We start from the raw sequence: 57,671 nt of genomic DNA, 5'->3' as shown, positions 1-57,671 counted from the left end.
GGCGGCGCGTTCAACTGGAAACGCATGCCCGACCCCGAGCAAATCAAAGGCCGTCATGTAGTCGTTTTGGACGACATCCTAGACGAAGGCCACACCATGGCTGCCATTCAGGAAAAACTGTTGGAAATGGGCGCGGCAAGCTGCCGTGCGGCCGTATTTGCCAACAAACTGATCGACAAAGAAAAACCAACCAAAGCCGATTATGTCGGTTTGAACGTGCCCAACCGCTACGTCTTCGGCTACGGTATGGACGCCGCCGGCTGTTGGCGCAACCTCGGCGAAATCTACGCCTTAAACAATAAATAAAACAAAGGCCGTCTGAAAAATCTTCAGACGGCCTCAACCCCATGCTAGGAACACATCATGATAGGTTTGTTAATCATTACACATGAAACCATAGGTGAAGCCTATCGCGGTTTGGCCGACCATTTCTTTCCCAACGGCTTCCCCGAAAATCTCCACATCCTCGGCGTACAGCCCGACGAGGATCAAAACGACATCATCAACAACGCCATCGCCGCGTTGCAGGAATTTCCCGACAACCGCGGCGTGCTGATCATGACCGACATCTTCGGCGCCACACCGTGCAACGCCGCACGCCGACTGGTGCGCGAAAACAAATCCGCCATCCTGACCGGCCTCAACGCCCCGATGATGATTAAAGCCATCCAATACTCATCACAAGCCGAAAACCTCTCCGACTTCACCGAAACCGTCAAAGAAGCCGCCATCCGGGGCATTTTCGCCATTACATCCGCACCTGAAGACCTGGTGTGCAAAGAACACGGCTAAGGCCGTCTGAAAACATTCACTTTACGAACATTACATTTAGGGGACATTCATGCTCAAACAAGAAATCGAAATCATCAACAAACTCGGCCTGCACGCGCGCGCTTCCAGCAAATTCACCCAAACCGCCTCCCAATTCCAAAGCGAAGTCTGGGTCACCAAAAACGGTAACCGCGTCAACGGCAAAAGCATCATGGGCCTGATGATGCTGGCCGCCGCCAAAGGCACCGTGATTGAGCTGGAAACAGAAGGCGCAGACGAAGCCGCCGCCATGCAGGCGTTGACCGACCTCATCAACGACTACTTCGGCGAGGGCGAATAATGAGCATCGTCCTACACGGTGTAGCCGCGGGCAAAGGCATTGCCATCGGCCACGCCCACCTCATCACGCGCGGCACAACGGAAGTCCCCCAATACGACATTGATCCCGACAAACTCGATGCCGAAGTTGCCCGTTTCGACAACGCCATCAAAGCCACGCGCAAAGAATTGGAACAGCTGCGCGGCGCGATTCCCGAAAACGCCCCGACCGAATTGGGCGCGTTCATCTCCCTGCACCTGATGCTGCTGACCGACGTCACCCTCTCGCGCGAACCCATCGACATTTTACGCGAGCAGAAAATCAACTCCGAATGGGCATTGAAACAACAAAGCGACAAACTCGCCGCCCAGTTCGACAGCATCGACGACGACTACCTGCGCGAACGCAAACAGGACATGCTCCAAGTCGTCCGCCGTATCCACAACAACCTTGTCGGCCAAAGCAACGAAATCAACCTCGCCGGCAACCTGTTTGACGACACCGTCCTCATCGCGCACGACCTCTCGCCTGCCGATACCGTACTATTCAAAGAGCAGCACATTACCGCCTTCGTAACCGATGCCGGTGGCCCGACCAGCCACACCGCCATCTTAGGCCGCAGCCTCGACATCCCGTCCGTCATCGGCCTGCATAACGCCCGCAAACTCATTACCGAAAACGAAATCGTCATCGTCGACGGCATCAACGGCGTCCTCATCATCGATCCCGACGAAGTCGTCCTCAACGAATACCGCCGCCTCGCCCGCGAATACCGCAGCCACAAGCGCGAACTCAACAAAATCAAGAAAACCGCCGCCACCACGGCCGACGGCATCAACATCGAACTTTTGGCCAACATCGAATCCGCCGAAGACATCAAAGCCCTGCACAACTTCGGCGCAGACGGCGTCGGCCTGTTCCGCAGCGAATTCCTCTACCTCAACCGCGACAACATGCCGACCGAAGACGAACAATACGAAGTCTATGCCGGCATCGTCAAAAAACTCAAAGGCAAAAACATCACCATCCGCACCGTCGATTTGGGTGTCGATAAAAATCCGCGCTGGTTCGGCCAAAACAGCACGCCCAACGGCAGCCTCAACCCCGCGCTCGGCCTGACCGGCATCCGCCTGTGCCTCGCCGAGCCGGTCATGTTCCGCACCCAAATGCGCGCCATCCTCCGCGCCGCCGCCCACGGCCCCGTACGTATGATGTGGCCGATGATTACATCCATTTCCGAAGTGCGCCAATGCCTTATCCATCTGGACACGGCCCAACGCCAACTGACCGAACGCGGCGAAACCTTCGGCCCGGTCAGCATCGGCTGCATGATCGAAATCCCGTCCGCCGCCATGACCGTCGGCAGCATCCTCAAGCTCGTCGACTTCGTTTCCATCGGCACCAACGACCTGATTCAATACCTCCTGTCGGTCGATCGCGGCGACGACAGCGTCAGCCACCTCTACCAACCCGGCCACCCTGCCGTCCTCAAAACGCTGCAACACATTATCCGTACGGCAAACCGCATGGAAAAAGGCGTGTCCATCTGCGGCGAAATGGCCGGCGATACCGTCTTCACCCGACTGTTGCTCGGCATGGGCTTGCGTCGCTTCTCCATGAACCCCAACAACCTGCTTTCGGTTAAAAACATCATCCTGCACAGCCACACCGGCCATCTCGAAAACGATGCCGCCAAAATCCTGCGCTGCGAAGACCCGGAAAAAGCCGAAAAACTGATTAAAATCATCAACCAAAGCGAACAGGCGGAATCACAGACCGTCTGAATCTCTAAAAAGGGCGTGTTTCGATACACGCCCTTTTTATTCGTCCCCATTTTTAGTTTATGCCCGATTCTCCCTCAAGCCCTCTTCTTCCCTATTTCGCCATTTCAAAAACCAACCTTTTTCACTTTTCCCAAACACTGCTTACAGGCCGTCTGAAAAATATAGGGCGCAAGTGAAATAAAACTTTTATGCCTACACCAAAGACCGTCTGAACCCTGATTGCAAGGTTCAGACGGCCTTGTTTTCAACCGAATACCTTTTATTTTTTTGCAATAAAAAACCCTTTACCGATCCATTCCAGCTACTGCCCACCATGGCTTTAGGCACCCCATATCATTCCTTTTTACTAGGTCTTCAGTACACCCAAGCCCTATATAAACACTATACCTTCGTTTTAATGATGAAACTTTTTATTTCGAAATATGTCTATCCCTACATTCGCTTGAAAAAAGATTCAATACCTTGTAAATTTATAAAAAGATAGTAATTATCATCATATTTTAAAGGAATGATTCATGAGATTTACGCAACTTTCTGCTTTGATTGCCGCCGCCGCTTTATCAGTCGGCTCCGTATCCGCTTTTGCCAAACCCGTTCAGCTGACCGATATCCTCGGCCGTAAGGTAACTGTCGACCTGCCTGCCAAGCGCGTAGTGTTGGGCTTCTACTACCAAGACTACATGGCCATCGGCGGCAAAACCGCGCTGGACAACGTCGTTGGTTTTTCCAAAGCAGTTTGGGCCGACTGGGCGCCGCCAAGCTGGGCGGCATTCAGCAAAGCCGTGCCTAAACTGAATCAGCTGACCGACGTGGGCGAAGTGGAAGTCGGCACATTCTCGATTGAGAAAGTATTGGCACTGAAACCCGATTTGCTGGTTTTGGCCGAATGGCAATACAAGGCTTTGGGTTCCGATCTCGACCGCATCAACAAGGCCGGCATCCCCATCGTCGTGTTGGACTACAACGCGCAAACAGTGGCCAAACACGTCCAATCGACCAAGCTTATCGGCACGCTGACCGGCCAGCAGCAAAAAGCCGACAAACTGGCGGCAGACTACAAACGCGTTGCCGACACCATCCAAGCGCGCGTGCAAAAAGCCAACCTGCCCAAGCCTAAAGTCTATATCGAGTTCGGCAACAAAGGCCCTGCCGAACACAGCGTTACCTTCGGCAAGAGCATGTGGGGTTCGATGGCGACACTGGTCGGCGGCAACAATATCGCCGCTTCTTCGGTCGAATTCTACGGCCCGATCAATCCTGAAAAAGTCCTCGCCGCCAAACCCGACGTGATCGTGATTACCGGCCGCGAAACCGAATTGAAGAAAAACCCTGCCGCCATGGTCATGGGCTGGGGCATTCCAAAAGCCGAAGCGGAAAAACGCTTGGCAGGCTTTGCCAAACGCGCTGGCTGGGCCAACCTGCCTGCGATTAAAAACAACCGCCTCTACGCCGCCTACCACGCTAACTCGCGCACGCTGTCCGACAGCGCATCGATTCAGTTTATGGCCAAAGCGATTTATCCGCAGTTGTTTAAGGATTTCAACCCTGAGAAGACCTATATGGACTTCTACCGTCAAAACCTGCCTGTTGTACCGAACGGCACGTTCTACCTCTATCCGAAAGGACAATAAGGTAATTTAGATTTTCAGACGGCCTTTTAAATCGGAAGGCCGTCTGAAATTTTTGCGGAAGAAAAAGGCAAACCTGTTTCTTCCCTTTCACAACACTCTTTTTTAAAGGTTTGAAACATGAATGATTCGGTTGTCGCCGAGATTGTGAAAAACCAGCGCAAGTTGGAAGGCAAGCGTTGGTTGATTGTGTTGATGTTTTTAGTCATCGCAGCGGTCAGTTTCCTATTCGACATCGCCACCGGCCCTGCGATGACAGACACGCTGCCCGTCGGCGAAGTGGTCAATGTTTTGCTGGGCAAACCCGAAGTCGATGAAATGAACCGCCTGATTGTGATGGATTTGCGCCTGCCGATTGCGGTGATGGCCTTGGTGGTCGGCGCGGCTTTAGGTGTCGGCGGTGCGGAAATTCAAACGCTCCTGAACAACCCGATGGCCAGCCCTTATACGCTGGGCTTGGCGGCGGCGGCGGGTTTGGGCGCGTCGGCGGTGATTGCGTTCGGCGGTTTCGGGCTGCCTGAAACAGTCGCCGTTCCCATCGGCGCGTTTGTAATGACCATGCTGGCTTCGGGCATCTTGTTTCTGTTTGCCTCGGCACGCCGCTTCAACTCGGCGATGTTGGTGCTGGTGGGGATTGCGCTGTTGTTTCTGTTTCAGTCGATTTTGTCGCTGATTCAGTTTATCGCCGCGCCTGAGATTTCGCAGCAGATTCTGTTTTGGCTGTTCGGCAGTTTGAACAAGGCAACTTGGGAAACAGTCATCGTTACGGCGGCGGTTACGGCGGTATGCGTGTTTCTGCTTTCGCGCGATGTGTGGAAGCTGACTGCGCTGCGCTTGGGTGAAGAACGCGCCGTCGGGCTGGGCATCAATCTGCAATTTTTGCGCCTGAAAACTTTGGTATTGGTGGCGGTAATGACGGCAACGGCAATCAGTTTTGTCGGCGTCATCGGCTTCATCGGACTGGTCGCGCCGCATGTGGCTCGGATTCTTTTGGGCGAAGACCAACGTTTCTTCCTACCCGGCGCGATGCTGGCGGGGGCGGCGTTTTTGTCGGTGGCCAGCGTGTTGTCCAAGGTGATTATTCCGGGTGCGCTGTTTCCGGTGGGCATCGTTACGTCGTTTGTCGGCGTACCGTTCTTCTTCTGGATTGTATTAACGAAACGATAGGCCGTCTGAAATGTTGAAACTTGAAAACGTACACATCCGGCGCGGCGATTATGTGGTCGCCGACAATATCGATTTGACGCTGGAACAAGGCAAAGTCTATTCCGTGCTCGGCCCCAACGGCACGGGCAAATCTTCGCTGATGAAAACGATTTTCGGCGAAGTGGCGCACAAAGGCGCTATCCGCTACGGCGACGAAGTGTTGAGCAAAATCCACCTGCAAAGCTGGCGCAAACGCATAGGCTATATGCCGCAGGACACCGCCGCCGAAGCCTCGCTGACCGCGCTGGAAGTCGTGTTGCTCGGCCGCATGGACGCGCTGCACATGCACGTCGGCGACGAACTGCTGCACGAAGCCGCAAGTATCATGGCGGAGCTGGGCATCGGCCATCTGGCGCACCGAGACGTCATGCGGCTTTCCGGCGGACAGCGGCAGCTCGTGATGTTTGCCCAAGTCATGCTGCGTCGCCCCGAAATCCTGATGCTGGACGAACCGGTCAGCGCGCTGGATATGCACCATCAGCTCAATCTTTTGGAGCGCGTGGTGCAATACACGCACGAACACAATCTGGTTACGCTGATGGTCTTGCACGATTTGAGCCTCGCCGCGCAGTTTTCAGACGGCGTGATTCTGCTCGGCGAAGGCAAAGTACAGGCGCAGGGTGCGCCGCAGGACGTGTTACAGGCGGACATGATCGGCAGGCTGTATAAAGTGGACATCGAGCTTTTGTACGACAGCAAAGGTCTGCCCGTTATCCGCCCGATGCGGAAGAGTGCGTAACTTAACCGCCCCTGCAAATGTCGGATTTGAGCATCCGGCCTGCAAACTCCCTGCAACTTATCCCCTCTCCTGCGGGAGAGGGTTAGGGAGAGGGCGGTAAGCCCAAGGCTTGCCTCTCCGACTCATCAGCCCGCCCCATATTTTTTATCCTTAGAAAGGACTTTCTCCATGAAAAAATCCCTCTTCCTCCTGATGCTGACCGCTTCCCTTAGCGCATACGCCGCCAACCACGAAGTCAAAATGCTCGACAACGGCAAAGACGGCAGCATGGTGTTCGAACCCGGCTACGTCAACGCCAAAGTCGGCGATACTGTTACCTTCAAAGCCGCCAACAGCGGCCACTGGGTACAAAGCAAAGCCCTGCCCGACGGCGTTGCCGACTTCCTCTCCGAAGACGGTAAAGACTTCACCCTCAAACTCGACAAAGAAGGCGTGTATGTCTATACCTGCCCGCCACACCGCATGATGAACATGAGCGGCGTGATTCAGGTCGGCAAACCGGTGAACAAAGCCAAAGCGCAAGCCGTTGTCGATGAAATGGAAAACCGCGCCATGCAAAGCAAAGGCCGTCTGAAAAAATACATGGCGCAAGTGAAGTAAACGCGTTTATGCCCGCATTAAAGGCCGTCTGAAACCTTTCAGACGGCCTGTTTCCTTTGCGTAAAACACGCATCAAAGCTATATCTTCCGTTTCAGTTTCCGATAAAATAGGCCTATTCCGACACAAGACCCGTAAGCATGATACGCCGCCTTTACGCCACGCTGTGGCACCTCGCCCCCTTCCTGATCCGCAGCCACCTGCGCCGCCGCGCCCTCAAATCCCCAGCCTATCTCGAGCATTGGGGCGAGCGTTTCGGGCAGGCGTATCCCGATCCCGTACAACGCCCGATTTGGATACACGCCGTATCCGTCGGCGAAACACGTGCGGCCGAACCCTTAGTCCAGGCATTGCGCCGCCATTTTCCCGATTCGCCGTTTCTGATTACCCAAATGACGCCGACCGGCCGCGCCACCGCGCAATCCCTGTTTCCCGATGCGCAATGCCGTTACCTGCCCTACGACAAATCCGAATGGGTCGCACGATTTTTAGCCGAACACCGCCCCATCTGCGGCATTTTGATGGAAACCGAAATCTGGCCCAACCTGATGCACGGCTGCCAAAAAGCAGGCATCCCCCTCTTTTTGGCCAACGCGCGCCTCTCCGAAAAATCCCAACGCGGCTACCTCAAAATCCGCAAGTTGGTCGAGCCTGCCATGCAGAGCCTCTCCGGCTGCTTTGCCCAAACCGCCACCGATGCCGAACGCCTGCACCTCATCGGCGCATCCAACGTCCACGTCTGCGGCAACACCAAATACGACATCGCGCCCCCCGACGACCTGCGTCCGCTTGCCACCACCTTTAAAGAACGCATCGGCGCACGAGCCGTCGTCGTCTGCGCCAGCACGCGCGTGTACAAAGGCACAGACGAAGCCGAGCTGCTCCTCAAAGCATGGCAGGGCTACCGCGGCAATGCCTTGCTGGTCATCGTACCGCGCCACCCTGAAAACTTTCAGACGGCCTACGATACCGCCAAATCGCTTGGTTATACTGTCCAAAAACGCAGCGACGGACAACCCGTTTCCCCCGACACACAAGTTTGGATAGGCGACAGCATGGGTGAACTTGCCGCCTACTACCTCAGCGCAGACATTGCCTTCGTCGGCGGCAGCCTGGTCGATGCCGGCTGCCAAAACATCATCGAACCCATTTCCTGCCGCGTCCCCACCCTCTTCGGCTACTCCAACTACAACTTCGCCCAAGCCTGCAAAGGCGCAGTCGAAGCCAAAGCCGCCGTCCGCGTCGAAACCGCCGAAGCCTGGTACAGAACCACGCGCCAATACCTCGACGACGAAACGCTGCGCCAACAGCTGATCAGCCACACCGAGCAATTCATTTCGCAACATCAAGGCGCCAGTGCCAAAATTGCCAAAGCGATTGCAGATTGTTTGAATCAGCGTTAAACAATAAAAAACCGCCTGTTCATGACAAACAGGCGGAAACTGAAAAACAGTTTTTTGTTTTCAGCCGTTTAATTGACTAAGAGCAGGAACAGGGTTAAGATAATCCTAACGACTGTCCGCAGTCTCAGCCATGAACGACCTTTCGGCTTGGTTCGTTTCATGTTGAAACTCTCCTTTCTAGGGAGGTTCAAATAAAACAGCCCCACTGCCATGGGGCTGTTTCACTACCTAGCCCCGCGATAATTATACCCAAACTTCCTAAAATCATTCCAAACAAATTCCACTAAAAAGGCCGTCTGAAACCCCAATTTTTTGGGTTTTAGACGGCCTTTTCTCAACCTACAAACTTAGCGTCCTGCTTTCAACACGCGGCGTGCAAACACAAACATACCGAAAACAAAAAACGCCAAGCCCAGCCATTTGGCGGCCGTATCCCAGTTTTCCAGGTTCAGGGCCAAAGGCGCATCCGAACCGCCGTTGGTTACGGAGAAGGCAATGATAAACGCCATAATCACACCGATCAGGCTCTCGCCGACAATCAAACCGGCGGAGAACAGCGTACCGATACGTTCCGCATTTTTCAGACGGCCTTCACGGTTTTCTTGACGGCGGGCGATGACGGATTTCAACACAGCCGCCAATACCGCACCAATCACAATCGGCATATTCACAGACGGCGGCAGGTAAATGCCCATGCCCACGGCCAATACCGGCAAAGCACGCTTGCCGCCGGAGGATTTGCGCAATGTGAAATCGACCGCAATCAACGCCACGCCGATGGCCACGCCGGTGAAAATATAATCCCATTGCAGATTGTGCGAGAAAATACCTTGGGCGATGGTGGTCATCAAAGTTGCCTGAGGTGCGGCAAGGGCTTGGGCCGCATCCATGCCTTCACGCGGCATTGCGCCGGTAAAGCCGTAGGCTTCATACAAAAGCTCCAACACAGGCGAAATCACCAATGCACCGACAACGCAGCCGACAATCAACGCAACCTGCTGTTTCCAAGGCGTTGCCTTTACCAGATAACCCGTTTTCAAATCCTGCAGGTTGTCATTGGAAATCGAAGCCACACAAATCACAGACGCGCCGCAAAACAGCGTCAACGCCAGCAGGAATTTGCGGTTTGCCTCATCAGCCATCAAGCCGCCGGATTCGCCGACCAGCAGCAACACCAGCGAAATGATAACGATAGAGACGATGCCCACACCCGAAATCGGGCTGGAAGACGAACCGACCAAACCTGCCATATAACCGCAAGCCGCGGCTACCAAAAAGCCGATAATCGAAGCCAGCAGCGTACATACAACCACCAACAGCCAAGCCAAACCGCCTGAAATATGCGAGTCGCCGATAAAGTGGAAGAAAGACACGCCCAACACCAGCATCATCGCCAACACCCAGGCAATCATCGCCTTAGGCGACAAATCCTGTTCCATACGTTCGGTCATCTGCGCACCGCCGAAATTGCGGAAAGACAGGCGCATACCCTCGACCATCGGTTTCATCAAAGTCAACAGCGTCCAAATAGCCGCAATACCGATCGTACCCGCGCCGATAAAACGGACTTTTTCCTTCCACAAAGACATCGCAAAAGGAATCATCTCCATATCGGCAGGTTGCGGAATATGCGCCGACAGATAAGGCACGGCCACACCCCAGGCAATCGAAATACCCAGCAAAATCGCGATACCGCCGGTCAGGCCGACCAAATAGCCCGCGCCCAGCAAGGCCAAAGAAAAGCCCATCGGCACTTGAAACACCGACGCGCCGCCTTTAAACCAAAAGCTCGCGCTGTCCGCCACCACGCGCAAACCGCTTGCACAGAAGCTCATCAAACCGGCCAATGCGCCGCCCGACACCAATTCCTTGATACCGCTGCCGCCTTCCTGCTGGTCCGCATCATGGTCGCCGACCTTCAAAATCTCAGCCGCCGCCACGCCTTCCGGATAAGGCAAATCGCTCTTCACCACCATCGCATAACGCAAAGGCACAGTGAAAATCACGCCCAAAATACCGCCGGACATACACAGCAGCGTAGTCTGCCAAAACGGAAAGCCTGCCCAATAACCAGCCATCAGCAAACCCGGCAAAATAAAAATAATACTGGAGAGCGTACCCGCGGCCGAAGCCTGAGTCTGCACCATATTATTTTCCAGAATATTGCTGCCTTTAAAAAACTTCAAAACCGCCATCGAAATCACCGCAGCCGGAATCGAAGACGCAAAAGTCAGGCCCACCTTCAAGCCCAAATACACATTGGATGCCGTAAAAATCACCGTAATCAACGCGCCGAGTATCATCCCCCGCAGCGTCAATTCACGGAAACTCGCATAAGGATCAACCGCCTGTTTCATAAAAATCTTCCTGTATCAGGTAAACAATCAAATCAAAACTTTTCAGACGGCCTTTTGATACATCCATCAGGCCGTCTGAAAAGCCTCTCTCTTACCATTTTAATAAACTATCCGATTACACGCAAAAACCCTATTTATTTTCATTTGACGCCAAACAATAAAATCATATCGATACAGACGTTTGGGGCAGTTTAACGGTTTCAGGTAAAATAACGCCAAATTCATCAACCGTTCAGAAAGCCGCAGCCATGTATTCACTCGTCCGCCCTATCCTGTTCCGTTTCGATGCAGAAAAGGCCCATCATTTCACGCTCAACAGTTTGCGTTCTATCGAAAAACTCGGCCTGCTGCCCAAGGTGGACAGCCACACCCGGCCAACCGAGCTGATGGGTTTGCAGCTGCCCAATCCGGTCGGCTTGGCGGCAGGTTTGGACAAAAACGGCGAGTGTATCGATGCGTTTGCCGCTTTGGGTTTCGGCTTTGTCGAAATCGGCACGGTAACGCCCAAGCCGCAGCCGGGCAATCCGCAGCCGCGCCTTTTCCGCGTTCCGGAACACCAAGGTATCATCAACCGCATGGGTTTCAACAACCACGGCATCGACGCGATGATCCGCAACATTGAAAACAGCCGCCTTAAAGGCATTTTGGGCATAAACATCGGCAAAAATGCCGTTACGCCGATTGAAAACGCTGCCGACGATTATCTGATTTGCTTGGAAAAAGCCTACGCCCACGCGAGCTATATCACGGTCAATATTTCTTCCCCAAATACGAAAAACCTGCGTGCCTTGCAAGGCGGCGACGAGTTGAGCGCATTGTTGGAAGCCTTGAAAAACAAACAGGCGCAACTGGCAGCCGCGCATGGCAAATATGTGCCGCTGGCAGTCAAAATCGCGCCGGATTTGGACGAAGCGCAAATCGGCGACATCGCCCATGTGGTCAAATCTGTGGAAATGGACGGCATCATCGCCACCAACACAACCATCGACAAATCAAGCTTGGGCAGCCATCCGCTCGCAGACGAACAAGGCGGTTTGAGCGGCTTGCCCGTACGCGAGAAAAGCAATCAGGTGTTGAAACTTTTAGCGGAACGCATTGACGGCAAACTGCCGATTATCGGCGTCGGCGGCATCATGAACGGCGCGGACGCGGCAGAAAAAATCCGCTTGGGTGCCAGTGCGGTTCAGGTGTACAGCGGTTTGATTTATCGCGGCCCCGAATTGATTAAAGAGTGTTTGGCTGCGTTGAAATAATACTTTTCCAAAAACAAGGCCGTCTGAAATCTTTCAGACGGCCTTTTGCTATGCTTTCATTCTTCAAACAGATTGCCTTGTGCCAATAAGGTTTTGACCGGTGCGAAATCGCGGCGGTGTTCCGGCAATACACCGTATTGTTTCAAGGCGGCCAAATGTTGCGCCGTGCCGTAGCCTTTGTGACGGTCAAACCCGTATTGCGGATAGCGTTTTGCCAATTCATACATTTCCGCATCACGCGCGGTTTTGGCCAAAACCGAAGCGGCAGAGATTTCAATAATTTTGCTGTCGCCTTTGACCACGGCTTCGGCAGGGACATTCAAATCTTTCGGCACGCGGTTGCCGTCTATCCACACTTTGTCGGGAGCGACCGACAGCCCCTCGACTGCGCGCTTCATCGCGGCCATGGTTGCGTGCAGGATGTTTAGTTGCAGGATTTCGTCGGGGTCAGCAAAGGCAATGCTCCACGCGACCGCCTGTTCCTTAATCATCTGCGCCAGCATATCGCGCTTTTTTTCGCTCAGCTTTTTTGAGTCGGTCAAACCCGGCAGGTCAAAATGTTCCGGCAGAATCACTGCCGCCGCAAATACGCTGCCGACCAAAGGGCCGCGTCCCGCTTCGTCCACGCCTGCGCTTAAAACCGTCGCCATTTCTTCACCGCCTGTCTGATTCAAAGCCGCCATTATATCCGCTTGCGGCAGAGAAAATCCGCAATCGGACAAACCGTTTGGGAGCAGTTCAAATTTCATCTGCTTTACCAATCAGTTATAATTTACATCCCCACATACCGATACGTCTTACAACATGCCTGCCCAATCCGAACGCCTCCATTTTTCCGAACGCTGGCTCAACGCCTACGAACGCTACCGCTATCGCCGCCATATCCACGCCTTCCGCCTCGGCTTGGCAATCGTGTTTTCCACCCTGTTGGCCAAAGTCTTCCACCTGCAACACGGCGAGTGGATCGGCATGACCGTCTTTGTCGTCCTCGGCATGCTGCAATTCCAAGGCGCGATTTACTCCAAAGCGGTCGAACGCATGCTCGGTACGGCCATCGGTTTGGGTGTTGGGTTGGCCGTTTTATGGTTGAATCAGCATTATTTGCAAGACGGCGTTTTCTTCTATCTGATTATCGGTGCCGCCAGCGCGGTGGCCGGTTGGTCGGCAGTCGGCAAAAACGGCTATGTCGCCATGCTTGCCGGTTTGACCATGTGCATGCTCATCGGCGACAGCAGCCACCATTGGCTCGACAGCGGCCTGATGCGCGCCATGAACGTTTTGATTGGTGCCGCCATCGCCATTGCCGCCGCCAAACTCCTGCCCCTGCGCTCCACCCTGATGTGGCGCTTCATGCTTGCCGACAACCTCACCGACTGCGCCAAAATGATTGCCGAAATCAGCAACGGCAAGCGCATGACGCGCGAGCGTTTGGAACAAAATATGATTAAAATGCGCAAAATCAACGCCCGCATGGTCAAAAGCCGCAGCCATCTGGCCGCAACATCCGGTGAAAGCCACATCAGCAACAATATGATGGAAGCCATGCAGCATGCCCACCGCAAAATCGTCACCACCACCGAGCTGCTCCTGACCACCGCCGCCAAACTGCGCGCGCCCACGCTCAACGAAAGCGAAATCCGCCTGCTCGACCGCCACTTCAACCAACTCCAACGCGAACTGCGCCTGACCGTCCGCCTCATCAAAGGCCACTACGCCCGCCGTATCCGCATCGATACTTCGCTCAATACCGAACTAAGCAAACCGGCCGCCCGCCTGCATTACGACTGGCAAGGCTTCCTCTGGCTCAGCACCAATATGCGTAACGAAATCGCCGCTTTGGTGATCCTGTTGCAACGTTCGCGCAATAAATGGTTGGACAAAAAAGAATTGCAACGCCTGAAAGAACACCTGCGCAACGACAACAAGCCCAAATCGGAAGAGGCCGTCTGAAAAAAGGCCTATCGTATTTTTACCCAAACCCCGCCGCAATACAGTAAAAGGCCGTCTGAAACCCAATGGTTCAGACGGCCTTTCAATCAATCCAAGCAACAATAAATGCCGCATAAAGCAAAATCCCCTGCGATTGCAGGGGATTTTTTATATTTGGTTGCGGGAGCAGGATTCGAACCTACGACCTTCGGGTTATGAGCCCGACGAGCTACCATGCTGCTCCATCCCGCGTCAGAAGTTGTAACTATACGGAAAGACAGAATCGCTGTCAAGCGTTTCTGACAGAAAATGCGAAAAACGCCGCTTTACAAAAAACCGTCCGCATGGTTTAATTTTTCGTTAATAAAGAAACAGGGGTGCTGCTTTCAAACCGAGCGGCTGAGAAATACCCTTTACACCCGAACAGGATAATACCTGCGTGGGGAGTTTCGGCAAATGTGATTTTAGACGGTTGATTGAAGATATACACAAGGCCGTCTGAAAAAAAGCAATGCTCCTGTTTCCATTTCATAACTGAGAAACAGGAGCAATTTTTTATGACTACCGCTAAAAAAACCGGCGATGAGGCGCGCCGTCTTTCCGACTTGAGCGAAGACATCGGCATCCGCTTCCAATATCCCAATTCCGACCGCGTCTATATCCCAGGCAGCCGCGCCGACATCCGCGTACCTTTGCGCGAAATCCGTCAGGACGACACCTACACGGCGCAAGGTACAGAAGCTAATCCGCCGATCCCGGTGTACGACACCAGCGGCGCATACGGCGATCCGGCGGCGCACATCGACCTAAAACAAGGGCTGCCGCACGTCCGCACCGCATGGCTGGACGAACGCGGCGATACCGAAATCCTGCCCAAGCTTTCCAGCGAATACGGCACCGAACGCGCGCACGATCCGAAAACCGCCCATCTGCGCTTCAACCAAATCACCCGTCCGCGCCGTGCCAAAGCAGGCCGCAACGTAACCCAGCTCCACTACGCCCGCCAAGGCATCATCACACCGGAAATGGAGTTTGTCGCCATACGCGAACGCATGAAGCTGGACGAACTTTTCAGACGGCCTGAATACGCCAAGCTCTTGAAACAGCACGCAGGGCAAAGTTTCGGCGCGAATATCCCGACCCACCCCGACCAAATCACGCCCGAATTTGTGCGCCAAGAAATCGCCGCCGGACGCGCGATTATCCCTGCCAACATCAACCACCCCGAACTCGAACCGATGATTATCGGCCGTAACTTCCGCGTCAAAATCAACGGCAACTTGGGCAACTCCGCCGTTACCTCCAGCCTGACCGAAGAAGTCGAAAAAATGGTGTGGTCGCTGCGTTGGGGCGCGGACACGATTATGGACTTATCCACAGGCGCGCACATCCACGAAACGCGCGAATGGATTATCCGCAACGCGCCCGTCCCCATCGGTACCGTACCTATTTACCAGGCTTTGGAAAAAACCGGCGGCATTGCCGAAGACCTGACTTGGGATTTGGTGCGCGATACCTTAATCGAGCAGGCAGAACAAGGCGTGGACTATTTCACCCTGCACGCAGGCGTATTGCTGCGTTATGTACCGATGACGGCCGACCGCCTCACCGGCATCGTATCACGTGGCGGCTCCATCATGGCGAAATGGTGTCTCGCCCATCATCAGGAAAACTTCCTCTACACGCATTTCGACGAAATCTGCGAAATCATGAAAGCCTACGACGTATCGTTCAGCCTCGGCGACGGCCTTCGTCCCGGCTGCATTGCCGATGCCAACGACGAATCCCAATTCGCCGAGCTGCACACCTTGGGCGAATTGACCGCCAAAGCATGGGAACACGACGTACAAGTCATGATCGAAGGCCCGGGCCATGTACCGTTGCAACGCGTGAAAGAAAACATGACCGAAGAGTTGCAACACTGCTTTGAAGCGCCTTTCTACACCCTCGGTCCGCTCGTTACCGACATCGCCCCCGGCTACGACCACATCACCTCGGGCATAGGTGCAACCAATATCGGCTGGTACGGTACGGCCATGCTCTGCTACGTGACCCCGAAAGAGCATCTCGGCCTGCCCGACAAAGAAGACGTGCGCACCGGCATCATCACCTACAAACTCGCCGCCCATGCCGCCGACCTCGCCAAAGGCTGGCCGGGCGCACAATTACGCGACAACGCCCTGAGCAAGGCACGTTTCGAATTCCGCTGGCGCGACCAATTCCGCCTCAGCCTCGACCCCGAACGCGCCGAGAGTTTCCACGACGAAACCCTGCCTGCCGAGGGCGCGAAAATCGCCCACTTCTGCTCGATGTGCGGCCCAAAATTCTGCTCGATGAAAATCACGCAGGAAGTGCGCGACTACGCCGACAAGCAAAAAGCCCAACGGCAGGGCATGGAAGAAAAAGCGATTGAGTTCGTCAAAAAAGGAGCAAAGCTTTACAGTTAAAACGTAAAGCAAAAAAGGCCGTCTGAAAATGTTTCAGACGGCCTTTTTAGTGATTAGTCTTTAAGCCAAGCTATACGCCCTCCAGCTGCTTATTTTTCCACCCTGCGGAAATGGTGCGGACGGAAGCCGAGCGCGGCGAGGGAAACGAAGTAGAGGCCTCCGCCCAAGGCAATCAGAATGCAGAGTTGGCCTGCTTTTTTAAAGCCGCCGACGTGCACCCATTCAAACGGCAGATAATATTGCGCCAGCCACAAACCGCCACCCATGACGACCAAAGAGATGACCATTTTAACCAAAAACGCTGCCCAACCTTTACCGGGGCGGTAGATGCCGTGTTTACGCAAAAGGAAAAACAGCAAACCTGCATTCAGACACGCGCCCAAACCGATAGCGAGAGACAGGCCGACGTGTTTAAGCGGCGAAATGAAGGCAAGGTTCATCAACTGCGTGCAAATCAGCGTGAAAATAGCGACTTTAACGGGGGTTTTGATGTTTTGGCGCGCGTAGAAACCGGGAGCCAACACTTTAATCATAATCAGACCGATCAAGCCGAAGGAATAGGCAATCAGCGCGTGTTGGGTCATTTGCGCGTCGTGCAGCGTAAATTCACGGTACATGAACAAGGTCGTAACCAGAGGGAAAGACAACACGGCAAGGCCGACGGCGGCAGGCAGGGTCAGCAGCATGCACAGGCGTAAACCCCAGTCGAGCAGGCCGGAAAACTGCTCGGTATCCTGACTGGCGGCGTGTTTGGACAAGGTAGGCAGCAAAATCGTACCGAGTGCCACGCCCAAAACGCCGGTAGGCAATTCCATCAGCCGGTCGGCGTAATACATCCATGACACGCTGCCGGACTGCAAAAATGAGGCAAAAATGGTGTTGATAACCAAGGAAATCTGCGCCACGCTCACGCCCAAAATAGCCGGCCCCATCTGTTTCATTACGCGGTTGACCGCCGCATCTTTAAAGCTGAGTTTGGGCATTTTCAAGAAGCCCAGTTTCGCCAACCAAGGCAGTTGGAACACCAGCTGCAACACGCCGCCGACAAATACCGCCCACGCCAAAGCCATAACAGGCGGATCAAAATACGGCACGAAGAACAGGGAAAAGATGATAAAGGAGATGTTCAAAAAAGTCGGCGTAAAGGCGGGAATGCCGAATTTATGATAGGAATTGAGTATTGAGCCGACAAAAGACGACAAAGAAATCAAAAAGATATAAGGAAACGTCACCCGCAGCAGGTCGATGGAGAGCTGAAACTTATCGGCTTCTTTGGCAAAACCGGGCGCAGAAACATAAATCACCCACGGCGCGGCAAGTATACCCAGCGCGGTAACGATGACCAGTACAAACGACAGCATACCGGCCACATGGCGCACAAACGCCTGCGTAGCTTCGGGCGAGCGGGTTTCTTTGTATTCCGCCAAAATCGGTACGAAGGCTTGGGCAAATGCGCCCTCTGCAAACACGCGCCGCAGCAGGTTGGGCAGTTTAAACGCGACAAAAAACGCATCCGTCGCCATGCCTGCACCAAACGCACGAGCAATAATCGTATCGCGCACAAAGCCCAAAATGCGCGACACCATCGTCAGGCTGCCAACCTTAGCCAAGGCTCCCAATAAATTCATGTATTTTCCTTAATTGTCTTTCAGGCCGTCTGAAAATCCGGCTTCCTCCAATACTGCCGCCGCCGCCAATGCCGCCGTATCTTTTTTCAACAGCAGATGCAAGGCGTGGAAATCCTGTTCCAACGCGGCCACGGCTTCAGGGCGGTCATACCAGTCTGCAACGGCCTGCGCCAGTTTTTCAGGGACGGCATCGTGTTGCAGCAGCTCGGGAACGGCGGCTTTACCCAACAGAATATTGGGCAAACCGACATGCGGCACTTTGATTTTGTTTTTCACATACGCATAAGTCAGCGGCGAAATTTTGTAGCTGATGACCATAGGCCGCTTGCACAAGGCCACTTCCAAAGTCGCCGTACCACTGGTAACCAATACCACGTCGGCAGCGGTGCAAACCGTATCCGACTGCTTGTCGGTCAACGTAATGGGAAGGGCAGCAAATTCAGGTTGCGCCAAAATTTCGCTAATGCGTTTGCGCGTTGCGGCCGTTGCCACAGGCAGTAAAAACTGTGCCTGCGGATAACGTTTCAGCAGCAGTAAGGCCGTCTGAAAAAACACCGCCGCCATGTAATCGATTTCGCTCACGCGGCTGCCGGGCAATATGGCAAACACAGGTACGTCCGCAGGCACACCCAGCTTCTGCCGCGCCGCCGCCCTATCCGCTTCCACGGGCATGGTTTGCGCCATCGGATGGCCGACAAACTCAGCCTTGCCGCCGGCATCGATATAAAGCTGCGGCTCCATCGGAAACAGGCACAACACGCGGTTGACCTGATGCACGATTTTATTGACCCGTTCTCGCCGCCAAGCCCAAACCGACGGGCTGACGTAATGAATGGTATGAATGCCTGCCTGCTTGAGTTTTTCCGCCACGCCGAGATTGAAGTCCGGCGCATCGATGCCGATAAACACATCCGGCTTGAGGCGGATTAAATCGCTCACCAGCCCTTTGCGGATTTTCAAAATCTGCGGCAGGCGTTTGATGACCTCAACAAAACCGCGCACCGCCAGCTTTTCCTGATCGTATAAACTCTCAAAACCCTCCGCCTTCATGCGCTCGCCGCCGATGCCGGTAAACCGCGCATTCGGGCAACGCGCCTTAATGGCACGGATTAAGTGTGCGCCGAGCAAGTCGCCGGAAGCTTCGCCTACGCTGATGGCGATAAGGGGGGAAGAATTGGGGTTCATGTGTTATTGAGGTTTGGAAGCTAAAAGATTTTGTGGCGGACGTTTGCCCGCCCGTTTTCAGACGGCATCGGCAGCAAACAGACAGGAAACTGCCCTACTACGTGGATTTTTGCAATCCAAAGGCCGTCTGAAAAAGTTTCAGACGGCCTTCAATCCATCCATCAACGGATAATGCCGCGTGTGGATTGTGCAAAAAAGTCTTTAAATACCGCCAATTCGCTTTGGGTTTCGGCACGTTTCAGAATGTCTGTCTTGGCCTCTTCAAACGGAATGCCGCGATGGTAAATGGTTTTATACACATCTTTGACGGAGGCAATCTGTTCGGCAGTGAAACCGTTGCGGCGCATACCTTCGCTGTTGAGGCCGGCCGGTTCGGCGCGGTAGCCTGCAGCCATAAAGTATGGCGGTACGTCTTTGTGTACGCCGGCGGCAAACGCGGTCATGGCGTAGTCGCCGATTTGGCAGAATTGGAACACCAGCGTGTAGCCACCCAAGACGACGTAGTCGCCGATGGTAACGTGGCCTGCGAGTGAGGCGTTGTTGGCGAAGATGGTATGGTTGCCGACCACGCAGTCATGGGCGAGGTGGCAGTAGGCCATAATCCAGTTGTCATCGCCGATACGGGTTTCGCCGATGCCGGTGACCGTACCGAGGTTGAACGTCGTAAATTCGCGAATGGTGTTGCCGTTGCCGATAATCAGCTTGGTCGGCTCGTTGCGGTATTTTTTGTCCTGCGGAATTTCACCGAGGCTGGCAAATTGGAAAATGCGGTTGTTTTCACCGATGGTCGTATGGCCGTTGATGACGACGTGCGGGCCGATTTCGGTATTCGCACCGATTTGGACATTGGGGCCGATGATGCTGTATGGGCCGACTTTGACGCTGGAGTCAAGTTCGGCTTTAGGGTCGATGACGGCGGTCGGATGGATAAGGGTCATGCTGTCTCCTTGCTGTCTGATACAGGTATTGCCTGCAAGATGCCGTTTGAACTTTCAGACGGCCTGTCCCATTCTTACACCACGCGTTTGGCGCACATAATCACGGCTTCAACGGCAACTTGGCCGTCGACTTTGGCAACGGCGTTGAATTTGCCGATACCGCGTTTGTTGGTCAGCAGCTCGACTTCAAAAACCAGTTGGTCGCCGGGGATAACTTGGCGTTTGAAACGGGCGTCATCGATACCGGCGAAGAAGAAGAATTCGTTTTCTTTGCGGCCGCCTTCGCTGAGGATGGCCAGTGTGCCGCACGCTTGCGCCATGGCTTCGATAATCAGCACGCCGGGCATCACGGGCAGGTCGGGAAAGTGGCCTTGGAACTGCGGCTCGTTCATGGTGACGTTTTTAATTGCAGTCAGGGTTTTCATCGGTTCGAACGCAGTAATGCGGTCGAGTTGCAAAAACGGATAACGGTGTGGGATAAGTTTTTGAATGTCTTTGGCTTCGATCGGGAGTTGTACGTCCATGATGTTCGTCTTTCCTTATTTGTATTGGGTTTAAACGTATTCGGATGCGGGGCGCGGACTGTTTGCGCCGCCTTTAGGCTTCGTCGCTGTCGGCAAGCTGTTTTTCCAGCGTTTTGAGGCGTTTGTTCATTTCGCTCAAACGGTGGATATAAACGGCATTGCGCGCCCAGTCTTTGTAGCCCGACATCGGGAAAATACCGGCCAAATGCTGGCCGCTTTCGGTAATGCTGTGGGTAACGGATGTACCGCCGCCGATGGTGGTTTTATCGGCGATTTCAATGTGTCCGACCGTGCCGACGCCGCCGCCGATAATACAATAATTGCCGATGGTGACGCTGCCGGAAATGCCGGTTTTGGCGGCGATAACGGTGTGCGAACCGATTTTGCAGTTGTGACCGATTTGGACTTGGTTGTCGATTTTAGTACCGTTGCCGACGGTCGTATCGCTCATCGCGCCGCGGTCGATATTGGTGTTCGAACCGATTTCCACATCATCGCCCAGCGTGACTGCGCCGGTTTGCGGGATTTTGAACCATGAATCGCCGGCGAAGGCCAAGCCGAAACCGTCCGCACCGATGACTGCGCCGCTGTGGATTTCGACACGGTTGCCCAAAGTGCAGCCGTAATAGATGACAGCGTTGGGACGCAGCACGACTTCATCGCCCAACGTACAATCGTGTTGGACAACGGCATTGGCCAAAATACGGCAGCCTTCGCCCAATACGGTATTCGCGCCGATATAGGCATTCGCGCCGATTTCGCAGCTTGCCGGCACTTTGGCGCTGGCCTCGACAACGGCGGTCGGATGTATGCCGCCCTGTGCTTTGACAATCGGCGAGAACAATCGTGCCACTTTGGCAAAATAAAGATAAGGGTCGGCAGCCACAATCAGGTTGCGGTCTGCAAATTCGTCTGCGGCTTTCGGTGACACAATCACTGCGCCTGCCTGGCTGTCATGCACTTCGGCTTTGTATTTCGGGTTGGCCAAAAAGCTGATGTGTTCCGCCTGCGCCTGATCCAACGGACGGACGGCAGTAATGGCGATGTCTTCGCCTTTCCATTCGCCGCCAAGTTGGGAAACGATTTGGGACAGGGTGTATGCTTGTGAAGTCATGATAATCTGCCGTCAAGATGTCAGGCCGTCTGAAAGATGCCGGTTTGGGTTTCAGACGGCCTTAGGTTTGTCTGTATGGTCACATTCGCTACCGAGCAGGGTCAGTGAGCGTTTAGGGCTTTGATAACGCTGTCGGTAATGTCGTAGCGGCCGTTGACGTAAATCACGTCCTGCAAGATGAAGTCGTAACCTTCGTGTTTGGCCAAATCGACGATGACGCGGTTGGCATTTTGCTGGAGCGCGGCGAATTCTTCATTGCGGCGCAGGTTGTAGTCTTCTGCCAACTCGGCCTGCTGCTTGCGGAATTTCTGTACCAGATTGCGCCATTTTTGGGTTTCCGCTTCCCTTTGGTTGTCGCTGAGCTTGTCGCCGCTCAGTTTTCGCTCTAAAGCCTCGCCTTCCTGTTGCAGCTTTTGCAAGGCGGTTTGACGGCTTTTGAACTCTTTTTCCAAAGTCATCTGAATGTTTTGCGCCTGCTTGGATTCCTGATAAACGCGCTCGGTATTGATAAAACCGATTTTCTGCACGCCATCCGCCGCCGCTTGCGGCAACAGCACGAAACCCGACAGGGCTACGGCGAGGACACGGAGGGTGTCGGCTATTTTACTCATGATAAAAATCCTTGCTTGAAAACAAACGGGCGGTTTGCAATAAGCTTGCCGCCAATCTGCCATGAGGCCGTCTGAAACGGACAAACCCGGTTTCAGACGGCCTAAACATCATCAGAATGTCGTACCGAGTTGGAATTGGAAGCGTTGGATTTCGTCGCCTTCTTTTTTCTTAATCGGATAAGCATAACTGAACTTCATCGGACCCAGCGGAGAGAGCCAGGTCACGGCAGCACCGGCAGAGTAACGCAATTCGTTTTTGAATGTCGATTTGTGCGTTGTGCCTACGCCATACACGTTTTGAAGCGCGCCATTGGTGTAATAAGAATTGCTGCTGCCGTCATTGTAGGTTTTGTCGTCCCACACGCTGCCCGCATCGGCAAACAGGCTCAAACGGACGGTACGCGAGTCTTTAATGCCCGGCATCGGGAAGAGCAACTCTGCGGAAACGTTGGCTTTTTTGTTACCGCCGTAGCTGATTTTCTCGCCGTATTCGTCATAAACTTTCGGGCCCAGCGTACCGCTTTCAAAGCCGCGGACAGAGCCTAAACCGCCGCCGTAGAAGTTTTCAAAGAACGGCATGGTTTTGGTTTTGCCGTAGCCGTTGCCATAACCGACTTCTCCACCCAGCATCAATGTGAAATCTTTGCTCAACGGGAAGAACCAAGTTTGGTTGTGGGTCAGGGTGTAGTATTGCAGGTCGCTGCCCGGCAAGGCGATTTCGCCGTTTACGCCGGTCAGGTAACCGCGGGTCGGCCACAAGGCATTGTCGGTTTTGTTGCGGCCCCAGCCGATGGTGCCTTTGTACAACCAGCCTTTGAAGTTACCCACTCCGTTGCCGTTGCCTTTACCGTATTGGTTGATAAAGTCAGCATAGCGTTTAGGCGCGCCTTTGTAGGTGTTCACGGTCAGACGCTCTGCGGCCAAACCGAAATTCACACGGTCATATTCGGTAACCGGAATACCGATACGCAAACCGCCGCCGAAAGTTGTAGTTTTATATTGTTTCGCGCTGGAAGAAGCTTTACGCGGGTCATAAGACTTGCCATAAAGGTCGTAGCCCAAGCTTACGCCGTCCGGTGTGAAGTATGGGTCGGTAAACGACAACGAGCCGTTTACTGTGGTTTTACTGCGGGAAGCGCGCAGGGCAACGGATTTACCCGTACCGAACAGGTTGTCTTGAGCCACGCCGGCAGACATTACCAAACCGGTATCCTGAACCCAACCCGCGCTCAAGTCGAGCGATCCGGTAGAACGTTCGGTCAGGCTCATGTTCAGGTCAACTTGGTCAGGCGTATTGGCCACAGGAACCGCATCAAATTGAACGTTGTCGAAGTAGCCCAACAACTCAACGCGCTCTTTAGAACGTTGCAGTTTGGCAGAGTCGTAAGGCGCCGATTCCATTTGACGCAACTCGCGGCGGATGACTTCGTCACGGGTTTTGTTGTTGCCGGTAATATTGATTTCGTTTACATAGATTTTGCGGCCCGGTTGAACGGTCAGAACAAAATCAACGGTATGCGTTTCGGCATTTGGAATCGGTTGGACATTGATTTCGCTAAATGCGTAACCTGCCTGACCCATGCGGTTTTGAATGGCTTCGAGCGAATTGGACATTTGCGCGCGCTCGTACCATTTGCCCGGCTTCATGGTCAGCAGTTTTTCCAAATCTTCTTTCGGCACTTCCAGCGTATCGCCTTCGATGCGTACATTGCCCCAGCGGAAGCGGTCGCCTTCGCTGACGGTTACTTTAATGGTTTGCTTGGTTTTGTCTTCGTTGGTTTGGATGTCGGTATCCAAAATACGGAAGTTGAAGTAGCCGTTGTTTTGGTAGTAATTGGTGATTTTTTCCATGTCCTGAGCAAATTTTTGCTCATTGAACTGGTTGCTCTTAGTGATCCAAGTCCACATACCGCCTTCGCTCAGGGACATTTGTTTCAGCAGGCGGCGGTCGGAATAAACTTCGTTGCCTTCAAATGAAATATCGGTAATCTTGGTAGATTTGCCCTCTTCGATGGCAATATCGATAGATACGCGGTTACGGGCGAGTTTGGTTACAGTCGGAGTGATTTGGACAGACTGTTTGCCACGGCTCAAATACTCTTCTTTCAAACCGGCAACGGCTTGGTTTAGCGTTGCTTGGTTGAAGTATTGGGATTGCGACAAACCAAATGCTTCAAGGTTTTTCTTGATGGCATCGTTTTGCAGCATTTTTGCGCCGGTAATATTGAGCGAGCTGATGGTCGGACGCTCAATCACGGTCAGCAGGACTTGATTGTCCATGGTTTCGACGCGTACGTCGTCAAAGAAACCGGTTGCGTAGAGTTTTTTGATGATTTCTTCACTGCGCGCATCATTGAAATTATCACCGACTTTAACGGGCAGGTAGTTGAAGACGGTACTCGGCTCGGTGCGTTGCAGGCCTTCGACGCGGATGTCCTGAATGGTAAAGTCAGCCAATGCCATTGGCGACAGGCTCAATACCATTAAAGCGGAAGCAATCTGGTTCAGTTTCATAAATTATCCAAACAAACGGTTGATGTCATTAAAGAAAGCCACAGCCATCATCAAAAGCATGGCTGCCAGTCCGAAGCGCAGGCCGACTGCCTGTATGCGCTCGCTCAAAGGCTTTCCGCGTATCCATTCGGCGGTATAGAAAACCAGATGTCCGCCGTCTAAAACGGGCACGGGCAAAAGGTTCAACACGCCTAAGCTGATGCTGACCAAGGCCAGAAATTCGAGGTAGCTCTGCAATCCGAGTTTGGCGGATTGTCCGGCGACATCGGCAATGGTCAGGGGGCCGGAAATATGGTTTAAAGAGGCATTGCCTGTAACCAGTTTTCCAAAAAATTTGAGGGTCGTCCACGAATAGTTGACGGTTTTGTTCCAACCCAATTCAAAGGCTTGGGCAACGGAAGGCGTATAACGGTAGCGGATGGTTTTATCCCACTCTTTATCCGCCTGGGAGGCAAGCCCGGCTCTACCCACCAGCACGCCTGCCGACTGCTCGACGCTGTCCGGCCGGATAGCGGTCGCCAGTATTTTACCGTCGCGCTCGTAAGTCAGTTCGATTCGTTTGCCGGGGCTGGCGCGGAAGAGTTCCGTCCATGCCTGCCAGCTTTCGATGGACTTCCCATCGGCGGTCAGCAGTTTGTCGTTTTCCTTCAAACCTGCTTTTTCGGCCGGACTATTGGCCAAGACTTTGCCGATACGGTTAGTAATTCTAAAAGGCAAAAGGCCGATGTTGCCTTGGCTTTTCGCAACTTTACCTGCTTCAGGCGTGCCGGCGGCATCAATTATGCGGATGGCTTGGGTATTTGAGGCCGTCTGAACAGCGACTTTTACAGGGCCGGCTTCAAGGTTCAACACCATCTCGGTTTGCGCATCGCTCCAGTCTTTAACGGCGATTCCGTTAACCGATACAATTTTATCGCCCGCCTGAAAACCTGCTTTGGCGGCAATACTACTAGGCTCAACCATGCCGACATAGGGGCGCAACTCGGTCACGCCAAAGGAAAAGCTCAAACCGTAAAGCAAAACGGCCAAAATCAAATTGGTCAAAGGGCCGGCGGCGACAATGGCGATGCGCTTGGCCGGATGCTGCTTGTCAAAGGCGTACGGCAAATCTGCCTCTGCCACCTCGCCTTCGCGCGTATCGACCATTTTAACGTAACCGCCCAGCGGAATCGGGGCAAGACACCACTCGGTATCGCCACGTTTTCGGGTAAAAAAGGGCTTACCGAAGCCGACAGAAAAGCGCACGACTTTAACGCCGCACCAGCGGGCAACAATATAGTGTCCGAACTCATGCAGGCTGACCAAAATCAGAATGGCGACGATAAAGGCTAAAAAGGTTTGCAAAAAAATCCCCTGAGTGGAATGTAATAATCAGCGGATAAGGCCGTCTGAAAACCGATTATAAAGGCAGTTGTTCCATTTTGTCTGCCTAAATGCCAAGCGGTTGGCGTTTCAGACGGCCTGTCATTGAAGCCTTATATTTACCGATAAAGGCTTCTGCCTGTCTGCGTGTTTGCGCGTCTTGCGCCAGCAGGCCTTCGATACCGTGACGGCCGTCTGAAAAATCCTGGGCAAGGCAGTGGGCTACGATTTGGGCAATATCGGTAAACTTGATGCGTTTATCCAAGAAAGCGGCCACGGCCACTTCGTTTGCGGCGTTCAACACGCAAGGCGCGGCGCCGCCTGCATTCATGGCCTGATAGGCAAGTTTCAAACACGGGAAACGGTCAAAGTCAGGCTTTTGGAAGGTCAACGCGGACAATGCGCCGAAATCCAGCTCGCCCACGCCGGAATCGATACGTTCGGGCAGACCCAAACAATAAGCAATCGGCGTACGCATATCGGGATTGCCCAATTGCGCCAATACCGAACCATCGCGATAACGCACCATGCTGTGTATCACAGATTGCGGATGAATGACGACTTCCAGCTTTTCCGGCGGACAGTTAAACAGCCAATGCGCCTCAATCAATTCCAAGCCCTTATTCATCATTGACGCGGAATCGACGGAAATTTTGCGCCCCATGCTCCAATTCGGATGCTTGACCGCCTGCTCGGGCGTAATGCTGTCAAATGTACTTAAATCGGCGTTAAGGAAGGGTCCGCCCGATGCGGTCAGGATAATCGAATTGATACCGTGCTCATTCAGACGGCCTGTGTAATCCCTTGGCAATACTTGGAAGATGGCGTTGTGTTCGCTGTCAATCGGCAAGATGGTGGCGCCGTTTTGACGGGCGGTTTCCATAAACAATGCGCCGGAAACCACCAGCGTTTCTTTGTTTGCCAGATAAATGGTTTTGCCTTTTTGAGCGGCAGCCAAAGCCGACGGCAAGCCGGCCGCGCCGACAATGGCACACATCACGCCGCTGACTTCATCGGCGGAGGCGACATCAATCAGGGCTTGAGAACCATATAAAACCTGCGTATTGATGCCTTCTTGTTTGAGTTTCTTTTCCAGCTCGGCAGCATGGCCGGCATCGCCGACAACGGCATATTCCGGGCAGAACTGTTTGCATTGCGCCGCCAGCTTGTCCACCTGCCTATGCCCTGCCAGCGCGAACACGCGGAATTTTTCGGGATGGCGGGAAACAACGTCTAAAGTGCTTTCGCCTATGCTGCCGGTACTGCCTAATATGGTCAGAACTTGTTGTGTCATGGTGTGTTCTTTGTGTGCTGTGCAAACGGTATTCATTGTGTTTGAAATAGATTTCTTTGCCGTTTCCAATTTTCAGACGGCCTTTTACCTCCCGGCTAAACAGGCCATCTGAAAGAATTACTCAATGCCGTATTCGATGGTAACAACCAGTCGGACTTGTTTGCCGACGGTGCTTTTATCGTAAGAACCGCCGTATTCATCATCCTCGCTGCTGCCGGTGTCGGCATAGATGTTGAACGAACCTTGCGAAGCAGAACGCATGGCGCCCACTTTACCGCCGCCGGTTTTGGCAAATTCGACCGCGCGTTTCTGCGCATCCTCAGTCGCCTGCGTAATCAAATCACGTTTGATGGTTTCCAAATTGCCCAGCAAATATTGCGGATTGTCGAAGCGGATGAATTCATTTTGCGCACGGAAATTCAAAATGGCACGCTGGGCGGCTTGGATTTTGTCCAATTTTTTGGTGTTGACCACAATATTGAGGTCGCCATCGTAGCCGTTGGGCGTGCGGGTTACGTTGCCCAGTTCGTCACGGGTTTCATTGAAAACGCGCGACACTTCGGGCAGGCCCACTTTCATTTCAGCCGCCGCAAAGCCTTGCTCACCCAAAAACTTAGACAGCTTCTTGCGTCTTGCCGTCAGTAAATCCAAAACTTCCTGATAGCTCTCGCCGTGCGCGTTCACCCCCGTATTCCACGTCGCGCTGTCGGATTGGAAGTTTTTCTCCGCCAGACCTTTTACAGTAATCGTCCCCGGCTGGCGCAGATTCTTAAACTGCACGCCCAAAATAAACGCCGCAGCCATCAATCCCAATGCCAACAATACGCCCAAGATCGATAAAGATGAAATCTGTTTTTGTTCGGACATAATCAGCTCCCTCAACCACGTCAGACAGGCGGTTTAAAACAAATATACAAAAGCGGCATAAATGCTGATAACGGCAATCAGGCTGTCCACACGGTCGAACACGCCGCCGTGTCCCGGCAACAGATTGCTGCTGTCTTTGATACCGGCCGCACGTTTGAGCCAGCTTTCCAGCAAATCGCCGCACACGCTGACAACGGTCAGAATCAAGCCGATCAAAATCGTTTTGAACCACCCGGCTTCAAAAGCCAGCCAACCGGCTTTCCATACGATGGTCATGTACACGACAACGCACAATGCACCGCCGATCGCACCTTCCCAGCTTTTACCCGGGCTGATGGTCGGCGCAATTTTGCGCTTGCCAAACGACTTGCCGCAGAAATACGCGCCAATATCGGCCACCCACACCAAACCCATAATCGCCAATAAAGACAGCGCGTCTTCAGGCTGAGGGCGCAGGTAAACCAGTGCGAACCAAAACGGCATCACCAACAACCAACCGACTGTGTAAGCCTGCCAGCCGCCGTTTAACTTCCATTTTGCTTTCAGCCACCAAGGCATGACAATCAGCCAAAACGCCAATACGACATACCAAACCAAATCAGGCAACTGCCAACCGCCGGCATAGGCAATCACGCCGAACACCAGCGTTGAAGCCAAATAATGGTTGATTTTCAGCTTGTCCAAGCCACTCATGCGGGCATATTCCCACAAAGTCAGCATGGCAATCAGGCCGCAAAACGCAGCCCACAGCCACATAGGTGCATAAAACAGCATACCCAGCATCAGCGGCAAAAGCCACAGCGCTGTCAAAATCCGTTGTTTCAACATAGTCCTCAACCCCGTTGCTGCTCAACCGGCAGCTGCTCGGAAGTCCGCCCGAAGCGGCGCTCCCGTTTTTGGAACGAAGCAATCGCCTCGTTCAGCGATTTTTCATTAAAATCAGGCCACAGCGTATCCGTAAAATACAATTCCGCATACGCCATCTGCCACAGCAGGAAATTACTGATGCGCGTCTCGCCACCGGTTCGGATAAACAAATCCGGCTCGGGTGCATCGCCCAACATCAAGTAACGCGACAACGCCTCTTCCGTAATCTCAGTTACACCTTCGGCAATCAACTGATTTGCCGCCTGCAAAATATCCCAGCGGCCGCCATAATCGGCGGCAATGCTCAAAGTCAAACCGGTATTATTTGCCGTCAACGCCTCGGCCGCCTCAATCCCCTTCAGGATTTCAGCATTAAACCGCTCGCGGCTGCCGATGATCCTCAAGCGCATATTGTTATCGTGCAAACGGCGCACCTGCTTTTGCAAAGCCTGCAAAAACAGCCCCATCAGAAAAGAAACCTCTTCCTCGGGGCGTCGCCAGTTTTCAGTCGAAAAAGCAAACACGGTCAAATACTGCACACCCAGTTCAGCACAATGCTTCACCATGTTCTCCAGCGCATCCAAGCCGCGCTTATGCCCCATTACACGGGGAAGAAAACGCTTCTTTGCCCAACGTCCGTTGCCGTCCATAATCACAGCAATATGTCGGGGGATGGCAGAGTGTTCCAAAATCGTCTGCGTACTGCTTTTCATGTCTGCCTTTCAAGGAGCAAACCGTCCAAAGGCCGTCTGAACGGTTTGCACACAGGATTAAATCGCCATCAAATCTTCTTCTTTGGCAGCCAAGAGCTTGTCTGCCTCAGCAATGTATTTGTCGGTCAACTTCTGAACCGCTTCCTCGCCACGGCGGGCTTCATCTTCAGAAATCTCTTTGTCTTTCAACAATTTTTTGATATGGTCGTTTGCATCACGGCGCACATTGCGGATAGACACACGGCCCTCTTCCGCCTCACCGCGCACTACTTTGATCAAATCCTTACGGCGTTCCTCAGTCAGCATAGGCATAGGGACACGGATCAAATCACCGACAGAAGCAGGGTTCAGACCCAAATTGGAATCACGAATCGCTTTCTCAACTTTTGCAGCCATATTGCTCTCGAAAGGTTTCACACCAATCGTACGCGCATCCAAAAGCGTCACGTTTGCCACTTGGCTCACAGGCACCATACTGCCCCAGTATTCCACTTCCACTTGGTCGAGCAGGCCGGTATGCGCACGGCCGGTACGCACCTTAGCCAAGTTTTCTTTCAACACTTCCAGAGAACGCTGCATTTTGCCTTCAGCTGTCTTTTGAATATCATTAATCATCTTATACTTTCAATTTCATAGGAATAAAACAGGATTAACCGAGAATAGTACCGTTAAACCGCCCCCACGACAAGGCTTTACGCCCCAACAGCCTTGTTTTCTAACCGATATTTAACATCAAACAAAATAAAGGCCGTCTGAAAATCTTTCAGACGGCCTTTATTGTTTCAAGCAACTACATCAACTCGGCCTTTTCCTGAATTTATTTGGAAACTAAGCTTCTATCTTGAGACCATTGTTTCCATCCACACAAAGAACGAATTTTATTGCTAATAGATATAAACAACTCTACTCTTTTCAATCGAAATGAATTTCCTCGGGAAATATACCGATAATCGGTTATAATGACCGATTATCTAAATTGATTAAACATATCAAATAACTGTAGCATTGAATTTACTATGTTACAATGTTTGCAAATGTTACACATAACTACGTAAAGAAATCTCGATATGAGATTTCTTTTTAATCACTTTTAAAGACTTATATTTCATTCAACCATTGAGAGATAAAAAATGAAAAAAGCCTTTTCTATCTTTTCCATCAGTCTTCTGACTCTAAATACGGGGTATTAATTATGCGAAAACTTATTTTTACAGTTCTATTCATCCTCCCCTCTTTTTCTTTGGCTGGAAACTTACATTGTAAAAAGCCCGTAGAAGAAATGATTGGGGAAAGCCAAAGATGCTTTTACCAAGGGGGACTAAGCGATGCCATTACTGCTTTTAGCAAATATTCTGCTCAATGGAATAAAAAGAAAGGTGAGTCCATCCCTTTTCTTTGGTTTCCCATTTTAAAAAACGGCATACCCAAAACAACCGTAACAATGGCACAATTACCAAAATCTCGTTCTGTAACGCCTTTCTCAGAAACTAAAGACTATCCTTTGGAGACCATTGTTGCCGGTATTGAATGGAAAAACAAAAATAAAGTCAAAATTATGGGATCTGTTTATGAGACAGATTATTGTCTCTCCGCTACTTTTATCCAAAAAGAAGATAAAGTCTTTATTGAATCCATATCTACCTAACTCAAAGATGTAGTCATTGCCACCTACATTCTCAAATACAAGGCCGTCTGAAAATCTTTCAGACGGCCTTTTCCTTATTTAAATCCAATTCCTACTCTCTATTTCGCTCATTCCAAAAGTAACGCCATACGAAGCATGGGAAGGCAAAAATCAGGTAGAGGCAGACAACGGTCGCGTAAAACTCCCAATCTTGGGCATGTACGGCTCCTGCGCGCGATTCGAGGATATAAGCGAGGATTGCAGTAAGAAGGAAGCCTGCCAGCAATTCGATCAAGTGATGGCCGATGTGTTTGCGTTTCAGGGCGATGATGCCGAAGAATTTGGTGGTAATAAATGGTGCGTTGGCAAAGATAATTGCCAACAGCAAAAGAATGTACATGGATGCGGTCATGATGGTCTTTCTGTTTTCAGACGGCCTGTATGTGATTTTAACATGTTAAATGGGCATTCTTGCCCATCATTATCCGTGGAATATTCAATATCTTGATGATACCCGCTTGATGATTGTTCAAAGGCTTGAGGCCGTCTGAACTTGGGTATTTTTCATCCGAATGCGAATCCTAACAAAAACGGCGACTTTGGAACAGCCGCCGTTGGTTTTGTTTGAAGTTTACAGGGTATTTTCCAATGCTTTGGCACACCAGTCGATAACGGTTTGCGGCATGATACCCCACAGGAGCAGCAGGAAGGCATTGACCGTCAGGACAAATTTGGCGGCATAGTTGCTGCCGACCGGCTGGTCATGGTCAGGCGCATCGAAGTAGATGACTTTGACCACGCGCAGGTAGTAGAACGCGCCAATCAGCGACATGATGACGGCAAACACTGACAACCAAACATGACCTTGTTTCAAGAGTGCCATAATCACGCCGAATTTGGCGTAAAAACCCATCAGCGGCGGAATACCCGCCATGGAGAACATGGACAGCAACATCAAGAAGGCAAACCATGCATGGCGTTGGTTAAGGCCTGCGAGGTCTTTGATGTCTTCACACTCAATGTCTTTGGTAGACAATACCATCAAAACACCGAAGCTGACTGCCGCCATCAAAGCATAGGTAATGGCGTAATACAAACCTGCGGTAAAGCCGACCGCACCTGCCATAAACGCCAACAGGATAAAGCCCATGTGCGATACGGTGGAATAGGCAAGCATGCGTTTGATATTGGTTTGCATAATGGCGGCAAGGTTACCGACTACCAACGATGCAACGGCAAGAATGGCCAACATCGGCGCCCAGTCTGAATGTACTGTACCCATGCCGGTCACAAGAATACGGAACGCAAAGACAACGGCGGCAATTTTCGGAGCCGTGCCCACAAAGGCGGCAACGGATGTCGGCGCGCCATCGTACACATCGGGTACCCACATATGGAATGGAACCGCACCCAATTTAAATGCAATGGCGACCACAATAAACACCATACCTAATTTCAACAACCATTCATTGGCCTGCTCATTGAAAGCAGAAGCCAAGACGGAAGCAAAATCAAGAGAACCGGTGGCGCCGTAAACCATGGAAATACCATAGAGCAGCAAACCGGAGGCCAACGCGCCCAATACGAAGTATTTCAGCGCAGCCTCGGCAGAACGGCCGGAATCGCGGCGCAGGGCAATCATGGCGTACAGCGACAAAGACAACAATTCCAAACCGATATACGCTGTCAGGAAATGTGCCGCGCTGACCATGACGCTCATGCCCAACAGGGCAAACAGCGACAGGGTGTAAAACTCGCCTTTAAAGATTTGGCGGTCTTGGTTGTACGGTTTACTGTAAATAAACAGACCAAACGTCAGCGCATACAGCACCAGTTTTGCCAAACGGGACATGCCGTCTGCAATATACATACCGTGAAAGGCATCGACACTGCCCTGCTCCCATACCGCCAATTGGGTAATAGCCACAATAATGACCGTTCCCAAACTCATCAGATGGGTTAAATAGCGGTTTTTATCGCAAATCCACAAGTCTGCCAGCAATACGACACCCAATAGCGCAAGCAGCACGATTTCGGGCATGGCGGGCATTAAATTCAAATCAGACCAGTTCATTTACACACCTCAAATCTTGCTTTGTGCCACATGGGCAATCAAATCGTTTGCCGCTTGATGTACCACTTCGATAAACGCTTGCGGATACAGACCCATGCCCAAAACAGCAACCGCCAAAATCGCCAAAATCGCAAATTCGCGGCAATTGATGTCTTTCATTTCGGCAACGTGCGGATTGTGGATCGCACCAAAAATAACGCGTTTGTACATCCACAGGGTATAAGACGCACCGTAAATCAAGGTCATAGCAGCCAACGCGCCTACCCAGAAATTCACTTTAACCGCACCCATAATCACCATAAACTCGCCCACGAAGCCGGAAGTTGCAGGCAGACCGGCATTAGCCATACCGAACAACATCATAAACGCCGCAAACTTAGGCATCACATTGACCACGCCGCCATAATCGGCAATATTGCGGGTATGCAGGCGGTCGTACATCACGCCGATACACATAAACATCGCGGCAGACACAAAACCGTGGGAAATCATTTGAATGATTGCGCCTTTCAATGCCCAGTCATTCAGTTGGCCGTTCACAAACAGGAACATGCCTAAAGTGACAAAACCCATATGGCTGATGGAAGAGTACGCCACCAGTTTTTTCATATCGGTTTGCACCAAAGCCACCATACCGATATAAATCACGGCAATCAGGCTCAATACGATGATTACAGGGGCAAAATAGCGTGCCGCATCCGGCATAATCGGCAGGATAAAGCGCAAGAAACCATACGCACCCAGTTTCAGCGTAATCGCCGCCAACACCATCGAACCGCCAGTCGGCGCTTCAACGTGGGCATCCGGCAACCAAGTGTGCACGGGGAACATCGGCACTTTTACGGCAAATGACAGGAAGAACGCCACAAACAAAAGCTGTTGTACGCCCAACGGAATCTGTTTGATGTTTTGGAAATCGACAATAGAGAAGCTGCCTGTTTGATAGTACAGGTAAACCATGGCAACCAGCATCAAAAGCGAACCCATCAGCGTATAGAGGAACAGCTTGACCGACGCATAGACACGGCGCGGGCCGCCCCATACACCGATAATCAGGTACAGCGGAATCAGCATACCCTCGAAGAACACATAAAACAGAATCGCATCCTGAGCGGCAAACGCGCCGTTAATCAAACCCGACATCATCAGGAATGCCGCCATATACTGCGCCGGACGTTTCTGAATGACTTCCCAACCGGCCAATACCACCAGCAGCGTAATAAACGCATTCAAGATGATAAAGAGCACTGAAATACCGTCCACGCCCAATGCGTAGTTGATTTTCAGCAGCGGAATCCACTCGTGGAACTCGGTAAACTGATAGCCGCCGCTCAAACGGTCGAAACCGGTAAACAGGGGCAGCGTTACCAAGAAACCGGCAAGCGCACCCATGAAGGCAAGCACACGCGCCAGCGGCGCACGGCTGTCTTTACCGGTCGCCAAAACCAGCACACCTGCGGCGATGGGTATCCATATTGCCAAGCTGAGTAGGTAGTTGGAAAACATAGTGGTTAACCTGTGGTTAAAATAAAATGTGTTTATGTGGATATTTCTTCGTTTCAGACGGCCTGAAGGTTTAAGGCCGTCTGAAGCCTCATCCTTATCGGAACAATCCCCAGAAGGTCATGCCGAGCAGTACCAATACGCCGAATACCATAGCGGCGGCGTAGGTGTAGATAAAGCCGGTTTGGGCTTTACGCACTTGCGCGGCAATCGCGCCGACCAGTTTGGCGGAGCCGTTGACGATGCCGTTGTCGATAATGGCGGTATCGCCGACTTTCCAGAAGAAGTTGCCCAATGCGCGTGTGCCTTTGGCGAAAACGTTGAAATACAGGGCGTCGAGGTAGTATTTGTTTTCAAACAAAACGTAAATCGGACGGAACGTCTGTGCAATTTTCGCAGGCAGGTGCGGCAGTTTGACGTACAAAAGCCATGCGCTCAATACACCTGCGATAGCAAGGTAGAGTACAGGAGAATGCAGGCTGTGCGACACCATCGCCAATGCGCCGTGAAACTCTTCCTTCATGATGTGCATGGTCGGATGCGCGTCGGCATTGACGAAAATCACGTCTTTGAAGAAATCGCCGTAAAGCATAGGCTCGATGGCAACATAGCCGATGATGACGGACGGAATGGCAAGCAAAATCAAAGGCAGGGTAACAACCAGCGGGCTTTCGTGCGGATTATCGTTTTTGCCCAAGCCGTGATGCTCTTCGCCATGATGATCGTCATGATGCTCAGGCAGGCTGCGCCATTTCTCTTCGCCGTGGAACACCATAAAGTATTGGCGGAACGCGTAAAACGCGGTAACAAACACACTGGCAAGGACGGCAAAATAAGCAAAGCCGCTGCCCGGCAGGGTGCTGTATTTCGCTGCTTCGATAATCGAATCTTTAGAATAGAAGCCGGAGAAGAACGGCGTACCAATCAGCGACAAGTTACCGATCAGCATAGTCAGCCAAGTAACCGGCATATATTTTTTCAGGTTGCCCATATGGCGCATATCTTGGTCGTGGTGCATACCGATAATCGCGCTGCCTGCCGCCAAGAACAGCAAGGCTTTAAAGAAAGCGTGGGTCATCACATGGAACATCGCCACGGAATAGGCGGACGCGCCCAAAGCCACGGTCATGTAGCCCAGTTGCGACAGGGTGGAATACGCAACCACACGTTTGATGTCGTTTTGAATCACGCCCAAGAAACCCATAAACAGGGCGGTAATCGCACCGATTACCATGATGACAGACAGCGCAGTGCTGCTCATCTCATAAATCGGCGACATGCGCGACACCATGAACAGACCCGCCGTAACCATGGTTGCGGCGTGAATCAATGCAGAAATCGGGGTCGGGCCTTCCATCGAATCGGGCAGCCAGACATGCAGCGGGAACTGAGCCGATTTACCCATCGCGCCCACAAACAGGAGCAGGCAGGTTACGGTAATCAAAGACCATTCCACACCGGGGAACAATTGAATGGTGGCCGTCTGAACATTAGGCAGATAAGCGAATACATCTTGATAGCGCAAGCTGCCGCCGAAATAGGCAAGCACCAAACCGATACCGAGCAAAAAGCCGAAGTCGCCGACACGGTTGATCAAAAAGGCTTTCAGGTTGGCAAATGTTGCACTTGGACGTTTGAAATAGAAACCGATCAAAAGGTACGATACCAAGCCCACAGCTTCCCAGCCGAAGAAGAGCTGGATGAAGTTGTTGCTCATAATCAGCATCAACATGCTGAATGTAAACAAAGAAATATAGCTGAAGAAGCGTTGGTAGCCGACTTTTTCATCGTGCATATAGCCGATGGTGTAGATATGCACCATCAACGACACGCCCGTTACCACGACCATCATCATCGCCGTCATCGTATCGACCAAGAAGCCGACGGAGAAATCCAAGCCGCCCATTGTCAGCCAGGTATAAACGTTCTCGTCAAACTTGGTACGGCTGCCATTGAGGAATCCCCACAGCACATAAGCCGACAGCACGGCAGATACAGCGACACCGAGTATCGTCACAGTATGCGCGCCGGCACGTCCGATTTTGTTGCCGAACAAACCCGCAATCAGCGAGCCTGCCAACGGAACAAGGGCAATTATCAAATATAAAGTCATATCGTTCATGATTACCCTTTCAACTCATCCAAATCGGCAACGTTGATTGTTTTTCTGTTACGGTACACCAATACCATAATCGCCAAACCGATGGCGGATTCGGCAGCGGCAACAGTCAGTACGAAGAATACGAAAATTTGTCCGGCGGTATCGCCCAAATGTTGCGAGAAGGCGATAAAGTTGAAGTTCACCGCCAAGAGCATCAGCTCGATCGACATCAGCAATACCAGCACATTTTTGCGGTTCATAAAGATACCCATTGCGCTGATACCGAACAGGAGCGCACCCAATACCAGATAATGCGTCAAGGTAATCATGCTTTGCCCTCCCCTTCCGGCTTGAGGCCGTCTGAAACTTCGCTTTCTTCGGCAGATTCGACTTGCGGTTTGACCGCTTCCATTTTCACCAAACGCATACGGCCTTGATCGGCGCGTACTTTAACTTGGTCGGCAGGATCCATGCGTTTCGGATTGGTGGTTTTACGGTGAACCAGCGCAATCGCGGCCACCATGCCCAACAGCAGCAATACCGCCGCCAATTCAAACGGCAACAGGTATTCGGTATAAATACGGCTGCCCAAATCACGGATATTGTTGTAATCGGCGGGAATGTCTTTCATCAGACCAAATGCGGCCAGGTCGGTTTTCGGGTTGACCAAAATCAGAATCAGGGCAACCGCCAACAATGTGCCGACCACGCCGGCAACCGGCGCATGACGCCAGAAACCGGCGCGCATTTCTTCAATGTCGATGTTCAACATCATCACGACGAACAGGAACAACACCATCACGGCGCCGACGTAAACCACCACCAGCGTCACACCCAAGAATTCGGCCTGCATCAGCATCCAAAGCATCGCGCTCACGCAGAAGGTCAGCACCAGATGCAAAGCGGCGTGAACAGGGTTTTTAGCGGTAACGGTACGAACCGCACCGTACAAAACGATGGCGGCAAGGATATAGAACAGAATCGCGGAAAAAGTCATTCGTCTGCTCCTTAACGATACGGCGCGTCAGCGGCTTTGCGTTTGGCGATTTCAGCTTCGTATTTATCGCCAATGGCCAAAAGAATCGGCTTGGTCATGTGCAAGTCGCCTTTTTTCTCGCCGTGGTATTCAAAAATATGGGTTTCCACAATCGCATCGGTCGGGCAGGCCTCTTCGCAGAAACCGCAGAAGATGCACTTGGTCAGGTCGATGTCGTAACGCTTGGTGCGGCGGGTGCCGTCTTCGCGTTCTTCCGATTCGATGTTAATCGCCATTGCCGGACAAACTGCCTCACACAATTTACACGCAATACAGCGCTCTTCGCCGTTCGGATAACGGCGTTGCGCGTGCAAGCCACGGAAACGCACGGATTGCGGCGTTTTCTCTTCGGGGAAATAAATTGTGTCTTTGCGGGCAAAAAAGTTTTTGAGCGTTACGCCCAAGCCTTTTACCAATTCGCCAAGCAGAAAGGTTTTTACTAAGTTAGCCATATTATGTTCCCTCAAAACAGGGATTTCGTTAGGTATTCAAAATCACTTTGTTCAGACGGCCTCAAGATGCCGTCTGAAACTTATTTCCACAAATTCAGCGGTGAAATCATCCACACGCCCAAAATCACGATGTAGGCGAAGCCGATCGGAATCAGCACTTTCCAGCCCAAACGCATGATTTGGTCGTAACGGTAGCGTGGGAAAGTTGCACGGATCCACAGGTACCAGTACAGCACCGCCGCCATTTTCACGAACATCCAAAATGCGGAAGGCGTACCGATAAAGCCCCAGCTTTGCGGGAACGGAGACAACCAGCCGCCGAGGAACATCAGCGATGTCAGCGCGGCAATCAGAATCATGAAAATGTATTCGGCAAGGAAGAACAGCGCGAATGCGAAGCCGGAATATTCAACGTGGTGACCGGCAACGATTTCGGATTCGCCCTCTGCTACGTCAAACGGTGCGCGGTTGGTTTCGGCAACGGCGGAAATCAGATAGACGATGAAGATGGGGAAGAGCGGCAGCCAGTTCCAAGAGAATACCGAACCGCCGGCAATACCTTTGGCTTGCGCGGCAACGATATCGGAGAAGTTCATGCTGCCCGATACCATCACGACGCACACCAACGCGGCACTCATGGCAATCTCGTAGGAAATGCTTTGCGCGGAAGCACGCATTGCGCCCAAGAACGAATATTTGGAGTTGGAAGCCCAGCCCGCGATGATCACGCCGTAAACCGACAGCGAGGTAATCATCAGGATATACAAAAGGCCGATATTGATGTTGGTCAGCACCCATTCTTCGTTGAACGGAATCACTGCCCATGCCGCAAAAGACGGGGCTAGCGACATAATCGGACCGATGTAGAACAGGGCTTTGTTTGACAGCTTCGGACGGGTTACCTCTTTAAACAAGAGTTTGAACACATCGGCAAACGGCTGAATCAGACCCCACGGGCCGGTCACGTTCGGGCCGACGCGAAGCTGCATAAAGCCGATGACTTTACGTTCGAAATACGTCAGGTAGGCAACGGTCAGAATCAGCGGAATCAGGATAATCACGATTTTGACGATGACGGATACCACCAAACCTACGGTGATACCCAAATCGCCCAGACCGAGCGTTGCGGCAAAGAGGTTTTGGAACCATTCTTGCATGATCAAGCTCCCGCCAGTTCAATAGTGTCCATCAACGCACCCAGCGCGGCATTTTCGGTATGCAGCGGCAGATGCACCACGTTTTCAGGCAAACCGGCATCGGCTTTGACTACAACCGATACGCTTGCGCCGTTTTGTTTGGCGACAGCGGTTTGTCCGTCTTGCAGGCCCAAGCGTGCCAATGTGTTCGGATTTACGCGCGCGGCAGGCACGGCGGCATGGCTGGTTTCTTGCAACGGTGCGGAACGGCGCACGATAGCATCAGTGTGATAAATACCGACGCCGCCGACACGGACGAGGCGGTCTGAGGCCGTCTGAACGCCCTCCCCTGTCCATGTGCTGCGGTTGTCCAGTTTGGACGGCAGGCTTTCTGTATCCAGCGCATCTTTCAGAATCGCAGCGGTATCGTGGTATTCAAAACCTTTCAGATCAAACAGGTTGCCCAATACGCGCAACACTTTCCACATCGGACGCGAATCGCCGAAGCCTTGTACCACGCCGTGGAAAGATTGCAGACGGCCTTCCATATTGATGAAGCTGCCCGAGGTTTCGGTAAACGGCGCAATCGGCAACAATACGTCGCACACATCCAGCAGCGTTTCGCTGACAAACGGCGTAAACGCCATCACGCTTTTCGCCTGTTTCAATGCGGCCACGGCTTTTGCACCGTCAACCGTATCGATTTCAGGCTCGACGTTGAGCAGCAAGACTGCCTGTTTCGGCGCATTTGCCATTTCGACAACGCTCTCGCCCGAGTTCACGCCCAAAACGTCAGCACCGACGCTGTTGGCGGCTTGCGGCAAAATGCCCAGCACTGCGCCGGTCGCGTCTGCCAGCTCTTGCGCGGCGGCATAAATGGCGGCGTAATCAGGATGGTTTTGCACTTCCGCTCCCAAAATCACCGCTGCTTTTTCAGCGTTTTTCAGGCTGGCGGTAACGGCGTGTTCCGCATTCGCAGACAGGTTTTTCAGACGGCCTGCCCATTCGTCGGGATGTGCGGCTTCTTGAGACAGAAGCGGCATAAACAATTCTTCTTTACTGCTGGCCAATACGCTCAAAGCCATGCGGTCTTTGGCGGCGCGGCGCAGGCGGGCGGTCAGAAGCGGCTGTTCTTTGCGCAGGTTCGCGCCGACTACCAATACGGCATCGTTGTCAGCCAAAGATTCAATGCCTTGTCCCAACCATTGCGCACCTTTAAGGCCGTCTGAAAGACGTTTGTCCTGTTGGCGCAAACGGGTTGCAAAGTTTTTAACACCCAAGCCGTCGGCAAGTTTTTTGGCCAGATACAGCTCTTCAACCGTATTCATCGGATTGGCCCAAATGCCGACTTGGTTTTGGTTACCGTCTTTGGCGATACATTCAATCGCGCTGCGGACATATTCCAACGCGGTTTTCCAATCCACGTCCATCCACTCGCCGCCCTGTTTGATTTTCGGGTTTCTCAGACGACTTTCGTGATACAGACCTTCGTAGGCGAAACGGTCGCGGTCGGACAGCCAGCATTCGTTAATGGCTTCGTTTTCCAACGGTAACACGCGGCGGACGGTATGGTCTTTGGTTTGCACAATCAGGTTGCTGCCCAAAGCATCATGGGCGGAAACGGATTTGCGGCGGTTCAGCTCCCAAGTACGCGCGTTGAAGCGGAACGGTTTACTGGTCAGCGCGCCGACGGGGCACAAATCGATGACGTTGCCCGACAATTCGGTTTCCACTGCTTTGCCGATAAAAGGCATGATCTCGGAATGTTCGCCGCGGTTGGCCATGGCGATTTCTTGCACGCCGGCGATTTCTTCAGTGAAACGAACGCAACGGGTACAGTGGATACAACGGCTCATTTCCTCGGCGGAAACCAAAGGACCCATGTCTTTGCCGACGACAGAACGTTTTTCTTCGGTATAACGGCTGGTAGTTTTGCCGTAGCCCATCGCCAAATCCTGCAACTGGCATTCGCCGCCTTGGTCGCAGGTCGGACAATCAAGCGGATGGTTGATGAGCAGGAACTCCATCACGCCTTCTTGCGCCTCTCGGGCTTTTGCCGAATGCGTACGCACAATCATGCCGTCTGTAACCGGCGTGGCACAGGCGGGCAGGGGTTTAGGAGCTTTTTCCACGTCCACCAGACACATACGGCAGTTGGCGGCGATGGAAAGTTTTTTGTGGTAACAGAAATGCGGAATATAAGTACCGAGCTTGTGCGCGGCTTCAATCACCGTCGCGCCCTGCTCCACAGATACCTGTTTGCCGTCGATTTCGATTTGTAACATGGTTCGTTCCTAGTTACGGGTATTTAATAAATAATTCTTTTAGAGGCCGTCTGAAAACTTAGCACCACTTATTCGGTTTCATCGGTCCGCCGTGTTCGATGTAATGCACAAACTCATCACGGAAATGCTTGATAAAGCTGCGGACAGGGAAGACGGCGGCATCGGCAAGGGCGCAGATAGTGCGGCCTGCCATTTGGTTACCGACAGAATCCAGCAGATCCAAGTCTTCCATGCGGCCTTTGCCTTCTACGATGCGGTGGACGATGCGGTAAAGCCAGCCCGTACCTTCTCGGCAAGGCGTACATTGGCCGCAAGACTCGTCGTAGTAGAAGTAGCTCAGGCGCTCAAGGGCTTTCACCATACACACGTCTTCGTCCATGACGATAATCGCGCCGGAACCCAGCATCGAGCCTGCTTTGGAAATCGAGTCATAGTCCATATTAGTCTGCATCATGATATCGGCAGGCAACACGGGCGCGGACGAACCGCCGGGAATAACGGCCTTGAGTTTTTTACCGCCGCGCATACCGCCCGCCATTTTCAGAACTTCGGCAAACGGCGTACCCAATGGCACTTCATAGTTGCCCGGACGCTCGACATGACCGGAAATACAGAATAATTTGGTACCACCTGCATTCGGAATACCTTTATCGGCAAACGCCTGTCCGCCGTCACGGATAATGAATGGAACGGAGGAGAACGTTTCGGTATTGTTGATGGTAGTCGGTTTGCCGTAGAGGCCGAACGAAGCAGGGAATGGTGGTTTAAAGCGAGGTTGGCCTTTTTTGCCTTCCAACGATTCGAGCAATGCGGTTTCTTCGCCGCAAATATATGCGCCGTAGCCGTGGTGGGCAAAGAGTTCAAATTCAAAATCCGAACCCAAAATATTTTTACCCAAAAAGCCTGCGGCACGCGCCTGCTCCAAAGCGACTTCAAAACGTTGGTAGCCTTCGAAAATTTCGCCGTGGATGTAGTTGTAGCCGGCTTTCGCGCCCATCGCGTAACCGGCAATAATCATGCCTTCAATCAGTGCATGAGGATTGAACATGATGATGTCACGGTCTTTAAATGTACCCGGCTCGCCTTCGTCGGTGTTGCAAACCACATATTTCTCGCCCGGGAAGGAACGGGGCATAAAGCTCCATTTCAAACCGGTCGGGAAGCCCGCACCGCCACGACCGCGCAAGCCAGAGGTTTTGACTTCGTCAATCACATCGGTTTGCGAGATGTTTTCGGACAGGATTTTACGCAGGGCGGTATAACCGCCACGTTTGACGTATTCGTCCAATGTCCAGCAATCGGGATTGGCGGTATCCACTTGGTCAAAAATCACGCCTGATTGGTAAATAGCCATTTTTGGTTTTGCCTAACTTAACTTTTAGGGTTTCTTTTTTATTTTCAGGTAACCGGAAAATTTATTTAGCGTACACGCTTATAATCATCCAATTTGATAATGCCATTTTTTTCTACAACTTTTACATCAGTAACGCCTTTGTGCCCCATGTCTCGATAACTCACACGGTACCAACCTTTATTTTTAATAATAGGCTGGATATTAGATAAAATACTCGTGCCGTCACCATCTTGCGCTTCTGTCCGTAGTTCCCAAGTGCCATAACAAGGAGCATCTTCACAATCATATTCAGCACTATAAGCACGTTCTAATTTTTTCAAAAAGCGAGATGTCCCGAAACGTTGCGCATCGACACCTAATTCTTCGTTACCAAAAACATACTGCTTATAAAATTGAGAAATAATTTCGTTGGCTTCACTATCTGTAAAATCTGCAAACGCATAATTGGTTGTAGCAACAAATAATGAAATAGCTAAAATAACTTTTCTCATAATTTAAAGCCTTCCTTATCGAAAAGTTTCAGACGGCCTTTTATTTCAGTTCGGCAAGTTTCTTGTCAATTGCTTCTTCGGTCATAAAGCTGCACATGCTGTGGTTGTTGACCAGCATGACCGGAGCGTCGCCGCATGCGCCCATGCATTCGCCTTCGACAAGGGTAAATTTGCCGTCGGGCGTGGTTTCGCCGTAGCCGATACCGAGTTTTTGTTTGAGGTATTCGCCGGTCGCCATACCGCCGCGCAGGGCGCAGGGCAGGTTGGTACAAACGGTCAGTTTGTATTTACCGACAGGCTCAAGGTCGTACATATTGTAGAAAGTAGCGACTTCGTAGGCTTGTGCAGGCGAGATGCCGATATAGTCTGCGACAAAGGCGATGGTCTCGGGAGCAAGCCAGCCTTTTTCAGTCTGGGCAATACGCAATGCGCCCATAATGGCGGAGCGGCGTTGGTCGGCAGGATATTTTGCCAACTCGATGTCAATTTGTTTTAAAGATTCTGCGGATAACATTATCGGTCAACCTCCCCGAATACGATGTCCTGCGTACCGATGATGGCAACGACGTCGGCCAGCATGTGGCCTTTTGCCATTTCGTCCATGCCTTGCAGGTGGGCGAAGCCGGGTGCGCGGATTTTCAGGCGGTAGGGTTTGTTTGCGCCGTCTGAAATGATGTAAACGCCGAACTCGCCTTTCGGATGTTCGACAGCGGTGTAGCTCTCGCCCTCGGGAACGTGCATACCCTCGGTAAAGAGTTTGAAATGGTGAATCAGGTCTTCCATACCTGTTTTCATTTCGGTACGTTTGGGCGGAGCGAATTTGTGGTTTGTGGTAATGACCGGACCCGGATTGACACGCAACCACTCGGAACATTGTTTGATGATGCGGACGGATTGGCGCATTTCCTCCATGCGACAGAGGTAGCGGTCGTAGCAGTCGCCGTTGACGCCGACTGGGATGTCGAAATCCATTTTGTCGTACACTTCGTAAGGCTGTGTCTTACGCACGTCCCATTCCACGCCGGAACCGCGCAACATCACGCCGGTAAAGCCTTTTTGCATGGCGCGCTCAGGAGTGACAACGCCGATGCCGACGGTACGCTGTTTCCAAATACGGTTGTCGGTCAGGAGGGTTTCAAGTGTATCGATGTTTTTTGGGAAACGTTCGCAGAAGGCATCGATAAAGTCGAGCATGGTGCCTTCACGGGATTCGTTGAGCTGCTTCAATACTTTGGCGTTACGGAATTTGCTGCTCTCGTATTTAGGCATGAAGTCGGGTAGGTCGCGGTAAACACCGCCGGGACGGAAGTAGGCTGCGTGCATACGCGCGCCGGACACGGCTTCGTACAAGTCCATCAGCTCTTCGCGATCGCGGAAGGCGTAGAGAATGGCGGTCATCGCGCCGATGTCGAAGGCGTGCGAACCGATGCCCATCAGGTGATTGAGGATGCGCGTTACTTCGGCGAACATGACGCGGATGTATTGGGCGCGGATAGGCACATCAATTCCGGCAAGTTTTTCTACCACCAAGCAATACGCCTGCTCGTTGACCATCATGGAAACGTAGTCCAGCCTGTCCATATAAGGCAGAGCTTGCAGATAGGTTTTGGTTTCAGCCAGTTTTTCAGTACCGCGGTGCAGGAGGCCGATATGCGGGTCGGCGCGGACGATGGTTTCGCCCTCCAACTCCAAAATCATACGCAATACGCCGTGCGCCGCAGGGTGTTGCGGGCCGAAGTTGATGGTGTAGTTTCTTAATTTATTGGCCACCGTAGTTCTCCTCACGGACGATACGCGGCGTGATCTCGCGCGGCTCAATGGTAACAGGTTGGTAAATCACGCGTTTTTGCTCTTCGTCGTAACGCATTTCCACATAGCCGGAAATCGGGAAGTCTTTGCGGAACGGATGTCCGACAAAGCCGTAATCGGTCAGGATGCGGCGCAAGTCCGGGTGGTTGTTGAACATAATGCCGTACATATCGAAGGCTTCGCGTTCGTACCAATCCGCGCTGTTGTAAATATCGACTACGGATTCGACTACGGGGAAATCGTCGTCTGAAACCCAGACGCGCACGCGGATGCGCTGATTGTTTTTAACAGAAAGAAGCTGACTGACAACGGCGAAGCGTTTGCCCTGCCATGCTTCGTTTTTGTAAGTGCTGTAATCGACACCGCACAAGTCAACCAGAAGCTCGAAATGCAACTCTTCATGGTCGCGCAATGCGGTCATGACTGAAATATAGTGCTCAGGCAGACACTCGACGGTAATCTCGCCCAAAGCTGAAATGACTTTGCTTGCTCGATCGCCAAGCACGCCGATGACGGTCTCGTATAAGTTTTGAATGCTTGCCATATCGTCCTCTCCTTACTCGTCACGCGCGATGGTGGAAGTGCGCTTGATTTTTTGTTGGAGCTGAATCAGGCCGTAGATCAGGGCTTCCGCAGTCGGCGGACAACCCGGCACATAAACGTCTACCGGCACGACGCGGTCGGCACCGCGCACAACGGAATAAGAGTAGTGATAATAGCCGCCGCCGTTGGCACACGAGCCCATAGACAATACCCAGCGCGGCTCGGCGAGCTGGTCGTATACGCGGCGCAGGGCTGGCGCCATTTTGTTGGTCAGCGTACCTGCCACAATCATCAGGTCGGCCTGACGTGGGGACGGACGGAAAATGATGCCGAAACGGTCAAGGTCATAACGCGCCATACCCGCATGCATCATTTCCACGGCGCAGCAGGCCAAGCCGAAAGTAACCGGCCACAATGAACCGGTACGCATATAGTTCAACACCGTATCCGCGCTGGTGGTGATGAAACCTTTTTTCAAAACGCCTTCTATTCCCATTCCAGCGCACCTTTTTTCCATTCGTAAACAAAGCCTACCGTCAAAACGACGATAAACACCAGCATAGACCAGAAGCCGTATGTACCCAATTCTTTAAATACCACTGCCCACGGCAACATGAACGCGACCTCCAAATCAAACAGGATGAAGAGGATGGCGACGAGGTAATAGCGCACGTCGAACTTCATCCTTGCGTTTTCAAAGGCTTCAAAACCGCATTCATAAGCCGCGTCTTTTTCGGCATAGTGACGCTTCGGGCCTAAAATTGTGCCGAGCAGAATAAACAGCACGCCGGCCGCAAGACCGACGAGGATGAATACGAGGACGGGAAAATAACTGGCCAACATGGTCGTACCTAACTGGTTGACAGACAAATCTTAAAAATAGATTACCATTTTATCGAATTTCAAAAGCCATTTAAAGGTAAATATCAGCAAATCAGCAAAAAAACCCTAATAAATTCAATAAAGTTATGATAACAATTCTTATTCTTATTTAATATTTCACAATTTTAATTTCAGTTTAATCATGTATCATTTAATTCGGATTTTCTGCCTGTCCGATTTACTTCAAAAATATGGAAAACCACCCTTTTCCAAACCTCAATAAAAACATTAGGCCGTCTGAAAACTGATTCTTTTCAGACGGCCTGTGTACATCACATTATTTTAAATAGAAAAATCAATCGACACCTTTGAGCATGCGATTCAATACCGGGGTAAGTACCAGCAGGATACCGCAGGTTACTGCGCCGATGGTGGCCAGCATCCAGTAGAAATCCAATGGCGACTGAGCATTGTAGTAGTCTTTAAACAACACTCCGCCCAAGGTAAAGCCGATGGACAATGCTAAGAAATTCAACGCAACCATTTGTGTTTTAAACATGCTCGGTGCGATTTTGGTGGAGAACGACAACGAAATCGGCGACAGCATCAACTCGCCTATCGTAATCGCCAGCAACACCAGCATAAACACGATAATCGGCATCGGGGTTCCGGATGAAATATACGGAATGAAACACAAATAAGAGACGCCGGTTACCAACATGGCCAGCGCAAACTTCAACGGCGTTTTAGGTTGGCGCTTGCCCATTTTCGTCCACACCGCCGCCATCACGCCGGAAAAGAGGACCACCCACATGGCCTGTATCGAATCTTTCCATGAAACAGGCACGGTAAAGCCGAAGAAAGTACGGTCCACCGTTTCGTCAAAATAAACCGTTGCAACGGTGTACACCTGAAACCAAACCGCCCAGAACATACAAATGGTCAAAAACAGCGGAATATAGGCCACAATATAGCGTTTATTGGCCGCTTCAACGTGACTGCTGCCCAGCAGGCGCGCGAAATAAGCGACGACGGTAACGATAACCACGCCCAAGAGCCAGCGGGAAAAGTTTTCAAGGGTGAGTGCGCCGGAAGCAATCACGCTGCCCAACACCAAAACCAGCAACACGCCGACAGCCATGGCGGTCTGCACCTTTTCAGGACGCAACGGATTGGGAACCGGCGTATGCGGCAGGTTTTTACGGCCGCGCGAATACCACAGCAGGCCGAATGCCATGCCGACGGCCGCTGCGCCGAAACCGTAATGGAAACCCATCCTGTCTTGCAAAATACCGGTCAACAACGGGCCTAAGAAGCCGCCGATATTGATGGAAATATAGAAAATAGAGAAACCGGCATCGCGCAATTCGCGCAGGTCTTCCCGTTCATACAAAGAACCGACCATCGAACCGGCAGACGATTTCACGCCGCCGCTGCCCAGCGCGATAAACACCAAGCCCAGCAGCAATCCCATCAAACCCGGCACAATCGCCAATAAAATATGGCCGGTCATCACGACGATGCCGGCGATAAACAGGGTACGCTCCGCACCCCAAATGCGGTCGGCCAACCATGCACCGAGAATGGTGGACAGGTAAACGCTGCCGCCGTACGCGCCAACGATACCGCCGGCCAAGGCTTTATCCATACCCAAACCGCCTTGACTCGCGGTGTAATACAGATAAATCAGCAGGATGCCCTGCATACCGTAGAAGGAAAAACGCTCCCACAGCTCAATATGGAATAGGGTGGATAATTGCAAAGGATGGCCGAAGAAAGTTTTCTCGGCAGAAGACAGCTTTTGACCGGACATTTAATAAGTTCTCCTAATATATCGGACAGGATCAGGCTTCAGACGGCCTATTGCACCTACCAATCATTTTTATAGAAACTATATATTACCGCCAATCTTTGCATTTGCAAAACATGTTTTAATATTTGCAAAATAATGTTTCTTTCAAACTGAAAAATGCCGTCTGAAATCTTTCAGACGGCATTTTATGTTTTACGGTTTATACGCCTTGTTTCAGGCTGGCTTCGATAAAGCCGTCCAAGTCGCCGTCCAATACGGCTTTGGTGTTGCCGACTTCGTAGCCTGTACGCAAGTCTTTGATGCGTGAGGAATCCAAAACGTATGAGCGGATTTGGCTGCCCCAACCCACATCGGATTTGCCTTCTTCCAATGCCTGTTTCTCTTCGTTGCGTTTGCGCATTTCCAACTCGTACAGTTTGGATTTCAACATTTCCATCGCGGCCGCTTTGTTGGCGTGTTGCGAGCGGTCGTTTTGACATTGCACCACAATACCGGTCGGCTCGTGGGTAATACGCACGGCGGAGTCGGTTTTGTTAATGTGCTGACCGCCGGCACCGGATGCGCGGTAGGTGTCGATACGCAAATCGGCCGGGTTGATTTCGATTTCGATGGAGTCGTCGATTTCGGGGTAAACAAACACGGATGAAAAAGACGTGTGGCGTTTGTTGTTGGAGTCAAACGGCGAATAGCGTACCAGGCGGTGAACGCCAGTTTCGGTGCGCAGCAGCCCGTAGGCGTATTCGCCTTCCACGCGGATGGTGGCGCGGTTGATGCCTGCGATTTCGCCGTCGTCTTCCTCAAGGATTTCGATTTTGAAGCCTTTACGCTCGGCGTAGCGGCTGTACATGCGGAACAACATGCCTGCCCAGTCTTCGGCTTCGGTACCGCCCGCACCTGCGGTGATATCGATAAAGCAGTTGTTCGGGTCGGCAGGCTGGTTGAACATTCGTTTGAATTCGAGGTCGGCCATTTGTTTTTCCAAACCGGCCACATCTTCCTGCACGGCGGCGAAACCTTCTTCGTCGTTTTCTTCGACGGTCATTTCGATCAGCATGCGGTTGTCTTCGATGCCTGTGGCGATGTTGTCGAGGGCCACCACGATGCCTTCGAGGATTTTGCGCTCTTTGCCGATTTCTTGGGCGCGTTTGGGGTCGTTCCAGAGTTCCGGGTCTTCGGAGAGGCCGATGACTTCTTCCAATCGGTCTTTCTTGCCCTGATAGTCCATATAGACACGGATGTCTTCGCTGCGCTTCTCCAAGTCGTTTAGGGTGTTGTTAAGCTGGTTGATTACTTCGGCTTCCATGATTCTTGTGTTCTTTCAAAATTTTAGGGGCGTATTGTAAGGGATTTGCCTGTTTTTTTCCATGACCGGGCCGTCTGAAAATGTGCAGTTTGGCTTTTCAGACGGCCTCGATTTTGAATTTTTCCATCCAAAGCCGCCAGTCGTTGTCTATCGGCGCTTGTACAGTCATCCGGCTGCCGTCTTCTATGCTTTGGAAACTGAGGCTTCGCGCGTGCAACATTAAGCGTTGCGTGCCGATATGTTCGGCAACGGCATGGTTTTGGCGCAAATCGCCGTAGTTGGTGTCGCCGACGATGGGGTGGAAAATGTGTTTCATATGGCGGCGGAGTTGGTGTTTGCGGCCGGTGTGCGGCGTGAGTTCGGTCCAAGAATAACGCGAGGTCGGATAACGCAGGGCAGATTGGAACGGCAACTCAGTTTGTGCCAGACAGCGGTAGGCGGTTTGCGCTTCCTGCAATGTGGCTTCGGTCTGCGCTTCGGCAATTTTGTCGGGCATATATTTGAGGGCGTAATCAATCAGGCCGTCTGAAGGCAGATGACCGCGAACAATCGCCCAATAGGTTTTTTCGATGGTTTTGTTTTCAAACTGCTGCGTCAATAACCGTGCGGCTTCCGTATCGAGGGCAAACAGCAAGACGCCGGAAGTCGGACGGTCGAGGCGGTGGACGGGATAGACGTGCTGCCCGATTTGGTCGCGCAGGGTCTGCACGGCAAAACGGGTTTCGTGTTTGTCTAACCAGCTTCGGTGCACCAGCATTCCGGCAGGTTTGTTGACGGCAACGGTGCGACTGTCGCGGTGGATAATATCAAGCATGGCAAAGCAGTAAAAATAAAAGCAGATATTGTAACGGGCTTTTGAAAATGTGGCAGGCACACTTGCCGCCGAAACCCAACTTTCAGACGGCCCGCCCCTTTCGGGTTACAATACTGTACATAAAAACACAAAGGAAAAGCCGTGAGCCTGCTCAAAAAACTGCCCAAACCCATGCTGCCCGACGAAACACGCCGCGATATTCAGGCGCGCGAGTCGTATCATGTATTGAAGATTATTTCCGAATTTGTCGAAGCCGGCGAAGAATTGCGCGCCATTCAGCCAGCCGTCAGCATTTACGGCAGCGCGCGCACGCCTGAAAACCATCCCGACTACGAGTTTACATTACGCTTGGCACGCAAACTGTCGGATGCCGGATTTTCCGTCATTTCCGGCGGCGGGCCGGGCATTATGGAAGCGGCCAACAAAGGCGCGTTTGCAGGCGCAAGTCCGGCGGTGGGGCTGAATATCGTGTTGCCGCACGAGCAAAAAGCCAATCCGTATCAGGATTTGTCGATTAAATTCCAACACTTCTTCCCGCGCAAAGTCATGTTCGTCAAACACGCCGTAGCATATGTCGTCATGCCCGGCGGTTTCGGCACGTTGGACGAATTGTTTGAAAGCCTGACCTTGGTGCAAACCGGCAAAACGCCTGACCGCCCGATTATCTTAGTGGGCAAAGCATTTTGGGCGGGTCTGTTGGACTGGATACGCGAGCAGTTGCTGGGCAGAAACCTGATTTTGGAAGAGGATTTGAACCTGATCCGAGTTATCGATGACGAAGACGAAATCATCGAAGAAATCTTCGCCCATTACGAAAACCGCTTGGAAGACTTGTCCGAACACCAAAATGCTTGGTCGCTGGGGCTGTAAAAAACTAAGGTTTCAACTGAAAAAGCGGTTATCCCAGCTGCCCTTTGCTTCATTAATAAAGGCCGTCTGAAAATGTTTTCAGACGGCCTTTTATCTTCTTTCAAAGCGTTTAATTATTTTCCCACTCGACATGCTCACTCAAGAAGCCGCCGCTTTGGTGTGCCCAAAGTTTGGCGTACAGGCCTTGTTTCTCGAGCAACTCGGTGTGGCTGCCTTCTTCGATGATGCGGCCTTTGTCCAAGACGATGAGGCGGTCCATCGCGGCGATGGTGGAGAGGCGGTGGGCGATGGCAATCACGGTTTTGCCTTCCATCATTTTGTCTAGGCTTTCTTGGATGGCGGCTTCGACTTCGGAGTCGAGCGCGCTGGTGGCTTCGTCAAGCAATAGAATCGGCGCATCTTTGAGCATAACGCGGGCGATGGCGATGCGTTGGCGCTGGCCGCCGGAAAGTTTCACGCCGCGTTCGCCAACGTGTGCATCATAGCCGCGTCGGCCTTTGGCATCGCTTAAGTTAGGAATAAAACCTGTGGCCTCGGCGCGTTCCGCAGCGGAAATCATCTCGGCTTCGGTCGCATCGGGACGGCCGTAGATAATGTTGTCGCGGACGGAGCGGTGCAGCAGGGAGGTATCTTGCGTCACCAAACCGATTTGGGCGCGCAGACTTTCTTGGGTAACGCTGTCCACGTTTTGGCCATCGATCGAAATCGTGCCGCTTTGCGGTTCGTAAAAGCGCAGGAGCAGGTTGACGATGGTGGATTTGCCCGCGCCGCTGCGGCCGATCAAGCCGACTTTTTCGCCGGGTTTGATGTTCAGATTAAAGCCGTTGAGGAGCGGTTTGCCTGCTTCGTAGGAGAAATCGACGTGATCAAACTTGATTTCGCCTCGGGTAACTTTCAGCGGCAGGGCTTGCGGTTTGTCGAGGATGGTGTGGGGTTTGGACAGGGTGGCCATGCCGTCGTTGACGGTACCGATGTTTTCAAACAACCGGGCGGATTCCCACATGATATATTGCGACAAACCGTTCACACGCAATGCCATGGCCGTGGCGGTGGCTACCGCGCCCACGCCGACTTGGCCGTGATACCAAAGCCAAATGCCCAAGGCGGTCGTGCCTACGGTCAGCGAGCTGTTGACGATAAAGCTGCAAGTGTGCAGCAGCGTTGCCAAACGCATTTGGGCATGGACGGTTACCATAAACTCTTCCATCGACTGCTTGGCATAAGCGGCCTCGCGCGCGCCGTGGGAGAAGAGTTTGACGGTGGCGATATTGGAGTAGGCGTCGGTAATGCGGCCGGTCATCAGCGAGCGCGCATCGGCCTGACGCGCAGCGGTTTTGCCGAGTTTGGGAATCAGGAAGCGCATAATCATCGCGAATCCAATTATCCAGCAGATAAACGGCACGATAAGCCAGGCATCGAATGAGGACAGAATCACGCCGGAAGTGATGAAGTACACCAGCACATACACAACCATATCGGCAACGGTCATCACGACATCGCGCAGCGCCAGCGCGGTCTGCATGACTTTGGCGGACACGCGTCCTGCAAATTCGTCCTGATAAAAGCCCAGGCTCTGCCCCAGCATCAGGCGGTGGAAATTCCAGCGCAGGCGCATGGGGAACACGCCTTGCAGGGTTTGCAGGCGCACACTGGACGCGAAAAAGGTCCAAACGGCAAAAAATGCCACCATGGCCATCATGCCGATTAAAGCATGGCCTTTTTCAACAAAAAGCGTTTGCGGCGTATACGTGCCGAGCCAGTCGACCACCTTGCCCATAAATTGGAACATCAAGGCTTCCATGATGCCGACGCCGACCGTAAACACGGCCAACACGGCAATCCATTTGCGCACGCCTTCAATGTTGCTCCAAATAAACCGCCACAACCCTTTTTCTGGCGTTTTCGGAGCCGCTTCTGGATAAGGGTCGATGCGGGACTCGAACCATGAGAATATTTTTTTAATCATTGTTTTTGCAAATGTGATAAGACGGTCAGGCCGTCTGAAAAGAGGTGTTCAAATACATTCAAGACTGTATTTTACGGGAAAAATCCAACTGATGACAGCGGATACCGTCAGTCCGACCAAACCAATCTATCGGCTTGACCATCTAAAAATCCCTTTGCTTTGCATAAAACAAAGGCCGTCTGAAAGTTTTCAGACGGCCTTTGCTGGATTTAGGTTAACCCTAAAAATTACTCTTTACGTTGACGACCTAAATCGGCAGCGGCAGTAAACAAAACGTCGGTGGAAGAGTTCAACGCAGTTTCTGCAGAGTCTTGAATCACGCCGATGATGAAGCCGACAGCAACCACCTGCATGGCCACATCGTTATCGATACCGAACAGGCTGCACGCCAAAGGAATCAGCAGCAATGAGCCGCCGGCCACACCGGATGCACCGCACGCGCTGACGGTGGCCACCAGGCTCAGCAGCAGGGCAGTGGCGAAGTCAACTGTAATGCCTTGCGTGTGCGCCGCAGCCATCGCCAAAACGGTAATGGTGATTGCCGCACCGGCCATATTGATGGTTGCACCCAATGGAATGGAGATAGAGTAAGTGTCTTCGTGCAGACCCAGTTTTTTCGCCAATGCCATGTTCACAGGGATGTTGGCGGCGGAAGAACGGGTAAAGAAGGCATACACGCCGCTTTCGCGCAGGCAGGTAAACACCAGCGGGAAAGGATTGCTGCGGATTTGCGTCCACACAATAATCGGATTGACCACCAAAGCGATAAACAGCATACAGCCGAGCAATACGGCCAACAGCTGCATATAACCGGCAAGCGCTTCAAAACCGGTTTCCGCAATAGTAGAAGATACCAAGCCGAAAATACCCAGCGGCGCAAAACGGATAATCCATTTCACAACCGTCGAAACGGTATCGGCCAAGTCGGCCGCCACTTGGCGGGTCGTATCCGAACCGTGATGGCGCAAAGCCGCGCCCAATACCAAAGCCCAAGCCAAAATGCCGATATAGTTGGCATTGGCCAGCGCGTTAATCGGGTTGGCCACCAAATTCATCAGCAGCGTTTTCAACACTTCGACAATGCCGGAAGGCGGCGCAACGGACACATCGCCTGCCGCACGCAGAATCAGCGTGGTCGGGAATGCCATACTGGCGACAACCGCCACCACAGCCGCGGCAAACGTACCGAAAATATACAAAATCAAAATCGGTTTGATGTGGGCCTGATTGCCTTTTTGGTGTTGCGCAATGGCGGCAGTCACCAAAACAAATACCAAAATCGGCGCGATAGCCTTAAGCGCACCGACAAACAGGCTGCCCAGCAGTCCTGCGCTGATACCGACTTGCGGTGAAACTGCACCCACAAGAATACCTAAAACCAAGCCGATGGCGATTTGTGCCACCAGGCTGACGCGATTGAGCGCGTTCAAAAGCGGATTGCCACTTGCCATATCCGTTCCTTCACAATTTAAAGATATGTTAAAAAAGTCTTACATTCTAAAATAAAAAATCATTTGTCGGCGAGGTTTTCATGCACACCTCACAAAAACAGCATTAAAGTTTAGCATTTATGACACAGTTGGCACTTTATGCCAAAAATACGGGTAAACCTGCTCAAACCCTACTTTAAAGTATACCCATACCGTTGCTTTACTTCTCTGTATCTTGCTTTCAGACGGCCTGAAATCTGCGCCATAAGGCCGAATACAAAGGTAACTTCATCAGTCAAAACACAAAAACATAAATATTACAATCAGATAGAAACAAACCAAAATCCGCCCTTAAGCCGCATTTTGCAACGTTATCGCACTAAATTTCCGTTTATAACCATAGCCTGAAACCTTGCAGAAATAATGTTAAAATCCCCAAACTGAAGAATTGTCGCTGTCGAACACACATCATGACCAAACTGACCTACCCTGTTTTATTTGCATCATTGGCGCTCGCCTACGGACACGCGTTGGCAGTAGATACTTCCGTTCCCAAAGCAGAAGACTACGAGGCTGTTCCCGAATCCGAAATGCCCAAGCAGCCCAAAGACGACCAAACAGGCAAACTCAAGCCCAAATTCCCCGTCAAAATCGACACCCAAGACAGCGAAATCAAAGAAATGCTTGAAGAATACCTGCCGCTGATTACCCAGCAGCAGGAAGAAGAGCTGGATAAAGAGCAGGTCGGCTTCCTCGCCGAAGAGGCGCCCGACAACGTCGAAACCATGCTCCGGACCAAAGGCTACTTCAACAGCAACGTCAATATTCAAGATCATGGCGAGAGCTATACCGTCAACGTCACCCCCGGCCCGCGCACCAAAGTCGACAACGTCAGCGTGGCCATCCTCGGCGACGTATTGAATGACGACAACTTGGCCGAATACTACCAAAATGCGATGGAAAACTGGCAACAGCCAGTTGGCGAAAACTTCGACCAAGACGGCTGGAGTGCAAGTAAAACCTCCGTCCTCAGCGCGGTAACACGCAAAAAATACCCTTTGGCGAAACTCACTACCACCCAAGCCACCATCAATCCCAATACCCAAAAAGCCGATTTGAACGTCATCGTAGAGAGCAACCGCCCCATTTACTTTGGCGAGTTCCAAATTACCGGCACACGCCGCTACCCTGAGAGCGTGGTTTCCGGCATGGCGCGCTTCCAACCCGGTTCGCCTTACGACTTAGACAAAATCCTCGACCTGCAACAGGCGCTCGAGCAAAACGGCCACTATTCCGGCGCGTCCGTACAAGCCGACTTCGATCAACTGCAAGGCGACCGCGTTCCCGTCAAAATCAACGTGACCGAAGTCAAACGCCACAAACTGGAAACCGGTATCCGCTACGACTCCGAATACGGAATCGGCGGCCGCATCGCCTACGACTATTACAACCTCTTTAACAAAGGTTATATCGGTTCCATCGTTTGGGACATGGACAAATACGAAACCACGCTGGCCGCCGGTATCAGCCAACCGCGCAACAACCGCGGCAACTACTGGACAAGCAACGTTTCCTACAACCGCTCGACCACGCAAAACCTTGAAAAACGCGCCCTGACCAGCGGTATTTGGTATGTCCGCGACCGCAACAATATCGATGCCCGCTTCGGCCTCGAATTCATTACCGAAGACCGCAAAGTCCCCGACACCAGCTACGATTTGGGTCGAAGCCATGCCACCATGCTGACCGCCTCATGGAAACGGCAAAGCATCGAAACCGAGCTGCACCCTCAAAACGGCTATTACCTCGACGGCAAAATCGGGGCAACTTTGGGCAAATTCCTCTCCTCCACCCAAATGGCACGCGCCACGGCACGGGCAGGCTATTTCTTCACGCCTGAAAACAAAAAACTCGGTACATTCATCGTACGCGGACAGGCAGGCTACGTTTATGCCCGCGAAGGCGAAGAAGTGCCGTCCAGCCTGATGTTCCGTACCGGCGGCGCAACTTCCGTACGCGGTTACGAACTCGACAGCATCGGCTTGGCCGGACCCAACGGCTCCGTCCTGCCGCAACGCGCCTTGGTGGTCGGCAGCCTCGAATATCAATTCCCGGTTACCAAAAGCTTCTCCGGCGCCATCTTCCACGATGTCGGCGATGCGGCGAGCAACTTCAAACACATGACCTTAAAACA

At 52.2% G+C, this 57,671-nt stretch carries 51 protein-coding genes, 1 tRNA gene and 1 riboswitch (2 of these 53 cut by a window edge); of the genes, 15 read left to right on the top strand and 37 right to left on the bottom strand.

Annotation, left to right across the window (positions count from 1 at the left end; all coding sequences use genetic code 11):
* The 9 genes from HMPREF2608_RS09445 to waaA all read left to right on the top strand — a co-directional run.
* Positions 1 to 306 carry the 3' portion of a hypoxanthine-guanine phosphoribosyltransferase gene (locus tag HMPREF2608_RS09445; RefSeq protein WP_070826771.1) on the top strand. Its footprint begins 258 nt before the window's first position, so only the last 306 of its 564 coding nucleotides appear in the window; its start codon lies off the left edge, out of view; it ends in the stop codon at positions 304 to 306.
* 57 nt (positions 307 to 363) lie between these two features.
* Positions 364 to 792, top strand: a complete 429-nt coding sequence (locus HMPREF2608_RS09440; RefSeq protein ID WP_049344952.1) for a PTS sugar transporter subunit IIA — start codon at positions 364 to 366, stop codon at positions 790 to 792.
* Between the two features lie 49 nt (positions 793 to 841).
* On the top strand, positions 842 to 1,111 hold the full coding sequence (locus HMPREF2608_RS09435) for an HPr family phosphocarrier protein (protein WP_003683718.1): 270 nt from the start codon (positions 842 to 844) through the stop codon (positions 1,109 to 1,111).
* A complete protein-coding gene (ptsP, locus tag HMPREF2608_RS09430) occupies positions 1,111 to 2,874 on the top strand; it encodes a phosphoenolpyruvate--protein phosphotransferase (RefSeq protein ID WP_070826769.1) in 1,764 nt (587 codons plus the stop codon). The genes HMPREF2608_RS09435 and ptsP overlap by 1 nt, the downstream gene beginning before the upstream one ends.
* Before the next feature lie 515 nt (positions 2,875 to 3,389).
* Positions 3,390 to 4,505, top strand: a complete 1,116-nt coding sequence (locus HMPREF2608_RS09425) for an ABC transporter substrate-binding protein (protein WP_070826767.1) — start codon at positions 3,390 to 3,392, stop codon at positions 4,503 to 4,505.
* A 117-nt stretch (positions 4,506 to 4,622) separates the two neighbouring features.
* Complete coding sequence (locus tag HMPREF2608_RS09420; protein WP_004519102.1) at positions 4,623 to 5,669, top strand: FecCD family ABC transporter permease; 1,047 nt, start codon at positions 4,623 to 4,625, stop codon at positions 5,667 to 5,669.
* 10 nt (positions 5,670 to 5,679) lie between these two features.
* On the top strand, positions 5,680 to 6,447 hold the full coding sequence (locus HMPREF2608_RS09415; RefSeq protein ID WP_070826765.1) for an ABC transporter ATP-binding protein: 768 nt from the start codon (positions 5,680 to 5,682) through the stop codon (positions 6,445 to 6,447).
* Between the two features lie 168 nt (positions 6,448 to 6,615).
* Positions 6,616 to 7,047, top strand: coding sequence for a plastocyanin/azurin family copper-binding protein (locus tag HMPREF2608_RS09410; RefSeq protein ID WP_070590107.1), 432 nt, complete (start codon positions 6,616 to 6,618; stop codon positions 7,045 to 7,047).
* A gap of 138 nt (positions 7,048 to 7,185) precedes the next feature.
* The gene (waaA, locus tag HMPREF2608_RS09405) at positions 7,186 to 8,448 is read left to right on the top strand and encodes a lipid IV(A) 3-deoxy-D-manno-octulosonic acid transferase (RefSeq protein ID WP_070826763.1); all 1,263 of its coding nucleotides are present in this window, start codon (positions 7,186 to 7,188) and stop codon (positions 8,446 to 8,448) included.
* Between the two features lie 347 nt (positions 8,449 to 8,795).
* Here waaA and HMPREF2608_RS09400 read toward each other — a convergent pair whose 3' ends face one another.
* Positions 8,796 to 10,805, bottom strand: coding sequence for an OPT family oligopeptide transporter (locus HMPREF2608_RS09400; protein WP_070826761.1), 2,010 nt, complete (start codon positions 10,803 to 10,805; stop codon positions 8,796 to 8,798).
* Between the two features lie 248 nt (positions 10,806 to 11,053).
* Here HMPREF2608_RS09400 and HMPREF2608_RS09395 point away from each other — a divergent pair, with 248 nt between their 5' ends.
* The gene (locus tag HMPREF2608_RS09395) at positions 11,054 to 12,058 is read left to right on the top strand and encodes a quinone-dependent dihydroorotate dehydrogenase (RefSeq protein ID WP_070826760.1); all 1,005 of its coding nucleotides are present in this window, start codon (positions 11,054 to 11,056) and stop codon (positions 12,056 to 12,058) included.
* Between the two features lie 56 nt (positions 12,059 to 12,114).
* On the opposite strand, the gene rnhB is transcribed toward HMPREF2608_RS09395, so the two are convergent.
* On the bottom strand, positions 12,115 to 12,708 hold the full coding sequence (rnhB, locus tag HMPREF2608_RS09390; RefSeq protein WP_049350693.1) for a ribonuclease HII: 594 nt from the start codon (positions 12,706 to 12,708) through the stop codon (positions 12,115 to 12,117).
* A 154-nt stretch (positions 12,709 to 12,862) separates the two neighbouring features.
* Here rnhB and HMPREF2608_RS09385 point away from each other — a divergent pair, with 154 nt between their 5' ends.
* Positions 12,863 to 14,008: an FUSC family protein gene (locus HMPREF2608_RS09385; protein WP_070826758.1), complete on the top strand. Its 1,146-nt coding sequence runs from the start codon at positions 12,863 to 12,865 to the stop codon at positions 14,006 to 14,008.
* A 154-nt stretch (positions 14,009 to 14,162) separates the two neighbouring features.
* Here HMPREF2608_RS09385 and HMPREF2608_RS09380 read toward each other — a convergent pair.
* Positions 14,163 to 14,239: transfer RNA gene (locus HMPREF2608_RS09380), tRNA-Met, on the bottom strand.
* Positions 14,240 to 14,350: 111 nt separating this feature from the next.
* A riboswitch (TPP riboswitch) is annotated at positions 14,351 to 14,450 on the top strand.
* A 94-nt stretch (positions 14,451 to 14,544) separates the two neighbouring features.
* On the opposite strand from HMPREF2608_RS09380, the gene thiC reads away from it, so the two are divergent.
* Complete coding sequence (gene thiC / locus HMPREF2608_RS09375) at positions 14,545 to 16,434, top strand: phosphomethylpyrimidine synthase ThiC (protein WP_070826757.1); 1,890 nt, start codon at positions 14,545 to 14,547, stop codon at positions 16,432 to 16,434.
* Positions 16,435 to 16,523: 89 nt separating this feature from the next.
* On the opposite strand, the gene murJ is transcribed toward thiC, so the two are convergent.
* The 13 genes from murJ to frr form a co-directional block, all read right to left on the bottom strand.
* Positions 16,524 to 18,062, bottom strand: a complete 1,539-nt coding sequence (gene murJ / locus HMPREF2608_RS09370; protein ID WP_070826755.1) for a murein biosynthesis integral membrane protein MurJ — start codon at positions 18,060 to 18,062, stop codon at positions 16,524 to 16,526.
* 9 nt (positions 18,063 to 18,071) lie between these two features.
* Entirely contained in the window at positions 18,072 to 19,247 is a 1,176-nt protein-coding gene (gene lpxB, locus HMPREF2608_RS09365) for a lipid-A-disaccharide synthase (RefSeq protein ID WP_070826753.1), read from the bottom strand.
* A gap of 161 nt (positions 19,248 to 19,408) precedes the next feature.
* Entirely contained in the window at positions 19,409 to 20,185 is a 777-nt protein-coding gene (lpxA, locus tag HMPREF2608_RS09360; protein WP_070826752.1) for an acyl-ACP--UDP-N-acetylglucosamine O-acyltransferase, read from the bottom strand.
* Positions 20,186 to 20,259: 74 nt separating this feature from the next.
* Positions 20,260 to 20,709, bottom strand: a complete 450-nt coding sequence (gene fabZ, locus HMPREF2608_RS09355; RefSeq protein ID WP_003681704.1) for a 3-hydroxyacyl-ACP dehydratase FabZ — start codon at positions 20,707 to 20,709, stop codon at positions 20,260 to 20,262.
* 73 nt (positions 20,710 to 20,782) lie between these two features.
* Complete coding sequence (lpxD, locus tag HMPREF2608_RS09350) at positions 20,783 to 21,823, bottom strand: UDP-3-O-(3-hydroxymyristoyl)glucosamine N-acyltransferase (RefSeq protein WP_070826750.1); 1,041 nt, start codon at positions 21,821 to 21,823, stop codon at positions 20,783 to 20,785.
* 101 nt (positions 21,824 to 21,924) lie between these two features.
* Positions 21,925 to 22,434 (bottom strand): OmpH/Skp family outer membrane protein, encoded by a 510-nt coding sequence (locus tag HMPREF2608_RS09345; RefSeq protein ID WP_070826748.1) that lies wholly within the window; start codon positions 22,432 to 22,434, stop codon positions 21,925 to 21,927.
* Positions 22,435 to 22,545: 111 nt separating this feature from the next.
* The gene (gene bamA, locus HMPREF2608_RS09340) at positions 22,546 to 24,948 is read right to left on the bottom strand and encodes an outer membrane protein assembly factor BamA (RefSeq protein WP_070826747.1); all 2,403 of its coding nucleotides are present in this window, start codon (positions 24,946 to 24,948) and stop codon (positions 22,546 to 22,548) included.
* A 3-nt stretch (positions 24,949 to 24,951) separates the two neighbouring features.
* Positions 24,952 to 26,292, bottom strand: coding sequence for an RIP metalloprotease RseP (rseP, locus tag HMPREF2608_RS09335; RefSeq protein WP_070826745.1), 1,341 nt, complete (start codon positions 26,290 to 26,292; stop codon positions 24,952 to 24,954).
* An 85-nt stretch (positions 26,293 to 26,377) separates the two neighbouring features.
* A complete protein-coding gene (gene ispC / locus HMPREF2608_RS09330; RefSeq protein WP_070826795.1) occupies positions 26,378 to 27,604 on the bottom strand; it encodes a 1-deoxy-D-xylulose-5-phosphate reductoisomerase in 1,227 nt (408 codons plus the stop codon).
* A gap of 117 nt (positions 27,605 to 27,721) precedes the next feature.
* On the bottom strand, positions 27,722 to 28,471 hold the full coding sequence (locus HMPREF2608_RS09325) for an SIMPL domain-containing protein (protein ID WP_070826743.1): 750 nt from the start codon (positions 28,469 to 28,471) through the stop codon (positions 27,722 to 27,724).
* A 33-nt stretch (positions 28,472 to 28,504) separates the two neighbouring features.
* Positions 28,505 to 29,299, bottom strand: a complete 795-nt coding sequence (locus tag HMPREF2608_RS09320) for a phosphatidate cytidylyltransferase (RefSeq protein WP_070826742.1) — start codon at positions 29,297 to 29,299, stop codon at positions 28,505 to 28,507.
* Positions 29,300 to 29,304: 5 nt separating this feature from the next.
* Entirely contained in the window at positions 29,305 to 30,051 is a 747-nt protein-coding gene (locus HMPREF2608_RS09315; RefSeq protein WP_003686603.1) for an isoprenyl transferase, read from the bottom strand.
* A gap of 57 nt (positions 30,052 to 30,108) precedes the next feature.
* The gene (gene frr / locus HMPREF2608_RS09310; RefSeq protein WP_063068560.1) at positions 30,109 to 30,666 is read right to left on the bottom strand and encodes a ribosome recycling factor; all 558 of its coding nucleotides are present in this window, start codon (positions 30,664 to 30,666) and stop codon (positions 30,109 to 30,111) included.
* Positions 30,667 to 31,243: 577 nt separating this feature from the next.
* Here frr and HMPREF2608_RS09305 point away from each other — a divergent pair.
* Positions 31,244 to 31,696 (top strand): hypothetical protein, encoded by a 453-nt coding sequence (locus HMPREF2608_RS09305; protein WP_141761488.1) that lies wholly within the window; start codon positions 31,244 to 31,246, stop codon positions 31,694 to 31,696.
* Positions 31,697 to 31,787: 91 nt separating this feature from the next.
* On the opposite strand, the gene HMPREF2608_RS09300 is transcribed toward HMPREF2608_RS09305, so the two are convergent.
* The 19 genes from HMPREF2608_RS09300 to truC all read right to left on the bottom strand — a co-directional run bounded on the left by HMPREF2608_RS09300 (position 31,788) and on the right by truC (position 51,211).
* Complete coding sequence (locus HMPREF2608_RS09300) at positions 31,788 to 32,087, bottom strand: DUF2818 family protein (protein WP_070826738.1); 300 nt, start codon at positions 32,085 to 32,087, stop codon at positions 31,788 to 31,790.
* Positions 32,088 to 32,306: 219 nt separating this feature from the next.
* Complete coding sequence (gene nuoN, locus HMPREF2608_RS09295) at positions 32,307 to 33,749, bottom strand: NADH-quinone oxidoreductase subunit NuoN (RefSeq protein WP_070826735.1); 1,443 nt, start codon at positions 33,747 to 33,749, stop codon at positions 32,307 to 32,309.
* A gap of 9 nt (positions 33,750 to 33,758) precedes the next feature.
* On the bottom strand, positions 33,759 to 35,255 hold the full coding sequence (locus HMPREF2608_RS09290; RefSeq protein ID WP_070461043.1) for an NADH-quinone oxidoreductase subunit M: 1,497 nt from the start codon (positions 35,253 to 35,255) through the stop codon (positions 33,759 to 33,761).
* A gap of 94 nt (positions 35,256 to 35,349) precedes the next feature.
* Positions 35,350 to 37,374 (bottom strand): NADH-quinone oxidoreductase subunit L, encoded by a 2,025-nt coding sequence (gene nuoL, locus HMPREF2608_RS09285; RefSeq protein WP_070826734.1) that lies wholly within the window; start codon positions 37,372 to 37,374, stop codon positions 35,350 to 35,352.
* 2 nt (positions 37,375 to 37,376) lie between these two features.
* Positions 37,377 to 37,682, bottom strand: a complete 306-nt coding sequence (gene nuoK, locus HMPREF2608_RS09280; protein ID WP_003759427.1) for an NADH-quinone oxidoreductase subunit NuoK — start codon at positions 37,680 to 37,682, stop codon at positions 37,377 to 37,379.
* On the bottom strand, positions 37,679 to 38,350 hold the full coding sequence (locus HMPREF2608_RS09275) for an NADH-quinone oxidoreductase subunit J (RefSeq protein ID WP_049332989.1): 672 nt from the start codon (positions 38,348 to 38,350) through the stop codon (positions 37,679 to 37,681). The genes nuoK and HMPREF2608_RS09275 overlap by 4 nt, the downstream gene beginning before the upstream one ends.
* Positions 38,351 to 38,361: 11 nt before the next feature.
* A complete protein-coding gene (gene nuoI / locus HMPREF2608_RS09270) occupies positions 38,362 to 38,841 on the bottom strand; it encodes an NADH-quinone oxidoreductase subunit NuoI (RefSeq protein WP_002218650.1) in 480 nt (159 codons plus the stop codon).
* 80 nt (positions 38,842 to 38,921) lie between these two features.
* Entirely contained in the window at positions 38,922 to 39,998 is a 1,077-nt protein-coding gene (gene nuoH / locus HMPREF2608_RS09265; protein WP_002216340.1) for an NADH-quinone oxidoreductase subunit NuoH, read from the bottom strand.
* 2 nt (positions 39,999 to 40,000) lie between these two features.
* On the bottom strand, positions 40,001 to 42,262 hold the full coding sequence (nuoG, locus tag HMPREF2608_RS09260) for an NADH-quinone oxidoreductase subunit NuoG (RefSeq protein ID WP_070826732.1): 2,262 nt from the start codon (positions 42,260 to 42,262) through the stop codon (positions 40,001 to 40,003).
* A 58-nt stretch (positions 42,263 to 42,320) separates the two neighbouring features.
* Positions 42,321 to 43,616: an NADH-quinone oxidoreductase subunit NuoF gene (gene nuoF, locus HMPREF2608_RS09255; RefSeq protein ID WP_070826731.1), complete on the bottom strand. Its 1,296-nt coding sequence runs from the start codon at positions 43,614 to 43,616 to the stop codon at positions 42,321 to 42,323.
* 65 nt (positions 43,617 to 43,681) lie between these two features.
* Positions 43,682 to 44,107 (bottom strand): hypothetical protein, encoded by a 426-nt coding sequence (locus tag HMPREF2608_RS09250; RefSeq protein ID WP_070826729.1) that lies wholly within the window; start codon positions 44,105 to 44,107, stop codon positions 43,682 to 43,684.
* Positions 44,108 to 44,147: 40 nt separating this feature from the next.
* Positions 44,148 to 44,621 (bottom strand): NADH-quinone oxidoreductase subunit NuoE, encoded by a 474-nt coding sequence (nuoE, locus tag HMPREF2608_RS09245; RefSeq protein WP_049332996.1) that lies wholly within the window; start codon positions 44,619 to 44,621, stop codon positions 44,148 to 44,150.
* On the bottom strand, positions 44,621 to 45,877 hold the full coding sequence (nuoD, locus tag HMPREF2608_RS09240; protein WP_070826728.1) for an NADH dehydrogenase (quinone) subunit D: 1,257 nt from the start codon (positions 45,875 to 45,877) through the stop codon (positions 44,621 to 44,623). Before nuoD ends, nuoE begins: the two co-directional genes overlap by 1 nt.
* The gene (locus HMPREF2608_RS09235) at positions 45,867 to 46,460 is read right to left on the bottom strand and encodes an NADH-quinone oxidoreductase subunit C (RefSeq protein ID WP_070826727.1); all 594 of its coding nucleotides are present in this window, start codon (positions 46,458 to 46,460) and stop codon (positions 45,867 to 45,869) included. The genes nuoD and HMPREF2608_RS09235 overlap by 11 nt, the downstream gene beginning before the upstream one ends.
* Before the next feature lie 12 nt (positions 46,461 to 46,472).
* Complete coding sequence (locus HMPREF2608_RS09230; protein ID WP_002215610.1) at positions 46,473 to 46,955, bottom strand: NuoB/complex I 20 kDa subunit family protein; 483 nt, start codon at positions 46,953 to 46,955, stop codon at positions 46,473 to 46,475.
* Positions 46,946 to 47,302: an NADH-quinone oxidoreductase subunit A gene (locus HMPREF2608_RS09225; RefSeq protein WP_070826726.1), complete on the bottom strand. Its 357-nt coding sequence runs from the start codon at positions 47,300 to 47,302 to the stop codon at positions 46,946 to 46,948. The genes HMPREF2608_RS09230 and HMPREF2608_RS09225 overlap by 10 nt, the downstream gene beginning before the upstream one ends.
* A gap of 334 nt (positions 47,303 to 47,636) precedes the next feature.
* Positions 47,637 to 49,094, bottom strand: a complete 1,458-nt coding sequence (locus HMPREF2608_RS09220) for an oligopeptide:H+ symporter (RefSeq protein WP_070826725.1) — start codon at positions 49,092 to 49,094, stop codon at positions 47,637 to 47,639.
* 199 nt (positions 49,095 to 49,293) lie between these two features.
* A complete protein-coding gene (prfB, locus tag HMPREF2608_RS09215; RefSeq protein WP_070826724.1) occupies positions 49,294 to 50,397 on the bottom strand; it encodes a peptide chain release factor 2 in 1,104 nt (367 codons plus the stop codon).
* 97 nt (positions 50,398 to 50,494) lie between these two features.
* The gene (gene truC, locus HMPREF2608_RS09210) at positions 50,495 to 51,211 is read right to left on the bottom strand and encodes a tRNA pseudouridine(65) synthase TruC (protein WP_070826793.1); all 717 of its coding nucleotides are present in this window, start codon (positions 51,209 to 51,211) and stop codon (positions 50,495 to 50,497) included.
* Between the two features lie 141 nt (positions 51,212 to 51,352).
* Here truC and HMPREF2608_RS09205 point away from each other — a divergent pair, with 141 nt between their 5' ends.
* Positions 51,353 to 52,081, top strand: coding sequence for an LOG family protein (locus HMPREF2608_RS09205; RefSeq protein ID WP_003686578.1), 729 nt, complete (start codon positions 51,353 to 51,355; stop codon positions 52,079 to 52,081).
* A gap of 109 nt (positions 52,082 to 52,190) precedes the next feature.
* Here the strand turns inward: HMPREF2608_RS09205 and HMPREF2608_RS09200 are convergent, their stop codons facing one another.
* Complete coding sequence (locus HMPREF2608_RS09200; protein ID WP_070826723.1) at positions 52,191 to 54,047, bottom strand: ABC transporter ATP-binding protein; 1,857 nt, start codon at positions 54,045 to 54,047, stop codon at positions 52,191 to 52,193.
* Between the two features lie 227 nt (positions 54,048 to 54,274).
* Positions 54,275 to 55,498: a serine/threonine transporter SstT gene (sstT, locus tag HMPREF2608_RS09195; protein WP_070826722.1), complete on the bottom strand. Its 1,224-nt coding sequence runs from the start codon at positions 55,496 to 55,498 to the stop codon at positions 54,275 to 54,277.
* A gap of 449 nt (positions 55,499 to 55,947) precedes the next feature.
* On the opposite strand from sstT, the gene HMPREF2608_RS09190 reads away from it, so the two are divergent.
* Positions 55,948 to 57,671, top strand: partial view of an autotransporter assembly complex protein TamA gene (locus HMPREF2608_RS09190; protein WP_070826721.1) — the 5' portion only. It continues 118 nt past the right edge of the window; the window shows 1,724 of its 1,842 coding nt (coding positions 1-1,724); it begins with the start codon at positions 55,948 to 55,950; its stop codon lies beyond the right edge, outside the window.

Source organism: Neisseria sp. HMSC064D07, assembly GCF_001837185.1.
Lineage (GTDB): Bacteria > Pseudomonadota > Gammaproteobacteria > Burkholderiales > Neisseriaceae > Neisseria > Neisseria flavescens_C.
Note: the sequence above shows the minus strand (reverse complement) of the source record. Positions and strands in the feature narration are given on the sequence as shown.

Excerpts from the sequence above, each read along its gene's own strand:
- HMPREF2608_RS09440 (WP_049344952.1), top strand. The coding sequence starts at position 364 with ATGATAGGTTTGTTAATCATTACACATGAAACCATAGGTGAAGCCTAT.
- HMPREF2608_RS09435 (WP_003683718.1), top strand. The coding sequence starts at position 842 with ATGCTCAAACAAGAAATCGAAATCATCAACAAACTCGGCCTGCACGCG.
- ptsP (WP_070826769.1), top strand. The coding sequence starts at position 1,111 with ATGAGCATCGTCCTACACGGTGTAGCCGCGGGCAAAGGCATTGCCATC.
- HMPREF2608_RS09425 (WP_070826767.1), top strand. The coding sequence starts at position 3,390 with ATGAGATTTACGCAACTTTCTGCTTTGATTGCCGCCGCCGCTTTATCA.
- HMPREF2608_RS09420 (WP_004519102.1), top strand. The coding sequence starts at position 4,623 with ATGAATGATTCGGTTGTCGCCGAGATTGTGAAAAACCAGCGCAAGTTG.
- HMPREF2608_RS09415 (WP_070826765.1), top strand. The coding sequence starts at position 5,680 with ATGTTGAAACTTGAAAACGTACACATCCGGCGCGGCGATTATGTGGTC.
- HMPREF2608_RS09410 (WP_070590107.1), top strand. The coding sequence starts at position 6,616 with ATGAAAAAATCCCTCTTCCTCCTGATGCTGACCGCTTCCCTTAGCGCA.
- waaA (WP_070826763.1), top strand. The coding sequence starts at position 7,186 with ATGATACGCCGCCTTTACGCCACGCTGTGGCACCTCGCCCCCTTCCTG.
- HMPREF2608_RS09400 (WP_070826761.1), bottom strand. The coding sequence starts at position 10,805 with ATGAAACAGGCGGTTGATCCTTATGCGAGTTTCCGTGAATTGACGCTG.
- HMPREF2608_RS09395 (WP_070826760.1), top strand. The coding sequence starts at position 11,054 with ATGTATTCACTCGTCCGCCCTATCCTGTTCCGTTTCGATGCAGAAAAG.
- rnhB (WP_049350693.1), bottom strand. The coding sequence starts at position 12,708 with ATGGCGACGGTTTTAAGCGCAGGCGTGGACGAAGCGGGACGCGGCCCT.
- HMPREF2608_RS09385 (WP_070826758.1), top strand. The coding sequence starts at position 12,863 with ATGCCTGCCCAATCCGAACGCCTCCATTTTTCCGAACGCTGGCTCAAC.
- thiC (WP_070826757.1), top strand. The coding sequence starts at position 14,545 with ATGACTACCGCTAAAAAAACCGGCGATGAGGCGCGCCGTCTTTCCGAC.
- murJ (WP_070826755.1), bottom strand. The coding sequence starts at position 18,062 with ATGAATTTATTGGGAGCCTTGGCTAAGGTTGGCAGCCTGACGATGGTG.
- lpxB (WP_070826753.1), bottom strand. The coding sequence starts at position 19,247 with ATGAACCCCAATTCTTCCCCCCTTATCGCCATCAGCGTAGGCGAAGCT.
- lpxA (WP_070826752.1), bottom strand. The coding sequence starts at position 20,185 with ATGACCCTTATCCATCCGACCGCCGTCATCGACCCTAAAGCCGAACTT.
- fabZ (WP_003681704.1), bottom strand. The coding sequence starts at position 20,709 with ATGGACGTACAACTCCCGATCGAAGCCAAAGACATTCAAAAACTTATC.
- lpxD (WP_070826750.1), bottom strand. The coding sequence starts at position 21,823 with ATGACTTCACAAGCATACACCCTGTCCCAAATCGTTTCCCAACTTGGC.
- HMPREF2608_RS09345 (WP_070826748.1), bottom strand. The coding sequence starts at position 22,434 with ATGAGTAAAATAGCCGACACCCTCCGTGTCCTCGCCGTAGCCCTGTCG.
- bamA (WP_070826747.1), bottom strand. The coding sequence starts at position 24,948 with ATGAAACTGAACCAGATTGCTTCCGCTTTAATGGTATTGAGCCTGTCG.
- ispC (WP_070826795.1), bottom strand. The coding sequence starts at position 27,604 with ATGACACAACAAGTTCTGACCATATTAGGCAGTACCGGCAGCATAGGC.
- HMPREF2608_RS09325 (WP_070826743.1), bottom strand. The coding sequence starts at position 28,471 with ATGTCCGAACAAAAACAGATTTCATCTTTATCGATCTTGGGCGTATTG.
- HMPREF2608_RS09320 (WP_070826742.1), bottom strand. The coding sequence starts at position 29,299 with ATGTTGAAACAACGGATTTTGACAGCGCTGTGGCTTTTGCCGCTGATG.
- HMPREF2608_RS09315 (WP_003686603.1), bottom strand. The coding sequence starts at position 30,051 with ATGAAAAGCAGTACGCAGACGATTTTGGAACACTCTGCCATCCCCCGA.
- frr (WP_063068560.1), bottom strand. The coding sequence starts at position 30,666 with ATGATTAATGATATTCAAAAGACAGCTGAAGGCAAAATGCAGCGTTCT.
- HMPREF2608_RS09305 (WP_141761488.1), top strand. The coding sequence starts at position 31,244 with ATGCGAAAACTTATTTTTACAGTTCTATTCATCCTCCCCTCTTTTTCT.
- HMPREF2608_RS09300 (WP_070826738.1), bottom strand. The coding sequence starts at position 32,087 with ATGACCGCATCCATGTACATTCTTTTGCTGTTGGCAATTATCTTTGCC.
- nuoN (WP_070826735.1), bottom strand. The coding sequence starts at position 33,749 with ATGAACTGGTCTGATTTGAATTTAATGCCCGCCATGCCCGAAATCGTG.
- HMPREF2608_RS09290 (WP_070461043.1), bottom strand. The coding sequence starts at position 35,255 with ATGTTTTCCAACTACCTACTCAGCTTGGCAATATGGATACCCATCGCC.
- nuoL (WP_070826734.1), bottom strand. The coding sequence starts at position 37,374 with ATGAACGATATGACTTTATATTTGATAATTGCCCTTGTTCCGTTGGCA.
- nuoK (WP_003759427.1), bottom strand. The coding sequence starts at position 37,682 with ATGATTACCTTGACGCATTATCTGGTATTGGGTGCGCTCCTGTTCGGT.
- HMPREF2608_RS09275 (WP_049332989.1), bottom strand. The coding sequence starts at position 38,350 with ATGACTTTTTCCGCGATTCTGTTCTATATCCTTGCCGCCATCGTTTTG.
- nuoI (WP_002218650.1), bottom strand. The coding sequence starts at position 38,841 with ATGGCTAACTTAGTAAAAACCTTTCTGCTTGGCGAATTGGTAAAAGGC.
- nuoH (WP_002216340.1), bottom strand. The coding sequence starts at position 39,998 with ATGCAAGAATGGTTCCAAAACCTCTTTGCCGCAACGCTCGGTCTGGGC.
- nuoG (WP_070826732.1), bottom strand. The coding sequence starts at position 42,262 with ATGTTACAAATCGAAATCGACGGCAAACAGGTATCTGTGGAGCAGGGC.
- nuoF (WP_070826731.1), bottom strand. The coding sequence starts at position 43,616 with ATGGCTATTTACCAATCAGGCGTGATTTTTGACCAAGTGGATACCGCC.
- HMPREF2608_RS09250 (WP_070826729.1), bottom strand. The coding sequence starts at position 44,107 with ATGAGAAAAGTTATTTTAGCTATTTCATTATTTGTTGCTACAACCAAT.
- nuoE (WP_049332996.1), bottom strand. The coding sequence starts at position 44,621 with ATGTTATCCGCAGAATCTTTAAAACAAATTGACATCGAGTTGGCAAAA.
- HMPREF2608_RS09235 (WP_070826727.1), bottom strand. The coding sequence starts at position 46,460 with ATGGCAAGCATTCAAAACTTATACGAGACCGTCATCGGCGTGCTTGGC.
- HMPREF2608_RS09230 (WP_002215610.1), bottom strand. The coding sequence starts at position 46,955 with ATGGGAATAGAAGGCGTTTTGAAAAAAGGTTTCATCACCACCAGCGCG.
- HMPREF2608_RS09225 (WP_070826726.1), bottom strand. The coding sequence starts at position 47,302 with ATGTTGGCCAGTTATTTTCCCGTCCTCGTATTCATCCTCGTCGGTCTT.
- HMPREF2608_RS09220 (WP_070826725.1), bottom strand. The coding sequence starts at position 49,094 with ATGTCCGGTCAAAAGCTGTCTTCTGCCGAGAAAACTTTCTTCGGCCAT.
- prfB (WP_070826724.1), bottom strand. The coding sequence starts at position 50,397 with ATGGAAGCCGAAGTAATCAACCAGCTTAACAACACCCTAAACGACTTG.
- truC (WP_070826793.1), bottom strand. The coding sequence starts at position 51,211 with ATGCTTGATATTATCCACCGCGACAGTCGCACCGTTGCCGTCAACAAA.
- HMPREF2608_RS09200 (WP_070826723.1), bottom strand. The coding sequence starts at position 54,047 with ATGATTAAAAAAATATTCTCATGGTTCGAGTCCCGCATCGACCCTTAT.
- sstT (WP_070826722.1), bottom strand. The coding sequence starts at position 55,498 with ATGGCAAGTGGCAATCCGCTTTTGAACGCGCTCAATCGCGTCAGCCTG.